70 protein-coding genes (1 of these 70 only partly in view) are annotated in these 52,889 nt (G+C 71.3%); 16 read left to right on the top strand and 54 right to left on the bottom strand.

What is annotated here, in order from left to right:
* The first annotated feature begins 425 nt into the window (after positions 1–425).
* The 4 genes from EBO15_RS01660 (at position 426) to EBO15_RS01645 (ending at position 3,238) form a co-directional block, all read left to right on the top strand.
* Complete coding sequence (locus EBO15_RS01660; protein ID WP_122192485.1) at positions 426–797, top strand: NADH-quinone oxidoreductase subunit A; 372 nt, start codon at positions 426–428, stop codon at positions 795–797.
* Positions 798–868: 71 nt separating this feature from the next.
* Complete coding sequence (locus EBO15_RS47480; RefSeq protein ID WP_325051857.1) at positions 869–1,735, top strand: NADH-quinone oxidoreductase subunit B family protein; 867 nt, start codon at positions 869–871, stop codon at positions 1,733–1,735.
* Positions 1,732–2,289 carry an NADH-quinone oxidoreductase subunit C gene (locus EBO15_RS01650; protein ID WP_122192484.1) on the top strand — a complete coding sequence of 186 codons (558 nt, stop codon included), beginning with the start codon at positions 1,732–1,734 and terminating at the stop codon, positions 2,287–2,289. Before EBO15_RS47480 ends, EBO15_RS01650 begins: the two co-directional genes overlap by 4 nt.
* Entirely contained in the window at positions 2,282–3,238 is a 957-nt protein-coding gene (locus tag EBO15_RS01645; RefSeq protein WP_122192483.1) for a complex I subunit 1/NuoH family protein, read from the top strand. Before EBO15_RS01650 ends, EBO15_RS01645 begins: the two co-directional genes overlap by 8 nt.
* 28 nt (positions 3,239–3,266) lie before the next feature.
* Here EBO15_RS01645 and EBO15_RS01640 read toward each other — a convergent pair whose 3' ends face one another.
* Positions 3,267–4,001 carry a ComEA family DNA-binding protein gene (locus tag EBO15_RS01640; protein WP_122192482.1) on the bottom strand — a complete coding sequence of 245 codons (735 nt, stop codon included), beginning with the start codon at positions 3,999–4,001 and terminating at the stop codon, positions 3,267–3,269.
* 91 nt (positions 4,002–4,092) lie between these two features.
* On the opposite strand from EBO15_RS01640, the gene EBO15_RS01635 reads away from it, so the two are divergent.
* The 7 genes from EBO15_RS01635 to htpX all read left to right on the top strand — a co-directional run bounded on the left by EBO15_RS01635 (position 4,093) and on the right by htpX (position 11,695).
* Positions 4,093–4,614, top strand: a complete 522-nt coding sequence (locus EBO15_RS01635; RefSeq protein WP_122192481.1) for a NuoI/complex I 23 kDa subunit family protein — start codon at positions 4,093–4,095, stop codon at positions 4,612–4,614.
* A 165-nt stretch (positions 4,615–4,779) separates the two neighbouring features.
* Positions 4,780–5,331 (top strand): NADH-quinone oxidoreductase subunit J family protein, encoded by a 552-nt coding sequence (locus tag EBO15_RS01630; protein ID WP_122192480.1) that lies wholly within the window; start codon positions 4,780–4,782, stop codon positions 5,329–5,331.
* Positions 5,331–5,705, top strand: a complete 375-nt coding sequence (nuoK, locus tag EBO15_RS01625; protein WP_122192479.1) for an NADH-quinone oxidoreductase subunit NuoK — start codon at positions 5,331–5,333, stop codon at positions 5,703–5,705. The genes EBO15_RS01630 and nuoK overlap by 1 nt, the downstream gene beginning before the upstream one ends.
* Positions 5,702–7,714, top strand: coding sequence for an NADH-quinone oxidoreductase subunit 5 family protein (locus tag EBO15_RS01620; protein ID WP_122192478.1), 2,013 nt, complete (start codon positions 5,702–5,704; stop codon positions 7,712–7,714). The genes nuoK and EBO15_RS01620 overlap by 4 nt, the downstream gene beginning before the upstream one ends.
* Positions 7,711–9,213 carry a complex I subunit 4 family protein gene (locus EBO15_RS01615; RefSeq protein WP_122192477.1) on the top strand — a complete coding sequence of 501 codons (1,503 nt, stop codon included), beginning with the start codon at positions 7,711–7,713 and terminating at the stop codon, positions 9,211–9,213. Before EBO15_RS01620 ends, EBO15_RS01615 begins: the two co-directional genes overlap by 4 nt.
* Positions 9,210–10,682 (top strand): NADH-quinone oxidoreductase subunit N, encoded by a 1,473-nt coding sequence (locus EBO15_RS01610; protein WP_122192476.1) that lies wholly within the window; start codon positions 9,210–9,212, stop codon positions 10,680–10,682. The genes EBO15_RS01615 and EBO15_RS01610 overlap by 4 nt, the downstream gene beginning before the upstream one ends.
* Positions 10,683–10,837: 155 nt before the next feature.
* Positions 10,838–11,695: a zinc metalloprotease HtpX gene (gene htpX, locus EBO15_RS01605; protein WP_122192475.1), complete on the top strand. Its 858-nt coding sequence runs from the start codon at positions 10,838–10,840 to the stop codon at positions 11,693–11,695.
* A gap of 231 nt (positions 11,696–11,926) precedes the next feature.
* Here the strand turns inward: htpX and nadE are convergent, their stop codons facing one another.
* The 4 genes from nadE to EBO15_RS01585 all read right to left on the bottom strand — a co-directional run bounded on the left by nadE (position 11,927) and on the right by EBO15_RS01585 (position 15,160).
* Complete coding sequence (nadE, locus tag EBO15_RS01600; protein ID WP_122192474.1) at positions 11,927–12,748, bottom strand: ammonia-dependent NAD(+) synthetase; 822 nt, start codon at positions 12,746–12,748, stop codon at positions 11,927–11,929.
* A gap of 93 nt (positions 12,749–12,841) precedes the next feature.
* Positions 12,842–13,330, bottom strand: a complete 489-nt coding sequence (locus EBO15_RS01595; protein ID WP_122192473.1) for a YajQ family cyclic di-GMP-binding protein — start codon at positions 13,328–13,330, stop codon at positions 12,842–12,844.
* 140 nt (positions 13,331–13,470) lie between these two features.
* Positions 13,471–14,226 carry a DUF6879 family protein gene (locus EBO15_RS01590; protein ID WP_233615852.1) on the bottom strand — a complete coding sequence of 252 codons (756 nt, stop codon included), beginning with the start codon at positions 14,224–14,226 and terminating at the stop codon, positions 13,471–13,473.
* Positions 14,227–14,284: 58 nt separating this feature from the next.
* On the bottom strand, positions 14,285–15,160 hold the full coding sequence (locus EBO15_RS01585; RefSeq protein ID WP_122192472.1) for a helix-turn-helix domain-containing protein: 876 nt from the start codon (positions 15,158–15,160) through the stop codon (positions 14,285–14,287).
* A 523-nt stretch (positions 15,161–15,683) separates the two neighbouring features.
* On the opposite strand from EBO15_RS01585, the gene EBO15_RS01580 reads away from it, so the two are divergent.
* The 4 genes from EBO15_RS01580 to EBO15_RS01565 all read left to right on the top strand — a co-directional run bounded on the left by EBO15_RS01580 (position 15,684) and on the right by EBO15_RS01565 (position 18,235).
* Entirely contained in the window at positions 15,684–16,142 is a 459-nt protein-coding gene (locus tag EBO15_RS01580) for a hypothetical protein (RefSeq protein WP_147481344.1), read from the top strand.
* On the top strand, positions 16,139–16,363 hold the full coding sequence (locus EBO15_RS01575; RefSeq protein ID WP_122192470.1) for a hypothetical protein: 225 nt from the start codon (positions 16,139–16,141) through the stop codon (positions 16,361–16,363). The genes EBO15_RS01580 and EBO15_RS01575 overlap by 4 nt, the downstream gene beginning before the upstream one ends.
* 69 nt (positions 16,364–16,432) lie before the next feature.
* Positions 16,433–17,341 (top strand): hypothetical protein, encoded by a 909-nt coding sequence (locus EBO15_RS01570; protein ID WP_122192469.1) that lies wholly within the window; start codon positions 16,433–16,435, stop codon positions 17,339–17,341.
* A 24-nt stretch (positions 17,342–17,365) separates the two neighbouring features.
* On the top strand, positions 17,366–18,235 hold the full coding sequence (locus EBO15_RS01565) for an aminoglycoside phosphotransferase (RefSeq protein ID WP_122192468.1): 870 nt from the start codon (positions 17,366–17,368) through the stop codon (positions 18,233–18,235).
* 107 nt (positions 18,236–18,342) lie between these two features.
* Here the strand turns inward: EBO15_RS01565 and EBO15_RS01560 are convergent, their stop codons facing one another.
* The 26 genes from EBO15_RS01560 to EBO15_RS43500 form a co-directional block, all read right to left on the bottom strand.
* Entirely contained in the window at positions 18,343–18,576 is a 234-nt protein-coding gene (locus tag EBO15_RS01560) for a hypothetical protein (protein ID WP_122192467.1), read from the bottom strand.
* 70 nt (positions 18,577–18,646) lie between these two features.
* A complete protein-coding gene (locus tag EBO15_RS01555; RefSeq protein WP_122192466.1) occupies positions 18,647–19,537 on the bottom strand; it encodes a cysteine peptidase family C39 domain-containing protein in 891 nt (296 codons plus the stop codon).
* Positions 19,538–19,547: 10 nt separating this feature from the next.
* Complete coding sequence (locus tag EBO15_RS01550) at positions 19,548–20,387, bottom strand: glycoside hydrolase domain-containing protein (RefSeq protein ID WP_122192465.1); 840 nt, start codon at positions 20,385–20,387, stop codon at positions 19,548–19,550.
* A complete protein-coding gene (locus tag EBO15_RS01545; protein ID WP_122192464.1) occupies positions 20,387–20,725 on the bottom strand; it encodes a hypothetical protein in 339 nt (112 codons plus the stop codon). The genes EBO15_RS01550 and EBO15_RS01545 overlap by 1 nt, the downstream gene beginning before the upstream one ends.
* 1 nt (position 20,726) lies before the next feature.
* Positions 20,727–21,209: a hypothetical protein gene (locus EBO15_RS01540; protein ID WP_122192463.1), complete on the bottom strand. Its 483-nt coding sequence runs from the start codon at positions 21,207–21,209 to the stop codon at positions 20,727–20,729.
* Between the two features lie 68 nt (positions 21,210–21,277).
* Positions 21,278–22,504, bottom strand: a complete 1,227-nt coding sequence (locus tag EBO15_RS01535; protein ID WP_147481343.1) for a hypothetical protein — start codon at positions 22,502–22,504, stop codon at positions 21,278–21,280.
* Positions 22,504–25,449, bottom strand: a complete 2,946-nt coding sequence (locus EBO15_RS01530; RefSeq protein ID WP_122192461.1) for a hypothetical protein — start codon at positions 25,447–25,449, stop codon at positions 22,504–22,506. The genes EBO15_RS01535 and EBO15_RS01530 overlap by 1 nt, the downstream gene beginning before the upstream one ends.
* The gene (locus EBO15_RS01525) at positions 25,449–28,529 is read right to left on the bottom strand and encodes a phage tail tape measure protein (protein ID WP_122192460.1); all 3,081 of its coding nucleotides are present in this window, start codon (positions 28,527–28,529) and stop codon (positions 25,449–25,451) included. The genes EBO15_RS01530 and EBO15_RS01525 overlap by 1 nt, the downstream gene beginning before the upstream one ends.
* Entirely contained in the window at positions 28,529–28,972 is a 444-nt protein-coding gene (locus EBO15_RS01520; protein ID WP_147481342.1) for a phage virion morphogenesis protein, read from the bottom strand. Before EBO15_RS01520 ends, EBO15_RS01525 begins: the two co-directional genes overlap by 1 nt.
* Complete coding sequence (locus EBO15_RS44000) at positions 28,947–29,102, bottom strand: hypothetical protein (protein ID WP_158628099.1); 156 nt, start codon at positions 29,100–29,102, stop codon at positions 28,947–28,949. Before EBO15_RS44000 ends, EBO15_RS01520 begins: the two co-directional genes overlap by 26 nt.
* Before the next feature lie 56 nt (positions 29,103–29,158).
* Positions 29,159–29,497, bottom strand: coding sequence for a hypothetical protein (locus EBO15_RS01515; protein WP_122192458.1), 339 nt, complete (start codon positions 29,495–29,497; stop codon positions 29,159–29,161).
* Between the two features lie 14 nt (positions 29,498–29,511).
* Positions 29,512–30,495 (bottom strand): phage tail tube protein, encoded by a 984-nt coding sequence (locus EBO15_RS01510; protein WP_122192457.1) that lies wholly within the window; start codon positions 30,493–30,495, stop codon positions 29,512–29,514.
* Positions 30,495–30,749, bottom strand: a complete 255-nt coding sequence (locus tag EBO15_RS01505; RefSeq protein WP_122192456.1) for a hypothetical protein — start codon at positions 30,747–30,749, stop codon at positions 30,495–30,497. Before EBO15_RS01505 ends, EBO15_RS01510 begins: the two co-directional genes overlap by 1 nt.
* A 9-nt stretch (positions 30,750–30,758) precedes the next feature.
* The gene (locus EBO15_RS01500; RefSeq protein WP_122192455.1) at positions 30,759–31,286 is read right to left on the bottom strand and encodes a hypothetical protein; all 528 of its coding nucleotides are present in this window, start codon (positions 31,284–31,286) and stop codon (positions 30,759–30,761) included.
* Positions 31,283–32,173 (bottom strand): hypothetical protein, encoded by an 891-nt coding sequence (locus EBO15_RS01495; protein WP_122192454.1) that lies wholly within the window; start codon positions 32,171–32,173, stop codon positions 31,283–31,285. The genes EBO15_RS01500 and EBO15_RS01495 overlap by 4 nt, the downstream gene beginning before the upstream one ends.
* 4 nt (positions 32,174–32,177) lie before the next feature.
* Positions 32,178–32,390: a hypothetical protein gene (locus EBO15_RS01490; RefSeq protein ID WP_122192453.1), complete on the bottom strand. Its 213-nt coding sequence runs from the start codon at positions 32,388–32,390 to the stop codon at positions 32,178–32,180.
* The gene (locus tag EBO15_RS01485; protein ID WP_122192452.1) at positions 32,390–32,641 is read right to left on the bottom strand and encodes a hypothetical protein; all 252 of its coding nucleotides are present in this window, start codon (positions 32,639–32,641) and stop codon (positions 32,390–32,392) included. The genes EBO15_RS01490 and EBO15_RS01485 overlap by 1 nt, the downstream gene beginning before the upstream one ends.
* The gene (locus tag EBO15_RS01480) at positions 32,638–32,850 is read right to left on the bottom strand and encodes an Acb2/Tad1 domain-containing protein (protein ID WP_122192451.1); all 213 of its coding nucleotides are present in this window, start codon (positions 32,848–32,850) and stop codon (positions 32,638–32,640) included. The genes EBO15_RS01485 and EBO15_RS01480 overlap by 4 nt, the downstream gene beginning before the upstream one ends.
* A 74-nt stretch (positions 32,851–32,924) precedes the next feature.
* The gene (locus EBO15_RS01475; RefSeq protein WP_147481341.1) at positions 32,925–34,625 is read right to left on the bottom strand and encodes a hypothetical protein; all 1,701 of its coding nucleotides are present in this window, start codon (positions 34,623–34,625) and stop codon (positions 32,925–32,927) included.
* An 18-nt stretch (positions 34,626–34,643) separates the two neighbouring features.
* Positions 34,644–35,786, bottom strand: a complete 1,143-nt coding sequence (locus tag EBO15_RS01470; RefSeq protein WP_122192449.1) for an HK97 family phage prohead protease — start codon at positions 35,784–35,786, stop codon at positions 34,644–34,646.
* Positions 35,783–35,953 (bottom strand): hypothetical protein, encoded by a 171-nt coding sequence (locus EBO15_RS45065; RefSeq protein ID WP_199744271.1) that lies wholly within the window; start codon positions 35,951–35,953, stop codon positions 35,783–35,785. The genes EBO15_RS01470 and EBO15_RS45065 overlap by 4 nt, the downstream gene beginning before the upstream one ends.
* Before the next feature lie 9 nt (positions 35,954–35,962).
* The gene (locus EBO15_RS01465; protein ID WP_122192448.1) at positions 35,963–36,316 is read right to left on the bottom strand and encodes a phage minor head protein; all 354 of its coding nucleotides are present in this window, start codon (positions 36,314–36,316) and stop codon (positions 35,963–35,965) included.
* A 365-nt stretch (positions 36,317–36,681) separates the two neighbouring features.
* A complete protein-coding gene (locus EBO15_RS01460; RefSeq protein ID WP_122192447.1) occupies positions 36,682–38,565 on the bottom strand; it encodes a phage portal protein in 1,884 nt (627 codons plus the stop codon).
* Positions 38,562–40,013, bottom strand: a complete 1,452-nt coding sequence (locus EBO15_RS01455; RefSeq protein WP_122192446.1) for a hypothetical protein — start codon at positions 40,011–40,013, stop codon at positions 38,562–38,564. Before EBO15_RS01455 ends, EBO15_RS01460 begins: the two co-directional genes overlap by 4 nt.
* 12 nt (positions 40,014–40,025) lie before the next feature.
* Positions 40,026–40,610: an HNH endonuclease signature motif containing protein gene (locus EBO15_RS01450; RefSeq protein WP_122192445.1), complete on the bottom strand. Its 585-nt coding sequence runs from the start codon at positions 40,608–40,610 to the stop codon at positions 40,026–40,028.
* Between the two features lie 22 nt (positions 40,611–40,632).
* A complete protein-coding gene (locus EBO15_RS43500; protein ID WP_147481340.1) occupies positions 40,633–41,196 on the bottom strand; it encodes a hypothetical protein in 564 nt (187 codons plus the stop codon).
* An 80-nt stretch (positions 41,197–41,276) separates the two neighbouring features.
* Between EBO15_RS43500 and EBO15_RS01440 the strand changes: the two genes are divergently transcribed.
* Positions 41,277–41,711, top strand: a complete 435-nt coding sequence (locus tag EBO15_RS01440; protein ID WP_158628098.1) for a DUF4429 domain-containing protein — start codon at positions 41,277–41,279, stop codon at positions 41,709–41,711.
* A 77-nt stretch (positions 41,712–41,788) separates the two neighbouring features.
* Here EBO15_RS01440 and EBO15_RS01435 read toward each other — a convergent pair whose 3' ends face one another.
* From EBO15_RS01435 to EBO15_RS01335, 23 genes are all read right to left on the bottom strand, one after another.
* Complete coding sequence (locus tag EBO15_RS01435; protein WP_147481339.1) at positions 41,789–42,217, bottom strand: DUF6221 family protein; 429 nt, start codon at positions 42,215–42,217, stop codon at positions 41,789–41,791.
* Complete coding sequence (locus EBO15_RS01430; RefSeq protein ID WP_122192441.1) at positions 42,214–42,957, bottom strand: hypothetical protein; 744 nt, start codon at positions 42,955–42,957, stop codon at positions 42,214–42,216. The genes EBO15_RS01435 and EBO15_RS01430 overlap by 4 nt, the downstream gene beginning before the upstream one ends.
* Complete coding sequence (locus EBO15_RS01425) at positions 42,954–43,358, bottom strand: hypothetical protein (protein WP_122192440.1); 405 nt, start codon at positions 43,356–43,358, stop codon at positions 42,954–42,956. The genes EBO15_RS01430 and EBO15_RS01425 overlap by 4 nt, the downstream gene beginning before the upstream one ends.
* Entirely contained in the window at positions 43,358–43,798 is a 441-nt protein-coding gene (locus tag EBO15_RS01420) for a hypothetical protein (RefSeq protein WP_122192439.1), read from the bottom strand. The genes EBO15_RS01425 and EBO15_RS01420 overlap by 1 nt, the downstream gene beginning before the upstream one ends.
* Entirely contained in the window at positions 43,795–44,010 is a 216-nt protein-coding gene (locus EBO15_RS01415) for a hypothetical protein (protein WP_122192438.1), read from the bottom strand. The genes EBO15_RS01420 and EBO15_RS01415 overlap by 4 nt, the downstream gene beginning before the upstream one ends.
* Positions 44,007–44,276, bottom strand: coding sequence for a hypothetical protein (locus EBO15_RS01410; protein ID WP_122192437.1), 270 nt, complete (start codon positions 44,274–44,276; stop codon positions 44,007–44,009). The genes EBO15_RS01415 and EBO15_RS01410 overlap by 4 nt, the downstream gene beginning before the upstream one ends.
* Positions 44,273–45,274, bottom strand: coding sequence for a hypothetical protein (locus tag EBO15_RS01405; protein WP_122192436.1), 1,002 nt, complete (start codon positions 45,272–45,274; stop codon positions 44,273–44,275). Before EBO15_RS01405 ends, EBO15_RS01410 begins: the two co-directional genes overlap by 4 nt.
* Positions 45,271–45,426 (bottom strand): hypothetical protein, encoded by a 156-nt coding sequence (locus EBO15_RS43995; protein WP_158628097.1) that lies wholly within the window; start codon positions 45,424–45,426, stop codon positions 45,271–45,273. Before EBO15_RS43995 ends, EBO15_RS01405 begins: the two co-directional genes overlap by 4 nt.
* A gap of 12 nt (positions 45,427–45,438) precedes the next feature.
* On the bottom strand, positions 45,439–45,633 hold the full coding sequence (locus EBO15_RS01400) for a hypothetical protein (RefSeq protein ID WP_122192435.1): 195 nt from the start codon (positions 45,631–45,633) through the stop codon (positions 45,439–45,441).
* Between the two features lie 2 nt (positions 45,634–45,635).
* Entirely contained in the window at positions 45,636–46,469 is an 834-nt protein-coding gene (locus EBO15_RS01395; protein ID WP_122192434.1) for a DUF2303 family protein, read from the bottom strand.
* Positions 46,466–46,840 carry a hypothetical protein gene (locus EBO15_RS01390; RefSeq protein WP_122192433.1) on the bottom strand — a complete coding sequence of 125 codons (375 nt, stop codon included), beginning with the start codon at positions 46,838–46,840 and terminating at the stop codon, positions 46,466–46,468. The genes EBO15_RS01395 and EBO15_RS01390 overlap by 4 nt, the downstream gene beginning before the upstream one ends.
* A complete protein-coding gene (locus EBO15_RS01385; protein WP_122192432.1) occupies positions 46,837–47,025 on the bottom strand; it encodes a hypothetical protein in 189 nt (62 codons plus the stop codon). Before EBO15_RS01385 ends, EBO15_RS01390 begins: the two co-directional genes overlap by 4 nt.
* Complete coding sequence (locus EBO15_RS01380; RefSeq protein WP_199744270.1) at positions 47,022–47,453, bottom strand: RusA family crossover junction endodeoxyribonuclease; 432 nt, start codon at positions 47,451–47,453, stop codon at positions 47,022–47,024. Before EBO15_RS01380 ends, EBO15_RS01385 begins: the two co-directional genes overlap by 4 nt.
* On the bottom strand, positions 47,450–47,623 hold the full coding sequence (locus EBO15_RS43990; RefSeq protein WP_158628096.1) for a hypothetical protein: 174 nt from the start codon (positions 47,621–47,623) through the stop codon (positions 47,450–47,452). The genes EBO15_RS01380 and EBO15_RS43990 overlap by 4 nt, the downstream gene beginning before the upstream one ends.
* Positions 47,613–47,846: a hypothetical protein gene (locus tag EBO15_RS01375; protein ID WP_122192431.1), complete on the bottom strand. Its 234-nt coding sequence runs from the start codon at positions 47,844–47,846 to the stop codon at positions 47,613–47,615. Before EBO15_RS01375 ends, EBO15_RS43990 begins: the two co-directional genes overlap by 11 nt.
* Positions 47,847–47,934: 88 nt before the next feature.
* Complete coding sequence (locus tag EBO15_RS01370; RefSeq protein ID WP_122192430.1) at positions 47,935–48,285, bottom strand: hypothetical protein; 351 nt, start codon at positions 48,283–48,285, stop codon at positions 47,935–47,937.
* Positions 48,282–49,346 (bottom strand): hypothetical protein, encoded by a 1,065-nt coding sequence (locus EBO15_RS01365; protein ID WP_122192429.1) that lies wholly within the window; start codon positions 49,344–49,346, stop codon positions 48,282–48,284. Before EBO15_RS01365 ends, EBO15_RS01370 begins: the two co-directional genes overlap by 4 nt.
* Positions 49,343–50,059: a hypothetical protein gene (locus tag EBO15_RS01360; RefSeq protein WP_122192428.1), complete on the bottom strand. Its 717-nt coding sequence runs from the start codon at positions 50,057–50,059 to the stop codon at positions 49,343–49,345. Before EBO15_RS01360 ends, EBO15_RS01365 begins: the two co-directional genes overlap by 4 nt.
* Positions 50,059–50,232, bottom strand: a complete 174-nt coding sequence (locus tag EBO15_RS01355; RefSeq protein ID WP_233615866.1) for a BldC family transcriptional regulator — start codon at positions 50,230–50,232, stop codon at positions 50,059–50,061. Before EBO15_RS01355 ends, EBO15_RS01360 begins: the two co-directional genes overlap by 1 nt.
* 86 nt (positions 50,233–50,318) lie before the next feature.
* The gene (locus EBO15_RS01350) at positions 50,319–51,164 is read right to left on the bottom strand and encodes an exonuclease domain-containing protein (RefSeq protein ID WP_122192426.1); all 846 of its coding nucleotides are present in this window, start codon (positions 51,162–51,164) and stop codon (positions 50,319–50,321) included.
* On the bottom strand, positions 51,161–51,376 hold the full coding sequence (locus tag EBO15_RS01345; protein WP_147481338.1) for a hypothetical protein: 216 nt from the start codon (positions 51,374–51,376) through the stop codon (positions 51,161–51,163). The genes EBO15_RS01350 and EBO15_RS01345 overlap by 4 nt, the downstream gene beginning before the upstream one ends.
* On the bottom strand, positions 51,376–52,164 hold the full coding sequence (locus EBO15_RS01340) for a hypothetical protein (RefSeq protein ID WP_122192424.1): 789 nt from the start codon (positions 52,162–52,164) through the stop codon (positions 51,376–51,378). The genes EBO15_RS01345 and EBO15_RS01340 overlap by 1 nt, the downstream gene beginning before the upstream one ends.
* On the bottom strand, positions 52,157–52,889 hold the 3' portion of the coding sequence (locus tag EBO15_RS01335; protein WP_199744269.1) for a PD-(D/E)XK nuclease-like domain-containing protein. The gene runs 155 nt beyond the window's last position; only the last 733 of its 888 coding nucleotides appear in the window; the start codon falls outside the window, past its right edge — the gene reads right to left on this strand; the stop codon is at positions 52,157–52,159. The genes EBO15_RS01340 and EBO15_RS01335 overlap by 8 nt, the downstream gene beginning before the upstream one ends.

The following is a 52,889-nucleotide window of genomic DNA, read 5'->3' as shown; positions in this document are numbered from 1 at the left end:
TGTTCGCCCCTTGCCCCAGCCCGGGGACGTTCCCCTGCCCCGGTCCCGGGAAGCGCGCCCCGAACTGCCCCGGTGAGGGAGGCGGGGACGGCGGCGGCGTGGCGGGTCCGGGCGCGTCCCACCATTCGGGACCGCCGGACGGCGGCTCCCAGCCGGACGGCGGTGTGCCCATGGTGATCACGTCCCTCCGGTCGCCGGGACCTGCCGCCGGAACGCTCTTCCGGACGCGCCGACCAGAACGCGCCGGACGCGCCGGAACGCGCCGGACGCGCCGGAACGCGCCGGACGCGCCGGAACGCGGTGGTCCCTCCACCAACGTGAGGCGAAGAGTCCGATTTGTGAACCCGTCAGATGCGTGGGCCGCGCTACGCCTCGCGCCGGAGCCGGTCGGGGATACTTGACGGGACCCGGCCCCGGAGGAGCCCGTGCAGGACTATTTCCACACGTACGGCGTCGTCGCCGCGCTGCTCGTGGTCGGCGGCGGCATCGTCGCCGGCGGACTGGCCGTCAACCGGCTGCTGCGTCCGAGCCGTCCGACCGGGGAGAAGCTCACCACCTACGAGTGCGGCGTCGACCCGGTCGGTGAGGGATGGGCGCAGTCGTACGTCCGCTACTACGTCTTCGCCTACCTGTACGTCGTGTTCGCCGTGGACGCGGTGTTCCTCTTCCCCTGGGCGACGGTGTTCTCCTCGCCCGGCTACGGCATGACGACACTGGGCGAGATGTTCGTCTTCCTGGGCTTCCTCGCCGTCGGGCTCGCCTACGCGGGCAAGAAGGGCGTCCTCTCGTGGGTGTGAGCGACGGACCGGGCGCGCCGGGCGGCGAGCGGGGTCCGGGCGGGGGCGGCGGTGTGGGCCACAATGGCGGCATGAGCGCCGTGGATCTTCCGCCGCCCAGCGTCGGACCGCTGTCCCGGCTCGCACCCAAACCGGTGCGTTTCGTACTGAACTGGGGGCGCCGCTACTCGCTGTGGGTCTTCAACTTCGGGCTCGCCTGCTGCGCCATCGAGTTCATCGCGACGTCGATGAGCCGCCACGACTTCATCCGGCTCGGCGTGATCCCGTTCGCGCCCGGCCCGCGCCAGGCCGACCTGATGGTCGTGTCCGGGACGGTCAGCGACAAGATGGCCCCGGCCGTCCGCCGCCTGTACGAGCAGATGCCCGAGCCCAAGTACGTCATCTCCTTCGGTGCGTGCTCCAACTGCGGCGGCCCCTACTGGGACTCGTACTGCGTCACCAAGGGCGTCGACCAGATCATCCCGGTGGACGTGTACGTGCCCGGCTGCCCGCCGCGTCCGGAGGCGCTGCTGCACGGCATCATCCGGCTCCAGGAGAAGATCGCGGCCGAGTCGCTCGGCGAGCGCTACCAGGGCGGGCCGGGCGAACCGGTCACGCCTCCGCCTCCGCCGCGTCCACTTTCGGCCACGGTTCTGCGCCGTCCGATCCAACCCCCGCCCCCGCCCCCGCCGCCCGAGCCCGACCCGGTGCCGGAACCGGAGCCGGCCCCCGAGCCGCCCGTGCCCGACGACGCGATGGTGACGATTCCCGTCCAGCCGGACGCCCCGACCATCCCCCTCGAGACCGTCCAGCAGCCGGAGCCCGAGCCCGAGATCGGCAACGGCAACGGACGAAGGCGCAGGTCACGGCTCGAGGACCACGACCCGTCGATCATTCCCGGCCTCATGGATGATGACGACGACGACGGCGGCGAACAGACCGGCGAGGGCTCGCGATGACCCCCGCCGAACTGGCCGAGGCGTGGACGACCCGCTTCGGGGACGCCGCCACCACGTCCGAGAGCCATGGCGAGGTCACCGCCGACGTCCCCGTCGAGTCCTGGCTGGACGCCCTGACGTTCGCCCGCGACGACCTCGGCTGCGCGTTCTTCGACTGGCTCACCGCCGTGGACGAGCTGGAGGACGGCTTCGCCATCGTCGTCCACCTGTACTCGCTCGAAGGCCGGCACCATCTGCTCGTGCGCACGCGCGTCCCGCGCGAGAACCCGGCGCTTCCGACGGCGACCGGTGTGTTCCGCGGTGCGAACTGGCATGAGCGCGAGACGTTCGAGATGTTCGGGATCGCCTTCGACGGCCACCCGAACCCCGTCCCGCTGCTGCTCCCGGACGGCTTCGAAGGACATCCGCTGCGCAAGGACTTCGTCCTCGCCGCGCGCGTCGCCAAGCCGTGGCCGGGCGCGAAGGAACCGGGCGAGGCGGGGCACGGCGCGCCGTCCCGCCGCCGCGTCCGCCCGCCGGGCGTCCCGGACGACTGGGGGCCGTCGCATGCTTGAGGTCGTCGGCAGGCTGGCGCTGGTCGCCGCCGCGTTCGCGGTGCTTCCGCTGCTGGTCGGGCAGGCCGAGCACAAGGTCATGGCGCACATGCAGGGACGGCTCGGCCCGATGTACGCCGGGGCGTTCCACGGCTGGGCGCAGCTGGTCGCCGACGGGGTCAAGTTCGCGCAGAAGGAGGACGTCGTCCCGGCCGCCGCGGACCGGCGGATCTTCAAGCTCGCTCCGGCCGTCGCGCTCGTCCCGTACCTGCTGGTGCTGCTGGTGATCCCGGTCGGCCCGCACGGCCAGGTCGCGCTGGACCTCGGCCCCGGCGTGTTCTTCGCGCTCGCCGTGATGGGCGTCGGCGTGATCGGCGCGATCATGGCGGGCTGGGCGAGCGCGAACAAGTACTCGCTGCTCGGCGGGATGCGGGTCACGGCGCAGCTCATGTCCTACGAGCTGCCCATGGTGTTCAGCGCGGCGTCGGTCGCGATGGCCGCCGGGACGCTGTCGCTGTCCGGGATCGTCGAGCAGTGGCGCTGGTACTGGCTGCCGTGGCAGCTGGTCGGCGGAGCGGTGTTCTTCGTCGCGGGCCTCGCCGAGCTGCGCCGCCCGCCGTTCGACATGCCGGTCGCGGACTCCGAGATCATCTTCGGCCCGTACACCGAGTACGGCGGGCTGCGGTTCGCGCTGTTCCTGCTCGCCGAGTACGCGGGCATCGTCGTGCTGTGCGGGCTGACGACCGTCCTGTTCCTCGGCGGCTGGAAGGGCCCGTTCCTGGACGGCCCGCTCGGCTGGCTCTGGACGCTCGTCAAGGTGTTCGCGCTGGCCTTCGCCGTCATCTGGTTCCGGGTCAGCTACCCGCGCCTGCGCGAGGACCAGCTGCAGAGGCTCGCGTGGGCCTGGCTCGTCCCGCTGTCCCTCGCGCAGCTGGCCCTGACCGGCGTCCTCAAGGTCGCCCTCGGCTGACCGGCCGGGTCCCGCATCGGTCCGGCCGTCATTCGAGGAAGAGCGCGTACTCCTTGAGCTTCGGCAGGGCGACCGGCGGGAGGTCGACGTCGACGGCCAGCTCCTCGACCGAGACGAACCCGCCGTGCTCGGCGCGGTGCGCGACGATCCGCCCGGCCAGCTCGGCCGACAGCCCGGGCAGCCCGGCGAGGACGGCGGCCGGGGCGTGGTTCACGTCGACCAGGCCGCCGTCGTCGTAGGTGCGTTCCAGGTCGGGACGCCCGATCCGGAGCTCGTGCGCGAGCGCGGGATCGTCGACGCAGAGGCGGCGGGCGTCCTCGCGCAGGACGCGCCGGTGCCGCGCTACCTGGACGGCGTGCTCGTTCATCCGGTCGCGCGGCACCCCGGCCGGGAACACCGAGCGCCGCACGGCGAACGCGTTGGCCGTCCCAGCGATCCACACCATCGTCATCACGAAGCTGCCGACGAGGAACAGGAAGACGTCGCCGAGGCTCCACAGGTACATCGAGAGCGCGATGCCGGACGTGTAGGCCGCCGCGCCGGTCGCGAGACCGGCCGAGCGGGTCTTCACCGACGCGTACAGGAACGAGAGCGGCGTGCCCCATCCGAGCGTGACGAACGGGACGAAAGCCCAGCTGAGACCGCGCGGGACGAGCGGCTTCGGCGGCGGGCCGGACGGCACGGGACGCCCGCCGGACGGCACGGGACGATGGCCGAACGGCGGCCGGCCGTCCGGCGATCGGGGATCAGAGCCCGGTGACATGCGGCGCCTCCTCCTTCCCACCCACACCCGAAGAGACGAACGCGGAGCCGGGCGCGTTCCCCCGCGCGGCCGACTACGCAATCATGGGCGCGTGGGACGGTTGCCAGGAGGCGGGCTGGCCAAGGGGCTCGCCGTCACGTTGCGGACGATGACCAGGCGTTCGATCACGCGCCAGTACCCGGAGGCCGAACCGGACCTCCCACCGCGCAGCCGGGGGGTGATCGCGCTCTTCGAGGAGAACTGCACGGTCTGCATGCTCTGCGCGCGCGAGTGCCCGGACTGGTGCATCTACATCGACTCGCACAAGGAGACGCTGCCCGCCGAGGGCGGCGGACGCCCGCGCGCCCGCAACGTCCTCGACCGGTTCGCGATCGACTTCGCGCTGTGCATGTACTGCGGCATCTGCATCGAGGTGTGCCCGTTCGACGCGCTGTTCTGGTCGCCGGAGTTCGAGTACGCCGAGTACGACATCGCGGAGCTCACCCACGAGCGGGACCGCCTGCGCGAGTGGATGTGGACCGTCCCGCCGCCGCAGGCCCCCGACGAGCACGCCGAGCCGTCGAAGGAAGTCCTGGCGGCGCGGAAGGCCGCCGAGCGCGGAGACCGCCGGTGACCGCCCGCCGTCGAGCGCCGGGGCCGCTGGTGCCCGCCCGCCGCCGAGCGCGGCGGTCGCCGGTATCCGCTGAGCACGGAGGTCGCCGGTGATCGCCCGCGACACGTCACCGCCTTTCCCTGAGGTGACACTCCTGTGGGTCCGACCGATCCGCGGGGTGGTCCGATGACGGGCCGGGACGTGGTGTTCGCGCTGCTCGGCGTGGTCGCCGTGGGCGCGGGCCTGCTGGTCGTGACGACGCGGCAGCTCGTCCACGCGGCGCTGTGGCTGGTCGTGTCGTTCGGCGCGCTGGCGGGTTGCTACCTGGTGCTGACCGCCGAGTTCGTCGCCTGGGTGCAGGTGCTCATCTACGTCGGCGCGGTCGTCGTGCTGCTGCTGTTCGGGATCATGCTCACGCGGGCGCCGGTCGGGCCGTCCGAGGGCCTGGACTCCGGCAACCGCCGGGCCGCCCTCGCCGTCGCCGCCGGGACGGCCGCGCTGCTGGTCACCGTCCTGGTCATGGGGTTCCGCGGGACGCGCCTGAACGACGCCCCGCACTGCCCGCCGGACGCGACGTCCTGCCCGGCCCGCGCGAACGGCAGCGCCGAGCACCTCGGCGAGGCGGTGTTCCGGACCTGGGTCCTGCCGTTCGAGGTGCTGTCCGTCCTGCTGCTCGCCGCGCTCGTCGGCGCGATCGTCCTGTCCAGGACCGGCCTCGCGACGCGGAGGGACCGCTGATGCATCTCGCCTTCCCGCTCGTCACGGCCGCGCTGCTGTTCTCCGCCGGGGTCTACGGGGTGCTCGCGCGGCGGAACGCGATCCTCGTCCTCATGGCGGTCGAGCTGATGCTGAACGCGGTGAACCTCAACCTCGTCGCGTTCGACGTGCACCTGCGCGACCGGCTGCACGGGGGCCAGGTGCTCACGCTGTTCACCATCGTGATCGCCGCCGCCGAGGTCGGGCTCGGCCTCGCCATCGTCCTGCTGGTGTTCCGGAACCGCCGGGTGATCGACGTCGACCGGCTGCGCTCGCTCGCCGAGTCCGAACCGTCCGGATCGTCCGATCCGTCCGGGCCGCCGCCGGCGGAGCCGGAGCGGGAGGCGGTCCAGTGATCACGCTGGCGGCGCTGGCCGTCCTGCTCCCGTTCGCGGGCGCGTTCGCCGGGATGCTCGGCGGACGCCGCCTGCCCCAGCCGTGGGTCGCGTGCGTCCCGGTCGCGGTCTCGACCGTCCTCACCGCGATCGTCGCGTTCGCAGTGTGGCGGTCGCCCGGCGAGCGCGCCGGAACGCTCACCCTGATCCAGACCGGCGCGCTGCCGATCCGCGTCGGACTCCAGGTGGACGGCCTGTCCGGGCTCGTCGGGGTCATGGTCTGCTGCGTCGCGCTCGCCGTCCAGGTGTACTCGGTCGCGTACATGGCCGACGACCGGCGTTACGCGTCCTACGCGGCGTTCGTGTCGCTGTTCACGTCCGCGATGCTGCTGGTCGTCTTCGCCGGCGACCTTCTGCTGCTGTACGTCGGCTGGGAGGTGATGGGCATCTGCTCCTACTTCCTGATCGGCCACCACTGGGAGGACCGCGCGAACTCCCGCGCCGCCGTCAAGGCGTTCCTGGTCACGCGGCTCGGCGACGTCGGCTTCCTGTTCGGGATCTTCGTGCTGGGCGTCGCCGCGAAGTCCTTCACGATCTCGGACGTCCTCGCGCGGGCGGCCGGCATGCCGGACACGACGCTCACCGCGGCGGCGCTCCTGCTCCTGTGCGGAGTCGTCGGCAAGTCGGCGCAGTTCCCGCTGCACACCTGGCTCCCGGACGCGATGGCGGGCCCGACCCCGATCAGCGCCCTCATCCACGCGGCGACGATGGTCGCGGCCGGGATCTACTTCGTCGCACGCGTCTACCCGGTGTTCTGGCTGGTCCCGGCCGCGCTGACCGTGCTCGGCCTCATCGCGGTCGTGTCGATGGTCGGCTCGGCGCTCGCGGCCCTCGCGCAGGACGACCTGAAACGCGTCCTCGCGTACTCGACGATCAGCCAGCTCGCCGTGATGGCCGCCGGGCTCGCGGTCGGGGCGCGCTCGGCGGCCGTCTTCCACCTGGTGACGCACGCGGCGTTCAAGGCGCTGCTTTTCCTGGCCGCGGGCTGTGTCATCCACGCGACCGCCACGAACATGCTCGCCCGCTACGGCGGCCTGCGCCGCACGATGCCGATCACGTTCTGGACGATGTCCATCGGCTTCGCGGCCCTCGTCGGCGTCCCGCCGTTCAGCGGCTGGTTCAGCAAGGACGCCGTCATCGCCGCAGCCCAGCACGGCGCCCTCCACCACGGCGACTACGTCGGCAAAGTTCAGGCCGGGTGGTTTCCTCAGACCGCTGCCCCGGTTGCGCCCCCGCCCACCACGGACTCCGGCGCGCCCGTCTGGACGTTCCACGCCGATCCAGGGGTCCATCTGCCAGGTGGCGTCGCCTGGACCATCTACCTGGGGCTGCTGCTCACGGTCGCGCTCACGGCGGCGTACTCCGCGCGCGCTTGGCTGATGACGTTCTTCGGCGAGGCGCGAGGAGATGCACGCGTGCACGAGGCGCCGGGCGACCCGCAGGCGCAGGAGATGCCGGGTGAGCCGCAGGCGCAGGAGGTGCCGGGCGGCGCGCGGGCGCACGAGGCGCCGAAGCTGATGACGTGGCCCCTGATGGTGCTGGCCGTGCCCGCCGCGATCCTGGGGTTCTTCGGGCTCGGCGCGCCCGAGCTTCGCCCGGAGCTGGTGCCGTCGCTGCTGGGGATCGTCCTGGTGGCGGCCGGGTTCGGCGTGGTGTGGCTGGTCTGGAACCGTGATCCGGCACAGGATCCGGTGCGGATGCTCGGCCCGGTGCGTCCGGTGTTCGCGAAGGCGTTCTACCTCGACGAGCTGTACGGGTTCGTGATCGTCCGGCCCGTCGTGGCGCTGGCTCGCGGCGTGGCCGTCGCCGACCGGACGGGCATCGACGCGGCCGTCGTCGGGACGGCGCGGGCCGCGCGCAGGCTCGGCGGGACGCTGCGGATCCCGCAGAACGGCAACGCCCAGACCTATCTGACCGTGCTGCTCGGCGGCGTGGTCGTCATCACGGCCCTGGTGGTGATCTTCAAATGATCTTCCTGCTGATGATGGCGATCCCGGCGTGCGCGGCGCTCGCGCTGCTCGTCCCAGGTGCGCGCCTCCTCCCGGACGACGCGTCCCTCGGCCGGTTCGGGATCCTGGTGTCGGGCGCGACGCTGCTGGTCGGGCTGTCGGCGGCGACGGCGTTCGACTACTCCCACGCGTCCCGGGCGCAGCTCGCGGTGAACCGCTCCTGGGAGCCGTCCCTCGGGCTGCGCTTCCACCTCGGCGTCGACGGGATCTCGCTGCCGCTGGTCGTGCTGACCGCGCTGCTGACGTTCCTCTGCTTCCTCTACACGCACCGGCACCCCCCGGCGGGCGGACGGCTCAGGCTGTTCACGGCGCTGCTGCTCGTCCTGGAGATCGGGATGCTCGGCACGTTCGTGGCGCTCGACCTGATCCTGTTCTTCGTGTTCTTCGAGGTCGTCCTGATCCCGATGTTCGCGGTCATCCTGCTGTGGGGCGGACCCGGACGGCGGGCCGCGGCGACCAAGTTCATCCTCTACACGCTGCTCGGATCCGGGCTGCTGCTCGCCGGGATGCTGCTCATCGCGGTGAACGCCGGGACGCTCGACATGACCGAGCTCGCGCGGCGGCACGGCGCGGGCGTCTCGCACGGCGTCCAGGTCGCCGGGTTCCTGCTGATGATGCTGGGTTTCGGGGTGAAGGCCCCGATGTGGCCGCTGCACACCTGGCTCCCGGACGCGCACACCGAGGCCCCGACGGCCGGATCCGTCCTGCTCGCCGGGGTGCTCCTGAAGATGGGCACGTACGGGCTGGTGCGGATCGCCCTCCCGTCCGCCCCGGACGGCGCCCGCTCGTGCGCGCTCGCGCTCGGCCTCCTCGCCGTCATCGGGATCGTCTACGGCGCGCTCGCCTGCCTCGCGCAGACCGATCTCAAACGGATGATCGCCTACTCGTCCGTGGGGCACATGGGGTTCGTCCTGCTGGGCATCGCGACGCTCACCCCGGTCGGCGTGAACGCGGCGCTGTTCGGCAACATCGCGCACGGCCTGATCACCGGCCTGCTGTTCTTCCTCGCCGGATCCATCAAGGAGCGGTACGGCACCGGCGACCTCGAGCGGATCGGCGGCGGCATGCTCGGCACGGCGCCCCGGCTCGCCTCGTTCCTGACCTTCGCGTCCGTCGCGTCCCTCGGGCTGCCCGGCCTCGCCGGGTTCTGGGGCGAGATGCTGGCGCTGCTCGGCGCGTACCGTCCGGACGCGGGCCTGTCCCGCCCGGCGTTCGTGACGTTCATGGCGATCGGCGGCCTCGGCGCGGTGCTGACCGCCGCGTACTTCCTGCGGCTGCTGTCGAGGATCACCCACGGCCGTCCGCGCGACGCGACCGCCGTGATCGCGGCGCCGAGCGCGTACGAGTACGCCGCCTGGGTCCCGCTGGTCGCGCTGACCCTGCTGGTCGGCCTCTGGCCGAAGACCCTGCTCGCCGTGACGTCCGGACCCGTCCGCGCCCTGTTCGGAGGTCTTGGATGATCCAGGGGATCGACTACCTCGCGACCCTGCCGCCGATCCTGTGCGCGGTGGCGGCCGTCGTGGTGCTCCTCGCCGACGCCTTCGACCTGCCGCGCCGCTGGCTCGGCGCCCTGACCTGCGGATTCCTTGTCGCGGCGCTCGTCGCGGTCATCGCCTTGGCGGCGGGGGAGCGGCGCCGGACGTTCTGCGTGCCGTCCGGCCTGCGCGGCGGCGGCCCCCGCTCCTGCTCCTACGTGACGGACGACTTCACCCTGCTGTTCCAAGGGCTGGTGCTCGTCGCGGCCGTCATCGTCGTCCTGCTGTCGCTGCGCACGATCGACACCGAGGACCTGCCCGCGGGCGAGTACCACTTCCTCCTCCTGTCGGCGCTCGTCGGCGCGCTCGCGCTCGTCGCCGCGCGCGACCTGGTGACGCTCGTCGTCGCGCTGGAGACCCTCTCCCTCCCGGTGTTCGCCCTGGTCGGACTGCGCAGGCAGGACGGCGTCGCCACCGAGGCCGCGCTCAAGCTGTTCCTCGTCTCGGTCGTCTCCACCGCCGTCATGCTGTTCGGGATCTCGCTGCTCTACGGCGTGACCGGCGCGATGCACCTCGACCGCCTCTCGGCCGGGCTGCACGGACTGCCCGCCGACCTCAAGCCGGTCGCGTCCGCGGGCGCCATCCTGGTGCTCGCCGGGTTCGCGTTCAAGGTCGCGGCCGTCCCGTTCCACTTCTGGGCCCCGGACGTCTACCAGGGCGCCCCGCTGCCGGTCGCGGCGTTCCTGTCGGTCGTGTCGAAGGCCGCCGGATTCGCCGGTCTCGCGATCGTCGTCGGGCTCGGCATGCCGTCCTTGGGGCACGTGTGGGGGCCGGTCCTCGCCGTCCTCGCCGCCGCGACGATGACGCTCGGGAACCTGATGGCGCTGCGCCAGGGCACCGCGATCCGGCTGCTGGCCTGGTCGTCGGTCGCGCAGTCCGGCTACATGCTCGCGCCGCTCGCGGTCGGGGAGCGCCGTCTCCCGGAGGCCGTCGCCGCGACCGTCGCCTACGTCGCGCTGTACGCGGTGATGAACCTCGGCGCGTTCGCCGTGGTCGCCGCCGTCCAGCGTTCCGGGGAGACGCCCGTCACCCTGGACCGGTTCCGCGGCCTCGCCCGCCGCGACCCCCTCTCCGGGACGGCCCTGGCGTTCTTCCTCATCTGCCTGGCCGGCCTGCCGCCGGGCGTGATGGGCCTGTTCGCGAAGGTCGTCGTGTTCCGCGCGACGGTCGCGGGCGACGTGACCTGGCTCGCGGTCGTCATGGCCGTGAACACCGTCATCGGGCTGTACTACTACCTCGCCTGGGCCGTCCGCGTGTTCGGGCCCTCCGAGGGGGAGGCGACGCGTCCGGGACTCGCGGTGCGCGCCGCGATCGCCGCCACCGCCGCGGGCGCGCTGGTGCTGTCGGTCGCCCCGCAACTGGTCCTCTCGGCCGTGGCCGCGGCGACCGCCTGACCGGCCACCGACCCGCCACCGACCCGCCACCGACCCGCCACGGAGGCGCGTCCGGAGGTCCGTCCGCGCGGGTCATACCGGGTTGAAGGGAACGTTTTTCCAGGTCACGCCGTTGTCGTTGATGAACGAACCGTCACCGGAAGGCAGGGGAACACGTGCGTTTGAACGGCATCAAGACGGCGGCCCTCATCGCTGCGCTGTCGGCGTTGATGCTGGCGGCGGGCTGGGCGCTCGGAGGCGGCGTCGGCCTGACCATCGCCTTGGTGATCGCGCTCGGCACCAACGGGATCGCCTTCTTCTTCAGCGACCGGATCGCGCTGCGCTCCATGCGCGCCCATCCGATCAGCGAGGTCGAGGCGCCCGTCCTGTACCGGACCGTCCGGGAGCTGTCGACCTCGGCGCGCCAGCCGATGCCCCGGCTGTACGTGTCGGAGACCATGCAGCCCAACGCGTTCGCGACCGGACGCAACCCGCGCAACGCGGCGGTCTGCGTGACGCGCGGCATCCTGCGCGTCCTGGACGAGCGGGAGCTGCGGGCCGTCCTCGGCCACGAGCTGTCCCACGTCTACAACCGGGACATCCTCATCTCCTCGGTCGCCGCCGCGATCGCGACGGTCATCACCTACCTGTCCCACCTCGCGATCTTCCTGCCGATCGGCCGCTCGGACGACGACGACGGCCCCGGCATCATCGGCGCGTTCCTCATGATGATCCTCGGCCCGATCGGCGCCGCCGTCGTCCAGATGGCGATCAGCCGCACCCGCGAGTACCAGGCGGACGCGTCGGGCGCGCAGCTCACCGGCGACCCGCTCGCGCTCGCCTCCGCCCTGCGCAAGATCGAGGCGGGCACGCAGGCCCTGCCGCTCCCGCAGGACGCGGAGCTCGCCACGACCAGCTCCCTCATGATCGCCAACCCGTTCCGGGGCGGCGGCATCGGCAAGCTGTTCTCCACCCACCCGCCGACCGCCGACCGCATCGCCCGCCTCGAACGCATGGCCGGCCTCGGCGACTGATCCCCTCAAGGGACAAGATCCGCGGCCCGTCGTAAGGCCCACCTTCCTCACAGGCTGAACGGATCTCTCGAAAAAAGACCGAACCTCTCGGCCGTCCGCTTCGTCGAAGGACACGAGAGCGCGCCTACCGCGCCCTTCAGCGGGGGAAGGGCCGCGGGGCGCGCTCTGCCTCGGCTCACGCGGCCGGGACGCCATCCCCCCGGCGCCCCGGCCGCGTGACCGTGTTCCGCGCTAGGGCGCGAGGGGCAGCCGGCGCTTGTGATCGGTGAGCCGGTACCGCCGGACGATCGTCTCGAAGACGCGCTCGTCCACCGGCTTCCCCTCCAGGAAGTCGTCGATGTCGTCGTAGGTGACGCCGAGCGCGTCCTCGTCGGCCTTGCCCGGGTCGAGCGACTCCAGATCGGCTGTCGGGGTCTTCCACACCAGCTCGGGCGGCGCTCCCAGCGCGTCCGCCACCGCGCGCACCCGCCGCTTGGTCAGACCGGTCAGCGGGACGAGGTCGGCCGCGCCGTCACCGAACTTGGTGAAGAAACCGGACACCGCCTCCGCGGCATGATCGGTGCCGACGACCAGGCCGTTGTGCGCGCCCGCCACCGCGTACTGGGCGATCATGCGCTGCCGGGCCTTGATGTTGCCGTGCACGAAGTCCTGGTGATGGACGTCACGGAAGCCCACCCCGGCGGTCAGCGCCGCCTCGATCGCCGCGTCGCTCGCGGGCCCGACGTCCACGGTCAGCACGTGGTCGGCCCGGATGAAGGACAGCGCCAGCTGCGCGTCCGTCTCGTCCGCCTGGACGCCGTAGGGCAGCCGCATCGCATAGAAGGACGCCTCGTGCCCGGCGTCCCGCGCCCGCTCGACCGCGAGCTGGCACAGCCGCCCGGCGGTGGTGGAGTCGACGCCGCCGCTGATGCCGAGCACCAGCGAGGACAGGCCGCTCGAGGTCAGCCGCTCGGCGAGGAACGCCACCCGGCGCTCGATCTCACGCCCGGCGTCGAAGTCCCCGGCGACCCCGAGCTCCCGGGCGATCTCCTGCTGCAGGGCGGTTTCATCCACGTTCTCTCCCCAATGTTCCACTTCGCCGGAGTCTAAAGCCGACGAGGGCACGACCCGGGCGGCGAACGCCCGGGTCGTGCCCCCTCGGTGAGATCAGCGGTAGTTCACGAACTGAAGGGCGACGTCGAGGTCCTGGTCCTTCAGCAGCGTGATGATCGCCTGCAGGTCGTCCTTCTTCTTGGAGCTGACGCGCAGCTCCTCACCCTGGATCTGGGCCTTGACGCCCTTCGGCCCCTCATCCCGGATGATCTTGCCGATCTTCTTGGCGTTCTCCTGCGAGATGCCCTCCTTGAGCGCCACGCTCACCTTGTGCAGCTTGCCGGACGCCTTCGGCTCCGACGGGTCGATCGACTTCAGTGAGATCCCGCGCTTGACCAGCTTGTCCCGCAGGACCTCCAGGACCGCGTTGGCGCGCTCCTCGCTGTTGGCCTGGATCTCGATCGTCTCCCCGGACCACTTGATCCCGGCGTCCACGTTCCGGAAGTCGAACCGGTTGGCGACCTCCTTGGCCGCCTGGTTCAGCGCGTTGTCGACCTCCTGCCGGTCGAGCTTGCTCACGATGTCAAATGATGAGTCACTCATGGGACAAGAACTCTCTTCTGCCGCTTCGTCGCCACTTCGCCTCAGATCAGCGTAGCGAGCCTGTGCCGAACAACGGCCGAGGTGACGACGGGCGGCTCGAAACGCATGTGCCTGCCGTGATCCGACGGGGCTGCGGCGCGTCAGCTCTGCTGCGGCGTGTACCGCTGGTGCGGGATCGCCCGCTCCCACACCAGCTCGAACGCCGCGACGACCTGGGCGACCCGGCGAGGATCGGAGACGAACTCGTACTCCTCCAACATCGTGCCGTCCCCGGCGTCGAAGTGGAAACGCACAAGCCGCTGGTCGAACATCCAGAAGTCTGCACCGGGCAGCATCAGGTCCCACGCCTGACGGCGAGGCAGCCAGCGGACGAGTTCCCCAGCCTCGACATTGACGTCGGTGACCATGTGCAGCCAGCGGACGTAGTCCGACGCAGGCTCGCTCACCACCCGGGCGCGCCGCATCGTCACCCCGCGGCCGACGGCATCCTGCACCAGCTTGGTCCAGGAGGTCCGATCGGTCCGGCCCGATCCGCCGGCCTTCCAGTCGTCGAACCCAGGAGAGGGCTGATAAACGTCCCGCATCTCCAGGTGCACGGCCGAGCGGCGGGTGTTGGCCAGCAGCTCGGCGAACGCCGGGATGCCGTGCCCGCGGCGGCCGACGTCGTATGCTCCGGCGGCGGCCTCGGCGATCATGTCGGCCATGCGGGCGGGCTGCCAGATCACGGCTTCGTCGGGAGCGAGTGCGACGTGCTCGCCGAGGGACTTGAGGACGTCGGGGTCCGTGACCAGGCGGCCCTGCTGGTAGAAGTCGCCGGTGTTGGGATCGCGGAAGACGGCCGGGCAGCGTTCGTCGTCGGAACCCGGGTCGGAGCCGACGAAATCGATCTCTGGCATGAACAGCCTCCGGGGTAGCAGGGTTCTCGGCCGAGACTCACGGAGTCGCCCGTGGCCGTCAAGCGCTTCGCAGAACCTCTAGGGAAGCCCGGATGAGCGCCCGAGCGTGGTCCCCGTGAACCGCGAGGCCGAACAGGCGCGCCCACGCCTCGGCGTACATCTGGGTCTCATACGGCTGGGTCAGGGTGAGGGTGCCCGACACCAGCTCTACCGCCACCGTCACCGCGTCCGGCAGTTCCGACATGGTGAACGACTCTTCTGGGTTCACCCCGTGCCGGTCGATGTTCCGGGGGATCACTCCGAGGGAGACCGTTGGCCGCTGCATCGCGTCCAGGAGGTGTTCCAGTTGCTCGATGTGCACGTCGACGGGCGCGGGCCGGTACCAGAGGACGTCCTCCTCGAGGAGGAAGAGCCATCGCGCGTCTGGTCGCTCGAGGCAGCGCTGTCGGTCCATGCGTGACCGGACGGCGTCTGCAACGTCGTCCAGGTCCAGATGCTGCTCCAACCGGGCGGTGGTGAGGTAGTGCGTGGTCAGGGCCTGCGTTTGCAGTAGGCCGGGGATGTACTTGGTTTGGTAGACCAGGTGCCGGCGGACTCTCCAGTACTTGTCACGGATCTTCTCCTGGCGCGCCTTGAGTCCGGCTCGATTGAGCTGCTGGTGGGTTTGCCACATTCCGGCGGCGGCGCGCTGCTCGGCCAGTAGCTCGGCTTCACGGTGAGGGGACGCGCCGGTGAGGCGGCACCACAGCCGTACATCGGCGGGTGAAGCGGGACGGGAACCGCGTTCAATCTGGCTGACTTTTGTGGAGTCGCGCCAACCAGCCTGGCGAGCGAAATCGACGCCGGACAGCCCAGCCGCCTGGCGGAGTTCACGGAGTTGGTCGGCGAGCTGTTGACGGGCTCGTTGCGCCGACGAGCTGGATGAGGACGGCATCAGGGCGATCCAAGACCACGGGGCAGGTTCATGCAGGGCGATTGACGAGGTTTGACCCTTCGTCAGTATCGCTCATCTGGACTGGTCAAACGGGTCGGGGTCAAAGACCGTCAAATCTCTTCCGGGCGGCGTGGGGGCGGCGTCAAGGTCGTATGACACAAGCCCTCTCGCGAGGGCTTGACGTGGACGCAGCGAACTCGCGCGGGGTCGCTGCGTCCACCCAGGTCGGCCGCGTGACCGTCTGGCCGCAAGGAGACGCACAGACGGCCACGCGGTCCACGGCGTGGTGTTGCGCGTCGGGGCGAGAAAGGCCCGTCGCACCGCACCGCATGCCCACACAAAAGCGGCCCCGGCCCGCTGCGCAAACAGCGGGTGACCCGGGGCCTTGATCGGAAACGAGGTCCGATCCATGGAAGATCCTAGGGGAAAGCCGGACGTATCTCGGCTGACTGATCAGGAACGCACAGAATTGGAGCTCCTGGGCGAGGATTTCCCTTCCTGGTGGGTCCGATTCTCCGCTGGCTTGCCTGCCCTGAAGTGGGGCGCGCAGCGGAAGGCAAGCGCGGAATGGGACGCCGGCGCGGGCGGGGTCCGGACCCTGAACGCCGACTCCGCTGAGCATCTGCGGTGGATGCTCGGGCAGGTGGCCGTCTGGGACACCGAGGTCGCCACTGCATGCGGATCGGTGCCCTACGAGGTACGCGGCCCGCTCGCCCGGCGCGACCGTCTTGTCGCCCTGGACGCCAACCTCCGCGGACTGGGATTGACGACGGGGCTGTCCAACACGAGCGTTCTCGTCCTCGCCCCGGATCGGGCTGGGGCCGAGGTGCGGATCGTGTGCCGCGAGCGGCCGTCCGACGGCGACGCGTTGTGGTTCTGGGACGACGCGTCGGGTGCGCCGCTCGCTGAGGCGCACCGCGTCACCGACGCCGTGGTCGCGATCCGCGGGCTGCTGGCCGCGCCCGCGAGGGTGGCGTCGTGAGCGACTTCGTGATGTACCGGACCGAGGTCGGGATGTACGTCGTGCGTGTCGGTGACGATCCGGTGGCGTGGGTGTGCCCGGCGGAGGACCCGAACTGGTGGTACGGCCGTCACGTGGACGGTGGACAGGTTCGGAACCTGTGCGTGCCGCACGACGGAACAGCCGAAGGCGAGTTCGAGGCGGCCAAGCGCGTCGCCGCGAAGATCCTCCGGCGGACGTAGACCCCGTGCCCCTGGGCTGACGATTGCGCCCGGGGGGCGCGGATCCACTCCTGTTAGAAGGAGACGAAGATGGATCAGATCCGGAATTGGGGCCATCCGGCCCTGGACCACGAGCTGCTGCCCCCATGCTCGATGGTGCTGACGTCCGGCGGGCTGCTGGTCGCGAAGATCGCCAGCGTGGCCGGGCATCTGTATGGCCTGGTCGCCTATGTCGCAGACGACGGCCGGCCGCGCTACTGGGGGACCTGGAGCCGGTTCCTGGACTCCGACTGGCAGCGCACCCTCGGCCTCCCCTACGGCATGTACGCGCCGCTGATCGCCGCCCGGCAGCCGGACGCACTGGTGCCCGAACTCGGCCGCATCGCCCGCATCGACCCGGCCACCATCGTTGGGACGGTGTCGGCACAGGACCCGGTCCTGCTTGCCGAACACGCCAAGGTCTTGGACACGCTGGCGAACTGGTGCGGTGTCCACCGCGACCAGATCGGCCTCCAGGGCTCGGCCATGTACAAGCCTGCTGCCAGCGCCGGTGACCTGGACGTGGTCATCTACGGGCGGGCTGACTGCCGCCGAGTGCACGCCCGCGCGGCCGGGGCCGTCCCGCCACGCCCCGCCGACCACCCCCACCACCTGCATTTCCATGTGCCCGGTCATCGGGTCACGCTCGACCCCCGCTACATCAGCGGCGAGCACACCATCACGCGAGCGCTGGTGACCGGCGACTTCACCGACGAAGGCAATGAACCGATCGATCGCCTCTGGGTCACGGAAGCTGGTGACGGGATCTTCTTCCCGTCCCGCTATACGCTCAGTGACGGTTCAGTCCTGCTGTCGTACCGTGCTGGGCATAGCGCGTGGCTGCGCCTCGGTGACGAGGTGACCGGCCCGGCCCTTCCCGTCTACCAGCACCAGGGCGTTCGCTACCGGGTGGTGCTGCGCTGTGAGCAGCTCCATCCCCGCCGCGCCGAGCACGAGTAACTGACGCACCTCGACGGAGTAGCGATGACCGACCCCGCCGCACCACCGGCCGCTGCCGCGCATCCCAGCGGGGCGTCCTGGATGGACACCCAGTTCGACCGGACGCTGCACCGGCTCAGCCTGTGGTCGGCGGGGCCCCGCGTGCGCGGGATCGGCGACCGGACCATGGGCGGCCTGGTCGTTGACCGTACGACGCGGGACCGGAGCTGGTTGCGGGTGCTGGCCGTCCCGACCGGGCAGGCCAGCGGCGTTCTGTGGGACGGACCAATCAGCGCCCCAGACCTGCCCGGCCTGCGAAGGCCCGCACTGGAGTTCTTCGACACCGTCGCAGCCGGAACTGACGTCGACGGAGTCCGCCATACCGTCCGCGCCGAGGTGTGGGAGCTGATCGACGAGCCGGTGTGCGCGCCGCACGAGACGCTGACCCCTGCTCGCGCCCGCACCCTGGGGCTTACCCCGGGGTGGTGGGCGACCCTGGACGCGTCGCTGAGTCGTCTTGCTGCGCACCCGACCGACCGCGTCCCGAGAACGCAGGAACAGATCACCGTCGCCCTGCGCCGCGCCTACGGGCCTGACGTCCCTACGCTCGTGGAGCGGTGGACGACCCAACACGGTGACCTGCGCTGGACCAACCTGACCTGCGGCACGCCCTACCTGCTGGACTGGGAGTTCTGGGGCAGGGCCCCGCTGGGGACTGACGCGGCCACCCTGTACTGCACCAGCTTGCTCGTTCCCGGCCTGGCCGCCGCGATCCACGAGCGGTACCAGCATCTGCTCGACACGCCAGAGGGCCGCATCGCCCAGTTGTGCGTTTGCGTCCAACTTCGGCGTCATCGTGACGTTGGCCCGCTCGACCGGCCCTTGGCCGAGGTGGCGGCGCGGCTCCTCGGCTGAGGAGCCGCGGCCTGACCAGACGCATGAAGAAGGCGCCCCGCCTCCCGAAGGAGACGGGGCGCCGTCGTGTCGGTCCGGCTTCCCCACCGGCCGACACGCTGGTCAGGCTACCTGCTGTAGGACGGGGAGCCCTGGGCCAGGCCGAGCGACAGCAGGATCCGGCCGGCCTGCGGCCACACCTGCTCGATAAGGCGGGCGCCGGTGTAGTAGGCGAGGGTGATGGCCGGGGTGAGGACGGCCGTGACGGCGTCGGCCGGGAGCGAGAGGCCGATCTTGGCGGCCCAGCCCACCAGGGTGCCCACCACGAGCGGCACCAGGGTGCGGAGAATCGAGTCGCGCACGGCGACCTCCTTACATGAAAGAACCCCGTGACCGTGCGGTCCGGGGCGACAGGGGGAGAGGCGGGGCGAGCTAGAGGCCGTGCCGGTCGAGCCAGCCGGTGATGCCCGAGCACGCCTCGCGCAGCAGCGCGGCGAACTCGGCCCAGCAATCCGGCGTCGGGGACGGCACGGGCTCCGGGGCTGGCGGCGCGGGCGGCGTCGGCGCGGGGAACGGGTTCGGGCCGCCGGTCAGCGCGGCCAGGTCCTCGCCGAGCTGGTACAGGTCCACGCCGGACGGCGCGTGCCCGCTTGCGTCGAGCCACTCGGGCAGCACCGCGACCCACGCCTCCTCGGCCACCGCCCGGAAGCACGCCCGGGACATGGCCTGGACGGCGCCCCAGGTGACGACGTACAGGTTGTCGGCGTCGTACCCGACGACCGGGACCGCGTGGCCGCCGAGCTGCGCGCCGGACGCCCGGGTCCACGGCCGTCCGGCGTCGAAGTCGTTCATCATGTCCTGCGTCACGATGATGCCGAGCCCGACAGCGCCGAACACCGCGACCGCCGTCTCCCACTCGCTGTCGGCGGTGTGGTCGACCTGCGCGAACGCCATCACCTTGTGGCCGCCGACGCCGGTCTTCCGCCAGTCGGTGTACACGTCCTGGAGGACCGCGCCCTGGTCGGTCGCCGGGTCGGCCGGGTTGTAGCCCGAGACGCGCTCGTAGGCGGTCAGGACGTCGCTGTCGCCGATCTCGACCGTGTTGCCCTGGCCGTAGGTCGAGGCGCCCTCGATGAGGTGTCCGACCATCGCCTCGGTGCAGTCGCCGAGCTGGTCGTTGAGGTACATGGGCCAGTCCGTGACCCGGGTGTGCCAGTCCGCGGACGCGGGCGGCGTCGGGAGTGCCGGGAGATAGTGGCCCAGGTGCAGCCGCGGGTGGGTGGCCTCATCGTGGGGGGTGAGGCGGCCGAGCTTGTGGGACATGCGTGTCCTCTCAGGTGATCGGGGCGGTCCACGTGGCCGCCCACGTGACGGGGCCGACGATCCCGTCGACCGGGAGCGCCTTGTCCTTCTGGAAGGCGCGGCAAGCGGCCTGGCTCGCGGGCCCGTAGTAGCCGTCCACGGTGAGCTGCCACCCGCGGTGGACCATCTGCTTCTGCCAGGTCTGGACGTCCGACCCGTGCATCAGCGGGGACGCGTCCTGGAGGAGCCGCCCGGGGAACGGCGGCGCGGGCGGCGTCGGCGGGGTTCCGCCGACCTTCCACTGCCCGAAGTCCGCAACCACGCCGCGGTCGTAGTCCAGGCCGACGCCGCCGACGACATGGTCGTTCGAGTACTGCTGGAGCTGGGCCCTCTTGTCCCACTGGCCGCCCGACCAGGCGTAGGTCTGCCAGCCCCAGCGGACGTGGCCACCGTCGAAGGCGCGCTTGACGACGTAGTAGCCGCCGTACACCCCGACCCGGTCCCGGCCGATGACGCTGGCCGCGCCGTCCAGGTAGGCGTTGATCGCGGCCTGCTGGCCCGGCGTCGCATCGAAGTCGACCGCGAAGTAGATCGGCCGGTCCTTCGGCATCCCGCAGGCGCGGGCCTGCTGGTCGGCCGCCGTCGCGTCCGCGACGCCGGCCGCGTGGCCGTCCAGGGCGCGGGACGCGGTGCTCTCCCAGACCACGACCAGCGCGATCCCGGCCGCCGAGAGCTGCGCGGCCTCGTTGTGGGTCAGGTTCTTGCCGGTGGCGTCGTGGCTCACGTACCGCGCGGCGAACTTGGCGCCAGCGGCCTTGAGCGCGTTGGGCCCGGGGCGTCCCCAGGCGTAGTCCACTCCGAAGACGGACATCATTTCCCCTTCCCGATTAGGTCGACCAGCGTGACGATGAGCGCGGCGACGCCTGTGAGCGCGGCGATCGATGGCAATGGCCACCGGCCGCGCTCCAGAACCCGCGCCCGGGACTCCAGGTCGGCATGCCCTTCCCGGGTCTCGGCCCGCAGCTCGGCGATCGCCTCGCGGGTCTCGGCCCGCAGGTCGCCGAACTCGGTACGGAGGCTCGTGTGCTGGTCGGACAGCCGGTCGACTTTTCCTCCGACGTCGGTCACCTTCCGGTCGACGTCGCCGAGCTTGTCGTAGATCTCTCTGGCTCCGATCTGGATGCCGAGCGGGTCATTGGTTGAGGGCACGTCAGATCCCCATCCAGGTGAGTTCGATGCGTGACTGCGTCCCGGCCGTCGTGGACCAGGACAGGTTCGAGGCGGGTTCGGAGCTGTACCAGAGGTCGAGCTCGATGTAGTCGCCGAGGTTGCAGTAGACCTCCCACACCCCGGACGCGACCATCGGCGAGCCGGAGACCGGCACCGCGAACGCTCCGCCCTCGAACCCCACGCCCAAGCCCGTGGGCGACGATCCGGACACCACGACCGCAGGCACCATCAGCGTCCCGGCCGCGCCGGTCCCCGACAGCGAGACCGTCCCGCAGACCAGGTACCAGCCGGGCGCCTGCACCGTGTACCGCGTCGGCGACGCGGCCGACCAGCCTGAGTACGAGTCCTCATCGACCGTGTCCCACGGCACCTTCGTGTGGGCGTTCTTCGTCGCCGTCCCGGTCGCCGCCCGGCGAGCCCGGAAGGACGGCCCGCCCAGCAGGAACGCGAACGCCTGTGCCATCGTGTTGAGCTGAGGGAGCGCTGGGAGGCCCGGGTAGAAATTTGGGATCGCGGGCGGCTGGGGCCCGCTCACTGCGACATCCAGACCGCGATGAGACGGCCAGCGTTCCCGACGTTGGTGTACTGGCTGAGGGCCGCACCCTGTGTCTGCTGCACCTGCACCTCGATCGTGTCTCCGGCCGCCATGCGGATCAGGCCGACCGCGTTGAGGGCGCTGCCGAGGGTGCCGGTGGTCTGCGGAACCATCGACCAGCCCGCGTACGCCGTCGTGCCGTTCTGGAGGAGCCGGATCGCCCTGTAGCCCACAGGACTCGCGGCCTCGATCAGGTTCACGAAGCCGCCCACGTAGTAGAGGCCCGCCTTCGGCGCGATGTACTTCGTCGGTGTCCCGGGCGCCCATCCGGAATGCGTGTCGACGTACTCGGTCGTGAACGACAAGCTCGTCCAGGTCGCCCCAGACGGGATCGTCTGCGTCGACCCGTCGACCGTGACCCGCGCGATCGGCGGGTAGTTCATGAACCGGACCGCGTCACGCAACTCCCGATTGAGTGGCACCTTGCCGGCGCCGGTGGCGTCCGCCGTCCAGATGTCGCTCGCCGTCCAGGTGTGCGGGATGCCCGGTGCCGCGACCACCTGCGAGGACGATGCCGCCGGGCTGGCGCACACCCATCGGACCGTCAACGCGGGCGCCTTACCGCTGACCAAGGTGGTCGCCGCTGCGCCGGACGACTGGTAGGCCATCAGCTCGACCCAGTCGCCGAGGTAGGAGTTGGTGGCGGTGCCCCAGCCGGTCATCTGCACCAGGTCCACGACCATCGCGGTCTCAGCGTGGGCCGACCCGGGAACTCGGCCGCCTGCCTGGACGGTGCCGCCGGATACGCGGACGCCCGCGATGACGATCCCGGTCGTCGCAGTGAAGTTCATTGGGACATAGCCGCTGACCAGGTACCAGTCACCGGCGCTCGGCTGGCCCGTCGAGGTAATCGGGCCGTAGTAGCGGCCGGTGTTGCTGGTGTCGTTCGCGCCGCCGTAGTTGTCGACCAGCGCGGCGAGGCCGGTGATCGCCGTGTAGGCGGTGTTCGGGATGCTCTGTGCGGTCGTCGCCGTGCCCTGGAAGAGAGGCCGTTGCCGGTGCCAGACCACCGCCTCACCAGCGTCCGCGCTCAGCCACACCGACCGCAGCGGAGACGCCATCTGCCCCGTCGCCGGGACCGCGTCCTGCCACGTCATCGGCTGCGGGGGCAGCATGTCGACGCGCCCGTCCGGCATGTGGATCGTGCGATAGGGAGCAGCCATCACGCCCCCAGAACGATGTTGCCGACAACTCCGTAGGCCGGATCCCCAGCGACTCCGACGATCGGTGGCGCTGCGCCGAGCGTGAGCGTCACCTCCCCTTGCACCTGGCCGCCAGCGCCGTAGACGAGGTGCGGCTGGACGCGCAGGACGCGGCAGCGGAGCGTCAGGGCAGGCGCACCGATCTGACGTCGGACGAGGGTCACCAGGTCCCCGACCTCGATCCCCAGCACGGTCGGCCACGCGGCCGGGTATGCGGACGCCGAGATCGTGACCTGCTCGACCCGCATCTGCGGGTAGGCGTACCTGTTCATCAGCCAATACGCCTCATGCCACGCGTCCTGGTCGCTGGCGAACCGGGTTTGCTTGGACATTGACCTGGTCCCGTAGCGGGTGGCGCTGGTGTCGTCGACAGCGCTGATCGAGTTGGTGGTGGTCGGGATCTGGGTCCACGTTTTCGAGTTCTCGACGGCGACCGAGTTGTAGATGAAGGTCGGATTGAAGCTGGGCTGCATCCCCGGCTTGTAGGGGATCTCGCCGCCCGCCGTGCTCTCTCCGAGCGTCACCCGGGGGGACTGCTGGTAGGCCATGTTTCTGCCGCGGTATTGGAACTGCCCGGCCGCGTCGGCGAACGTCAGCGAGTCGGCGTACCCCGCGTACTCGCTTGCGGCGTCGGCGACCGTCCCAGATGGGTCCGCCTCAGCGGTCAACCGGATCGGCACGGACGTCCCGAGGATCCGCGCCCCACGCCACCCCGTGGAGTTCAGCTTCCTCTGGATCCGGTTCCCGGCATCCTCGATTGCGGGCGCCCCAGTGACCACCGAGCCCAGCGCGTAGATCTCTCCGGGCGTCAGGATGCGGGGGAAGATCGCGATGTGCGCGTGGTAGCCGGGATAGGTCCGGCCGGACGAGAACTGGTCAGCCTCGCCGCCGATGTCGATGGTGGTGAAGTTCGGCACCAGGTTGCACACGCCACCACCGGCGAATTGCCCGGCGGCGTAGAGCGTCCACGCCGTCTGGGTGATCGTGATCGCCCACATGGTCCAGCCGCCGAATAGCTGGTTGGCGCCGCTGATGGTGGTCGTACCGGACATGTGGGTTGATTTGTCCCACACCACCACGCCGCCGTTCAGGTTCCCCCGCTGCACGAAAAGTCGCAGCACCGACCCCTGTGCGATACCCGCGCTCGGATCGGCCGTTCGGAGCATCAGCACCGTCGGATCCGACGTCGCGTTGATGATCGCGTCCAAGTCTGCGCCCGTCGTGAGCGTGTATCCGATGATCGTGACGCCGCCCGCAAGCGACGGGAACGCCCCGTCCGTGCCGACCAGCGCGTACCCCTTCGACGGCATCTCGGCCGACGTCTGCCCCGATTGCCGCCAGCAAGACCCCGAGTCACCGACGAAGGTGACGATGTAGGGGACGCTGGTCGTGGACGTGTCGATGCCCTGCGACGATGCACCGAAATCCGCCTGCGTGGCGACGCCAGCGCCGTACTTGGACACGGACTGGGTGAGGACGCTCGTGGTGAGGCCGGAGATGTTCTGTGCGGCGCCCGCGCCGCTGGCGTCGCTGAGAGGCCAGTAGTGCGTCGGGTTCCGGCGGAGGATCTCCCCGCGCGCGACGGTCGGTGGCGCGGCCGTGAGCGTCTCCAGGGTGTCCCCGGCCTGCCCCTGGACCGTCGCCCACGCCGCGTCGGTGTAGGTGATCGGCATGTCCCGCAGCCACCCGGATGCCACCGGGTAGGGCTTGCCCTGCCAGGTCGCCAGGACGCGGACGGGGAGATAGAGGTCGACGCGGATCCCGGCGTAGACGTCGCCGGTCGCGGTTGCGACCCGCGCGCCGCCGCTCGAGCCGTCCGCGCGGACGAAGGTGACCGTGGTCGTCCCGCCTGTGGTGCTGAGCTGCGTCACTTGGAAGACGTTCAGTTCCTTCCAGGCCCCGCCGGACGTCTGGAGTCGGAAGAAGTCCCCCACCGTCAGCGGGCTGGTCGTCGCCGGGAGGATGATCGTGGTGGTCGTCCCGGCCGCCGTCGCGGATGCCGCCGCCGTCACGAGCCGCGGCGTGTAGGCGCCGTCCTGATTACGGATCTCCAGGTCGATCGTGCCCTGCTGCGCCGCGCCCAGCTCCGCCTGAATCCCCCGATCGGCCTGCATGCTCAGCAGCCGCGACGACTGATCCGTCCACCGGACCCGGGAAAGCGGAGTACTGAGGTCGTAGCCGATGCCGACCTGGAGCTGCACGCCCGGCCAGTTCGCGTTCGGCTGCGGTGCCGTGTTGCCCGCGACGCGCAGCGCGACGCCGATGATCGCCCAGTTCACCGCCGACGCCGCCGTCCAGCTCACGGTCTGCGCCGTGGTCGACGTCAGCCACGTCCCCTCAGAGCTTGCCGCAGGGCTGCCTGTCAGGTTCGGACCGGCGAACGCCGTCCCGGCCCCCGGGGTCGGGTTCGCGGTGCCGTTGTCGGTGACCGCGCCGACGACCATGAGGCACTGCGCGCCGCCCGCCGGCGCCGGAACGGTGATGCTCGCGGTCGTCGATGCGCTGGCGGCCGCCGTGGTGATGGAGTCAACCGTGGGGGCGCCGGACAGGCCGTTGACCTCGATGAGCGACAGCAGGACGTGCCCAACGTCGTCTGCGGTGATCTGGGACGCAGCGGCGTACACCGCGAGCCACGGCCACCCCTGGTAGGCGACCGCCGGGCACGCCCACACCTCGATCTGGAGCTGCGCGGGGGCATTGGTGGCGGTCGCCCACGCGGTATCGGTGGCCAGGAGCGTCCAGAGGTTCCGGGAGATGTCGCCGATGCTGAGAGTGGGCGCCGAGCCGTCGACCACGCGGCACGCGACGACCGCGATCAGCCAGTTCCCCGTGGTGGGGTTGGTGATGATTTCGACGTCTTGCGAGGAGTTCGAGCCGGTCCAGGTGGTCGGGACGGTGACGGCCATCAGCGGCCTGCCGGGAGTGTGACGGCGAGCCGGTTCCGCATGAGCCCGGACTGGATCATCGCGAGGAGGTCCCGGTCCGATCTGACCGATCCCTCGACGTTGACGTTCACGACGTGCTGCACCACAACTCCCTGTGACGGGGCCGACCCGAGGCCCGCGCCGATCCCGCCCGCCGACCAGGACGCGGCGGTCGACTGCTGAAGCGCCCGCAGGGACGCGACGGCCGCCTGCGACGCCCAGTACTCCGGGCGCGCGGCGGCCAGCGCGTTGAGGCGCGGCATGTGCGGCAGGTTCTGCACCGGGTGCAGCAGCCGGTTCGCCCGGCCGCGGAGGGACGCCGCGAGCTGCTTCTGCTGCGCGGCCTGCTGGGCGTACCGCTGAGCCTCGGCGAGCGCGTGTTCGGCAGCGCGGTCGTAGCGGGCGTGCTGCTTGTGCGAGCGCGCCTCGGCGACGTACTTGCGGTACTTCGCCATCCACTGCTTCTCCTCCCGCTCGTACCGCGACTCCCGCTTGTCCGCCGAGGTCGCCTTGGTCTGGAGCTTCTTGGCCTCGCGGCGCTGCGCGGTCGTCGGCTGGAGCGGGATGGGGGCGCCGCTGGGGAGCATCCCGGCGGCGGCGAGCGCCGTCGCGGCGGCGGAGACGCCGGGCGCGCCGGCGAGCATCCCGGCCGCGATCCGCGCGGCGAGTTGCTGACCGGAGAGCAGAGGGTCACCCGAGCCCGAGAGCGGGCCGTGCTTGGCCGGGCTGTGCGGGAAGAACCCGCTGATGTTGCCCGCGATGCCCTTGATCGCATCCCAGACGCCGCCCGCCATGGACTTGATGCCGTTGATCAGGCCCTGGATCAGGTTCTTGCCCGCGTCCCAGAGGAGGTTCCCGAAGTCGGACGTGACGTTCTTGATCAGGCTGATCACGTCGTGGAGCGCGTCCCCGGCGAGCTTCTTCAGGTCTTTCCACGCCTTGCCCCACTTGCCCGTGATCAGGTCGAGGACGACGGCGATGATGTTCATGATCAGGTGCACCCAGAACTTGATCACTCCGGCGATCTCGTCCCAGACGAGTTTCACCAGGTCTTTGATGAACCCCCAGGCGAACGTCCACACGGCTTTGAGCAGCGCCAAGCCGATCTTCAGCTCGGCCATGATGAGCGTCCAGTAGACGTGGATCACCATCTGGACGAACTTCCACACCACCTCGGCGACCTTCTTCACCTGGTCGCCGTGCTGTTTCCACCATTCGGTGAAGACCTTCATGTCGGCCTGGAGCGACTTCAGCGGCCCGTTAACGAACCACTTCATCACCGCCTCGCAGCCGTGCCAGAGCACGTCCCACGCCTGCTTGATCGCGTGCCCGACCGCCTTCACCCCGTCGCGGAACCACGCGAAGTGCTGCCACGCGTAGATGATCGCTGCCACCAAGGCACCGATCGCGACGATCACCAGCGAGATCGGATTTGCGTCCATGACCGCGTTCAGGACGGCCTGCACGATCGTCCAGATCTTGATCGCGGCGACCACAGCGAGAATCGCCGGGACGACGGCCTTGAGGATGTCCAGAGCCGTCCGGCTGCCCAGCAGCCCCCCGAACAGCTTGTTGATCCCGCCGAGCGCGGACGTCACCGCAGGCAGCAAGGTGCTGCCGAACTCGACCGCGAGGTTCTTCACCTGCGCGACCGCCGTGTGCCACTGCTGTGTCGTCGTCTGCTGGGTCTTCGCCCAGGCGGTGCCGTAGTGCCCGGCGGCCTTCCCGATCTCGTCGTACTTGTCCCGGACGCCGTTGAGATTCTGCATCAGCGCGACGATCGCCTTGTCCGACCGGCCACCACCGAAGATCTTCGACATGACCTGATTGGCCTGCTCGGCCGACAGGCCCGACCGGTGGAAGGCGTCCTGCATGTCGTGCAAGGCGACGAAGATGCCGTCCGGCTTCTTCAGGTCGGCAGCGACCCGGTTCGTGGTGAGGCCGGCATGCTCCATCGTCTGCTGGAGGCTCTTATTCCTGAGGTTCAGGCTGCCGGTGGTCAGGCCGAGGTCGCGCAGGTACACGTTCGCCGCCTTCGACCCGCTGGTCACCATGGACAGGCCCATGGTGAGGCGCGTCGAGGCGACCTCTGCGGAGTTGCCGCGGTCGGTGAGGTAGGCCAGGGCCGCGCCCATCGACTGGATGGTGATCCCCATGGCCGCGCCGGTCGGCGTCCAGTTTTTGATGCTCTGGTTGAAGTCCTGGAACCTCATGTCGCCCTGACCGACGATCGAGTTCAGCAGCGCGGACGTCCCCGAGACGTTCCTCGCGTCCACGTTGTACGCCTTCATGACCGAGCTGAGTGCGTACGTCGTGTCCTCGAGGTCGGCCCCGTGGATCTTCGCCAGCTTGGCGGCGTTCGCCACGGTCTGGAGCGACTGCGCGAGGTTCAGGCCCGCGCTGACCGGGTGATACATCGCCTCGGCGATCTGCGTCCCCGCGATGCCGGTCTGGTCGCCGATCTTCAGCAGGGCACGGGAGACATCCTCGAACTTGGCGCCCGTCAGGCCCGCCGCGGTGTAGAGCCGCTGCACCTCCGACTGGAACTTGGCCGCCTGGACGACGCCGTACCCGGCCGCCGCGCCGACCCCCAAGAGGGCCTTGTTGAACCGGTTGTGCGCGACGACCGCCGTCCCGGCCGCCCCGCCGGATGCACGCGTCGCGACCGTCGCCTTCTCCGTCGCGCCCGCCATAACGGTCGCGGCCTCGCCCGCCGTCCGGTCAGCCTTCGCCAACGCGATGCTGGCGTCCACGCTGGCCATGGCGGCCTCGGTCGACACCCGTTCGGCCTCGGCGAGCGCCTGCTGCATCTCCGCGTCGATGCCCGCAGCGTCCCCAGCGCCTTTCTGCGCCCCGGCGAGCCGCTCCTGCGCTGCCGCGGCCTCGGTCGCCGCCGCCGCGGCGGTCGCCAGGCCGTCCTGCATCGCGCGGATCGCGGCCTCGGCCGCTGCGGTCGCCTCGGCCAGCGACTCGTCCGACGCGATCGCCCGCTCGATGCCCGCGACGAACGCGGTGGTGTCCGCCAGGAAGCGCGCGACAACCGGGGGCAGCTCACCCGCCATCAGCCCACCATCCCGAACACCACGCGCGCGAACGCGACCTGCCCGACGCGCCCCAGCTCACCGGACCGGCGCAGCTCCTCCACCGCCGGAGCGACGTACGGCCGCGCGGGAAGCAGCACGTGGTGCCCGCGCCCGGTCGCGCCGCCGAGTTCCTGGATGCGGGAGTAGACGGCCGTGGGCGCGACCGACCCGATCCAGCGCCCTGCGCCGCCGGTCGGCACCTGCGTGATGACCGAACGGCGGAGCGTGCCCGTGACGACCGCGGGCGGCTGCCCGGGCGGGGACGGCGTCGGCGTCCGGCGCGGGTGCTGGTACCGCGAGAGCTTCAACTTGATCGCTCGTTCGCCAGCCAGCGCCATGGCCTGCGCGGCCGCCTGGCCGCCGGGCCCGGCCGCCCGCTCCGCCATCCGCTGCAATTCAGCCGCCAGCTCGCTTCTGGGCATCGGCGCGCACCTCCTGCATGAGGTCGTGGATCGGGATCAGCCACGGCTCGACGTCCATGGGCAGCTCATCGACGACGGACGGCGGCCAGCCGAAGCGTTCGGCGTAGACCACGTACTGGAGCGCCGTCACGGACCGTTCAGTCGGCTCGTGCCCGGGAGCCGGGTCCGCGCCGCGAAGGAGGTTCTTCAGGCGGAGGAGTTCGCGCCAGGCGTCGCGGGCTGGCTGAAATTTACGGCCGCCTGGTGCTCCTCGGCCGCCTCCGCGAGCTGGTCGTAGGCGGAGATCGGCAGCTCCTCGACCGTGTCCCGGTTGATCGGCTGGTCGTACGACCAGGCCGTGATGACCTCGGCGAGGAGAGCCGTCTTCATCTCGTCGCCGATGGCCGCCGACATCGCCATGTGCGATTTGCCCTCGGGGTCAACGTCGACGCCGAGGACGGACCGGACGCGGCGCCGGACGCGCGCGGGCATCCGGTCGACGGGCATGATCTCGGCCCACTGGCCGTCGGGCAGGTCGATACGCATGGGGACCTCTCGGGTTAATAGGTGGTGATGCCGTTCTTGAGCGTCGCCTTGATGGGGGCGAGTCCGCCGGACGTGCCCGCGTCGGTCGCGTTCATGAGCGCCGTGAACTCGACGTCCCAGCCGATCGCGGCGGGGTCGCGCTTGAGCTTGCTCGTCTTGTAGTACGCCTTGGTCATCTGGAGCGTGACCGTGCGCTGGTTGGCGCCGGTGAGGCCGTTGTCGACCGTCAGGACGAGCGCCTGCTGCGTGTTGGCCAGGAGCGCGTTCAGCGGGGACTCGTCGGCCGCGACGAACGAGATCTTCCCGTCGACGGACAGGTCGCCGCGCGCAATGACGTAGGGGTTCTGCGAGCCCTGCGCGGTGTAGTGGGTGGTCAGCGTCCGTTTGATCGTGACCTCCCATTCCTTCGGGGTGATCACCGACGAGCCACCGATCGTCACCGTCGACCGCCAGGACGGGACGACGACCTCGCTGGTCGGGGTGTTCGTCGGCGCGACCGCGGCGGCCTGGCTGATCCAGCTCTCGTACTTGCCGGAGTGGGTGAACAGCGCCTCGACGTTGCCGGTCAACGTCAGCTCCGAGAAGCACGCGCCCGGGTAGCACCTCGCGCCGACCGTGGGCGTCATGCCGTTCGCATCGGTGATGGTGTGAGTGGGCGGCTGCGCGTTTCCGCTGTTCAGAAGGCTGAACGTGTGGATGAACGGGCCGGTGCCGCTGACGCCGTAGTCGCCGAGGATGTTGTACAGGAGGTCCCCGATCGAGTCGGCGAACACCGGGCCCTCGACGTCGCCCGAGCCCTTGGTCGGGCCGACCGTCGCGCCGTAGTCCGAGCCCATTGACCCGCGCATGCCGTCGTCGACCAAGATGACGGGCTGGTCGACTGGGTCGAGCTTCTTCCACGGCACGAACCGGGCCGCCGCGACGGGCGTGCCCGGCGTGACCTCCTTGGCCAGCCCGAAGAAACTCCGTGCGCCGGGGTAGATCGTCGGGGCAGCCATCAGGCGCTCCCCTCCTTCTTGCTGCTCGCGCTCGTGGTGGTGGTCTGAACGGGCGTGGCCGGCGTCCACCGGTCATCCGGCGGCATCGGCAGGCGCAGCGGCTCCCGGCCCCCGCTCGGGGCCGCCACGCTGTCGATGACCTGGTCGACGTCGTAGGTGAGGCCGGGCTCAGCGACGAGCGTCCGGCCGGTGCCGCGGTCGAGGTACTGCGGGTAGGTCTGGACGACGTCGCCGCCGTAGGTGTAGCTGGGCACATCGACTCCTCAGGCGTTGACGTAGGTGTTGGCGTCGAACCGGATCGACGCGTAGATCTCGGTTCTCTCCCCGCTGATGAGGGGCTGCCCGAGCGACTTGACGATGCCCGCCGAGGTCTCACCCGCGTCCACGACTGCACCGCCGAGCGTCCGATCCGCGTGGATCCAGTTCACGATCGCGTCGATCAGCGCGTCCAGGTCGGCCTGCGCATCCTCCGAATGCGGCACCTTCGCGAGGTGGTACAGCAGCAGGTCGACCGTGTAGACGTCCTGCTTGATCCCGTTGGCTGGGCCGCCCAGCGCGATCCGCCGCTCGATCTGCTGCGGCAGGTCCACGATCATCACCGTGCCCATCCCACGGCCCACCGTGAGTCCGCGGGTGAAGTCCGAGTCCGGGTGACGCTTCGGCACGTAGTTCCGGACGGTGGCCAGGCCGTAGGCGGCGAGCGGGGTGGGAGTCCAGACCCGGTCCGTCGAGTCGTAGGTGTTGCCGCCGAAGTAGGCCGCGATCCCCGACCGGACCTGTGCGCGACTCACCGGACCCGCCGGTACGGCATCAGGAGGCGTTCGGCCTCGTTCACCAGGCCGCCCGCCTGGCCGCCGGACGACGCCGTCCGCGCCGCGGGCCCGAAGGGGGCCTCGGCGAACGGGGCCTGGCTGGAGACGTCCTCGCGCATGAGGAGCGCGACGGTGTAGCAGATGACGGCCTGGTGGACGTCCGCAGGCAGGCCGGACACCCCGGCGCCGGCGGCGTGCGTCTGGCCGAGAGGCGTAGCGAGCGGGACCGTGCTCGAACCCGGCGTGTAGCCGGGTGCAACGATGACGGCCTCCTCGAGGCCCGGGTCCCAGATCCGCAGGACATCACCAGGGAAGATCCCGGACGGCGTCGAGACCGTGACCGCGGTCGCGCCCGAGCTGGCCGCCGCGGTGAGCGTCGCCGAGGCGTATCCGGCGGTATAGGTGATCGAGGCGAGCATGTCCCGGCCGGGCGCGGCCGTCCCGAACTCCAACCAGCCCGCCCAGTTGGTCCGGGCGGGGTTGGTGATGTGGATGGATCGGCCGTCCTCGACCCACACCCCGGACAGGTCCGACAGGGGCGACAGCGACGCCGGGCCCGCGCCGAGCGAAACAGCCGTGACCTGCCGGACCGGGACGGACGACGCGTGGATCACGATGTCGCCGCGCCGGTTCGGCCTCACGTTCCGCTGCTGGGTGTGGGGCGCGGCGCCGAGGCTCTGGTTGCACTGGTTGTCCGCCCACGCCGACGCGCGCAGGAGCACGTTGTACAGCTCCGCGTCCTGCTTGGTGGCCGTCCCGCCGGGGATCAGGTCGTCGGAGTCGAGCCACGTCGGTGCGGCCCTGAACGCGGCGACCGCCACATACGGGGCAGTGAGCAGGACGTCCGGCGGCGTGGGCGTCGACATTCGGCTACTCGTCCCCGTCGCCCCGGCCGTCACCCTCGGACGACTCGCTGCCACTCTCGCCGGTCTTGGCGGGCGGCTTCTCCCCGGCCGGGGCGCTGTCGATGTAGAACGTGCCGTGCTCGCAGCCCACGGAGGTCGTCCCTTCCGGGACGCCACCGGGGAAGTGCTCGGGGCACGCCTCGGTGATGTCGATGTGGTCCTTCTTGCGGCGCGCCATCACGCCTCTCTTTCGCAGTCGCCGCCGCAGCGCGAGCAGCGGCGGAAGAACGATCCGAACTGGCAGACCTCGCAGCGGTAGCCGGTCGTGACCGACGTCGAGCCGGACAGCGAAGGGAGAAACCCGCCCTCGGCCACCAGCGCGCGGCCGTCCCGCTGCGACATCTCGAACACGCCGTTGCGCGCGGTGTAGCGGCGGCCGGTGAGCCCGTCGACCTGGCGACAGCCAGCATCCGGCGCGGCGACCTTCATGGGTTCCTCGCGATGGCCGCGTTCGCCCAGAACATCGCCTGCTCGATCTGGGTCATGGCCAACGCCTTCTCTCGGCCGTCCGGCAGGAGCTCGTCCAGCCGCGCGGCCAGCTCGCTGCACGCCACGCGGACGCCCTGGTGGTCGCCGACCTTCTTGGGCGTGGTCGGCGGGTGGTAGGCGAAGCGATGCGCGAGTTCCTTGCCGTCCACGTCGTTCCTCTCGGCATGGGTGAGGCCCCCGGGCAAGGGGATAGGGGTCTGCCGGGGGCCTCGGTCTCGGGTGGCTACAGGCAGCCGATGAGCATCCCGGACCAGGCCGGGGCGTAGTGCACGAATGTCCCGTTCAGGTAGGTGGACTGGTCGTAGGTGAACTGCACGACCGGCCACTCGATGCTCATGTAGTCCTGCACGTTGATCACCTCGGAGGTGTTGGACACCTCGGAGTCCGGGACCGGCAGCGTCCGGGAACGGATCAGCGCGCAGCCGACCGGCATGTACGGGTGGACGTTCAGGTCCACGTAGCGGCCCGTGGTCTGGTTCTGGATGCCGGACACGACGGACCCGACCGTGACGCCGCCGGTCGCGTCGCCCTCGGTGAGTGCGATCCGGTACCCGGCCGCGCCGCCCGAGCTGCTCTTGACGAAGTCGCCGAGCGCGCGGCGGATGTTCCCGTCGCACCAGATCTCGTCCGGGTCCGCGAGCCGCTTGTCCTGGCCGGAGCCGCCGCCGGGGTTCACGCCCGCGCCGTAGAGCGAGACGAAAGCGTCCTGGAACGGGGTGTCCCCGAGGCTGGACGACGGGGTCGCCGAGTTGTAGATCTTCGCGTTGACGCGCTTCACGTACCCGGACTGCGCCGGGTCGGCCTGGACGGTCAGGAACCCGTCGTAGCCGTTGGTGTTCGCCGTCGAGTCCGCGCCGGGGACGGCCGCGCCGCCACCGACCGGGGTCGTGGTGACGGTGACCGTGTTGCCCGCGAAGCTCGCGACGAAGGTCTCAGCTCCGGACGACGTGCCGATGTAGATGTTGTAGCCGAGCGCGCCGGTCGGCTCCGAGGTGACCGTGATCGTGAACTGGTTCGTGGAGCCGGTGAGGGCGCCGGTGCTGACCTCGGTGGACGCGACGGACTCGCCGCCGCCCGCGCGCGCTGTGACCTTGATGTAGTAGGTGCCCGCAGCGACCGCACCGCCCGTGCCCTGCGACGCAACGGAGATCGTCGGGGCGCTGACGGCGCCCGCGTAGCCGTTGCCGGCCGCGCCGCGCCCGAACAGGAGCGCGCGCTCCTCGGCACCCATGGTGGCCCACAGGAGCGCGGTCTGGGAGAGGCTGCGGATGTCCTGGTAGCCCTGGCCAGCGAACTGGGCGCGCCAAGTCACGGAGTCGGACAGGCCCTGCTCGACGTAGGTGACGGACTTGGAGTCCGAGGCATAGGTGATCTTGTTGCCTCGGCGCAGGCCGCTCACGCCGCCGAACGTGTTGGTGATCGTCTCGGAGTTCATGAACGCCATCGCGTCCGAGACGCCGCCGGTGCTGGAGTTCGTCCAGCCGAGGATCCGGCGGAACTGCCGGGCGGTGCCGACGCCCTTGCCGCGCGGGATGCTGTTCCGCAGCGGCGTCATCCGGGGGACCAGCAGCTTCGCCGGGGCCTCCAGGTCGTACGGCACCAGGCCGGACGAGTTGGGGAAGGTCAGCGACCAGTCCTTGCCGAGGTCGGCCGTGACGCCCTTCAGCGCGTCCAACTCGCCCTGCACGGACGCGAGAGCGTCGGGCGCGAGGCCCTTGGTGATCGCCTCCACCCGCGCGGCGATCTGCTCGCCCTGGCCGGTCTGGACGATGCCCTGGCCGGGGACGAACGTTCCGCCGCTGGACGCGGCCTTCTGGTGGCTGCCCGAGAGGGCGCCCTTGTAGTTCTCGAACCGCTCAGCGACCTCGGGCGCGCTGGTGGCGTCCGAGAACATCTCGCTGGGCTGCGGAGCTGCATATCCCATGATCGGGGTTCTCCTTGCTCAGTGGTTGATGGACGCCGCGCGCCGCACGTCGGCGGCCTTCGCGCGGTAGCCCGCGGCGGCGACCGGGTCATGGACCTGCGAGGCCATGTGCTCGAAGTACGCGGCCTGGTCGGTCCCGCTCGGGGCCTGCGGGGTGTGGCGGACGGTCGTGACGACCGGCCCGCCAGGGAGAGGGGTCGCCTTCACCTTCGCCAGCTCGGCCGCGAGCGCGTCGATGCGCTCCTGGGCAGCCTTGCCAGCCTCTGCGACGGCGGCCTTAACGAGACTCTGGATCTCGTCCTTCGAGACCGGCACGTCGTCCGCCTCGGTGGTCTTGGTGACGTCCTCGATGCGCGGCTCGTCGTCGGCCGCCTTCGTGGTGTCCGGCTCGGCATCGAGGCCGACGTACGTCACGTCCGCGGGCTCGTCGTCGTCGGCGCCCTGCTCGTGCGCCACGAAGCACTTCAGGCACTCAACCGCGCGCAGCAACAGCTCGATGTCGCACGTCTCGTCCAGCTCACCGGCAGCGAGTTCGTCGGCCTCACTCTTGATGAGGCGCGCGATGAGCGCGATGGCCTCCTGGCCGCCCGCGATGTCGGGCTGCTCGTCGATCGAGCCGTCCGCGGCGACCGCCTTGACCAGCGCGACGGCCTGCTCGCGCCAGGAGCCGTCCGGCGCGGCCTCGACCGGCGCGAGCGCGTCGTCCGCGCCGGCGGCCTTCGCCAGTGCGAGAACGGCGGTCGGGTTGCACGGCCGGTCCACGTAGGACACCTCGACGATCTCGCCGCCGACGATCCGACCGCCGGGTGCCGTCGAGTCCTTCACGACGCGGGCGTTCTTGATCCCGACGCTGTACCCCTTGAGCGCGCCCGCCTCGATCTTCCGCGCGGTGCTGTCGTCGACGACCTTCGACTTCACGAAGTAGTCGTCGCCCTGCTGCTCCAGCTCCAGGCCGACCCCGGCCGCGACCGGCTGGTGCATCTCCCGCAGGTTGCCCCACTCCATCCAGGCGGGCATCGCGGACTTGAGCCATCCGGCGTCGCAGACCTGTTCGTCGAGGTCGACGTCGGGACCGGTCGCCTTGCCGTAGACGATGAGGTCGCCGTGCTCGTCCCTCTCGGCCTTGGTGATGTCCGCCGCGAACGCGTGCGTGATCGTCATGCCTTCTCCCGCCTCGTGTTGGCGACGTGCTCGGTCAGTTCGTGGTGGCGCCGGTCGACGTGACGGCGGATCAGGACGTGGTGGGCGATGAAGGCGGGCGTTGCCCAGATGACGGACGCGGCAAGGTTCGGCCAGATCGCCGTCCACCAGGCGAGCAACTGGGCCACGGCCGCCTCCTACTCGAAGCTGACGTCGAGGACAGGCATGAGCGCGCACCGACAGTTCGGATGTTGGGGTGGCGAGTCGACGCCGCCGGTGAACACCTGCCGGGTCGAGATCGGGCCCTGGTCGGCGTTGGCCTCGCACTGCATGCAGACGTTGCCGGGCGAGGTGAGCCACTCGACCCGCCGGACATCCGCACGGCCGTAGGTGTCCAGCGACGCCTGCGACTGTGCGCGGGCGACCTCGGTCCGCGCGATCATCTCCGCGCGGGACTCGTCGTCCAGGACGTCCCGTAGCTCCCGCGCCAGCTCGTCCACCGACGTCCCGTCGCGGAGGGCGGCGGCGAGCGACACGGCGAGGTCCCCCATCCGCGTCGATGCGATGCTGCGGATCGTCGCGATGCCGTAGTGGTCGAGGAGGTCCTGGAGCGCCTGCGCGCCGCCGATCAGCCGCCGCGCCGCGGCGGGGTTGCCCGGGTGCCAGTGCTCCCAGTCGACCGTGTAGCCGAGGGCGGCGCGCGCGGAGGCCTGCCCGACGAGCCACGCCTCGAGCCACGCGTCGCCGAGTACCTCGCGGAGCGCGTGCTCGAGCCGCCGGGACAGGCCGAGGGACGCGAGCCACGCGAGCGCGTCCGCTTCGCCGCCGGGGTCGGCGGTCTTGCTGACCGTCCGGGCCGCTGCCCATGCCTCAGCGACCCGGACGGTGTCGATGGCCCCTGCCAGCGCCGTGGCGATCAGCGGGGCGTAGTGCGCGACGAGTTGCTCGTCGTGCTCCCAGCCCGTCCAGGCGGCCGGGCTTTTGGGTCAGCATCAGCCGCCTTCGGCAGGAGTGCACGCGGGTCGTCGGCGAGGTCCGGCGCGAGCGCGAGGAGGACGTCGCGGCCGGCCTGGAACTCGAACGGCCGGGCGTTGCCGGTCCGCTTGCGGGCCCAACGGCGGAACTTCGCGATCTCGTCCTTCGCCTGCTGCTCGTCCTGGCCGGCGTTCTCCGGCGGCTCCTGGCCGTCCGGCTGCCCGTGCGGCGCCGCGCCGAACGGCGCGGGCGGCGGGGGCGGCGGCTGCCGCGCGACCTCGGCCGCCTCGATCGACCCTTCGAGCGGGATGACCTCGCGGGACAGCACCATCATCGGGACGTCGGCCTCGGGGATGTCGTACCTCGGCAGCCCCAAGCGGTCGCGGTCCTCGTTGATCGTCATGCGGCCGGTCTTCACCCGCGCCTCGGCGAGCTGGTCGGCCGCCTGCTCGTCCTCTTCGTCCAGGCCGAGGAACTTGAACTCCAGCTCCGGCGGGGCGCCGAGGTGGGTGCGCTGGATCTCGGTGAGGAGCCGTCCCCACCAGCGGGCGTCCGGGAGCGTCCCAGCCCGGTACGCGACGGCCTCCTGCCCCTCCGACCATCCGGACGACCCGAGGCCCTGCGACTCGCTGAACCCCAGCTCCGAGATGGGCACGCCGAAGTGGCTGGCCACCAGCTTGATCAGGTGCAGGTCGTACTCGGGCCGGTACCGCTCGGCGACGTTCCCGAGCTGCGCAGGCTCCATCCCCGGCGGCAACAGCCGCGCCCGCTTCCGCTCGCTGGTCTGGCCGGACAGATGGTCGTTGAACTCCCGCTCGTACTCCAGCAACTGCCGCGGCGTCCACTGCTCGCCCGTCGCCAGGACTTTCAGCACCAGCTCCGGCGCAACACCGTCGTCGTACTCGGCGCGCATCCACGCGAGACGCTTCAGGTACAGGTCGACGTCGGTCAGGGCCCGCTCAACCGGGCTGTAGCCGTACGGCGTCCAGACGCGGATCGTGCGGCGCGCGTAGATCAGATGGTCGGCCATCAGGCCCGGCGCGGTCTCGCCGTCCTGGGCGGCCTCGGCCGTGAATTCGCCGCGGGGGAAGTCCCACAGGATCTGCTGGAACGCGGGCGCGGGCGGCTCCGGGCGCGCCCCGTGGTCGTCGAGCAAGGGCTTGATGGTGGAGCCGTCGATGACTCGGAGTCCGATGAGGTCGCCGCCGTAGGTGGTGCGCGGGTAGATCGCGACGGCGTCGAGGACGAGCTGCTCCTCCATGAGCTGCCACATCCAGCTCGTGAAGTTCAGGCCCTGCTGCGGGTCCGGCTTCCGCCAGAACTCGCTGAGCCGGTCGATCTCGGGGGCGAGCTGGTCGCGGAGCTTGCTCGTGGCCTCGGCCGTGGACGCGCCCGCTGTCTTCAGGTCGTTGATGGCGTCCTGGGAGATCGCAACGTCCCACTCGAGGCCGGTGAGGGCGCGCTGCCGGGCCTCGATGCACTGCCGGACGATGCCGGTGTCGGCGGCCTGCCGCAGCACGCGCCAGGGGATCAGCTTGTGCGGGGCGGTCTGGAGGTTCCATCCGACCGGGGCCTGCCAGGTCCGCGGCTCGGCGCGGCCCGTGTCCTCGCGGACGGGGTTGATCGGCGACGGGTCGAAGGGCCGGCCGGGGTTGAACGGGGTCGTCCACCACTCCTCGGGCTTCGGGAGCGGGACGGCCTGCCCGGCGCGCTGGTTGCTGAGCGCCGACAGGACGTCGGCCAGCGGGACCATGGTCGCGCCAGCGGGTGGCGCGGCCTTGGTCGTGTCGGCGTCGCGTCGCCAGGGCAGACGGGGCATGGTCATCGTCCCCTCTGTGCGCGCAGATGCTCGAAGAAGTCGGTCGTGGCGTCCCGGCCGCCGTAGAAGGCGAGCAGGAGCGCGTCGGCGTTGTCCGGGGAGCGCCCGAGGCGTTCGCGGATGGCGTCCTTCGCCTCGATCTTGATCTTGCCCTTGGGGTCCAGCTCCCAGCGCGGTTCGAGGAGCTGCGAGATCGTCCGGTCGGCGTTGTCCATGGTCGACAGGTCCCACTCGCGCCGCTCGCTCGCTAGGCGCCCGACTTCCCACCAGATCTCGGCGCGGAGGTTCAGGTAGACGGCCGGTTGCGACGCGGCCTCACCGACGTTCACAGCGACGATCTGCGCCGAGTGAAGACCCTGGCTCGCGAGGTTCCGCAGCTCGCCGACGACACCGAACCCGACGCCGTTGCTGTCGACCTTGACGCGGGTCGCGCCGGACTCCCGGATCGCGGCCAGCACCATCGGCGCGATCTCCTCCGGCCGGTCCGTGTGCGCCCGCCACTCCCGGCCGGCCACCGGGCCACGGCGTTCACGGATGACGGTCTCGTCCCCGCCTCCGCCGACGTCGACGCCCAGCTCGACGGGCAGCAGCTCGTCCGGCGTCCGGGGGACGTCGAGGGCGATCCGGCAGGACGCGATGTCGCTGGTGCGGATCACCTGGGACGGCGAGTCCGGGGAGAACTCGCCGAGGACCTTGGAGATGTAGATGGGGTTTTCGACGCCCCACTCGCGCGCCTTCTCTTCGACCCACTCGCGGGAGATCAGCGACTTGGCGACCTCGGGCGGGACCTGTTCGCCGGTCATGTTGGGGCTGTCGAAGGCGGAGACGCCGATGGTGTGCCAGGTGTCGCTCTCGCAGACCCGGCGGAAGTGGCTGGCCGGGTTGTCGGGGTTCCCGATCGCCAGGAGCGCGCAGCCGGTGTTGGTGACGAGCGCGTCGGCGGCGATCCACAGCTGCTCGGGGATCCCGCACGCCTCATCCAGGACGACCAGGACGTGCTCGGCGTGGATGCCCTGGAACGCTGACTCATCGTGATCGCTGGGCTTCCGCCCGAACGCGACGAGTTCCTCGCCCAACCACCACTCGGTCTGGTTGACCCGGCCAGAGAGACCTGCGGCCTTGTGGACGCGGCGGATGTACCGCCACAGGATCGCGCGGACCTGCGGGAAGGTCGGGGCCGTGGTGACGACGAACGCGCTGCCCACGGGATGCGTGTCGAGCCACCAGCACGCGACCAGCGCGGCGACGTGGCTCTTGCCGATGCCGTGGCAGGAGCGGACGGCGACCTTCCGGCGGTCACGGAGCGCTTCGAGGATCTCGGCCTGCTTGGACCACACCGTCTGGCCGAGCCGCTCGCGGACCCATGCGACGGGGTCGTCTCGGAACCGGGTGGCCTGCGCGCGGCGCTCGAAGAGCTGGGCCGCCGCCTCGAACGGCGACAGGACGGCGGCCACCGGGACGTCGTCCTACTTCAGCCCGAGCTTGGCGACGGCGGTCGTCCAGTCCGCGGCGATCGCCTGCTGCGCCGGGGCGAGCTGAACCTGACCGGCGCACAGCGCCTTGTAGAGCTTGAACTCGACCTGGTCCTTCGGGTTCGGGTTCCCGGGCTCGGGCCACAGGTTGTGGGGGTCGGTCGGGTTCCCGCCGAGGCTGAGGGGGATGAAGTGGTCCTCCTCGTACGCCGACGGGGAGGTGTTCGCGTAGCCGTACTCGATGATCTGCTGCCGCTTCAGCGCGTTCGTGTACGCGACCGGCGGCCGGATCGTCTTGGTGTACCCGGCGACGCACACCGTCTGGTGGATGTTCGCCTGGGTGACGTTCGGGTTGAGCGCGCCGGGCGTGCACGCCGGGTCCGGGCGCGTGCTGGCCGGGTCGAGGCTGGACGCGTGGCACGACCCGGACGGCCGGTGCGTCGGGGACGTCGTCGGGCTCACGGTGGGCGAGTGCGTCGGCCGGTGGCGGCTGGCGTCGGCGGACGACGTGCTGGAGCATCCGGCGGCCGCCGTGATGACGGCCGCGGCGAGGGCCACGGCGGGCACGATGCGCTGCATGGAGAGCCTTCCAGTTGAGGGGTTAGGCGGATACGGCGCGGAGTTCGCGAGGGACGACGTCGGCAACGCGCGCCCACTGCTCGCTGCTGAGGTTGAGCCCGTCGAGGATCCGGTTGATCGCACCCGCGAGAAGCTCGCCCTGCTGCTCGGCCAGACGCACCTGCCGCTCCGCGACACCAGCATCGAGGGCGGCCTTCGCGACGCGCGCGAGGTGGACGCGTTCGGACTGATACAGCTCCATCCACACCGACGGCTTGTCGCCGTCCTTGGTGTACTGGGCCAGCTCGGACGGGTCAGACGACTGGATCAGCGCGCCGAGCCACGCGATGTGGCCGGCGGTCCGCTGGACCTCCTCGAGGAGCGCCTCATCTGGGGCGATGTCCCGGGGCAGCCCGAACGTCTCGACCTGGCGCCGCGCGAACTCCTTCTTCGCGGCCTTCCGGCCGTTCGGCGTCGACCCGGCGTGGTACTTGCACTTCCCGATCCCTGCGTGGTCGGTGCCGTACCCGGCGGGGTGCCCGCACGTCCCGCCCTTGCGGGTCTTCGCGCCGCACAGGTTGTCGCCGCGTCCGCCGGATGTGGCCATACCGATACCTCCCGCCAACCAGGCGAACTCGTTGGACGTCCTTGACGATCGTGACAACACCACTGGACACGGAGGACACCATGCAGCCCTACCAGCCCGAATCGGACCCGTACGGCCGCTACGACCTACCGGCCCAGCACGCTCCCCAACCGCAGCCCGCCGCGGGCCCGCTGCACGCGCGAGGCACCGGAGCGCACTGGATCAGCCTGTCCCAGGACGGCATGGTCGAGATCGCGGGCGGGGAGCGCATCGGGGCGCGCGGCGCGACGGTCCGAGTGCACGTCTCGCAGATCACCGGCGTCGAGCTGAGGCCGGCGACCGCGCTGACGAACGGCGCGCTGCGGATCCTGATGGGTGGGGTGCCGGCGGTTCGGGAGCGGTCGGGGCATCGGAACACCGATGCGCGGAAGGACGCGTACGCGGTGCCGTTCCGGAAGCGGAGTCAGGACGAGATGCGGGCGATGCGGGACGCGATCGAGGCGGCCCAGGGGCAGTTCCGGCCACGGGCCTGGTAACGCGAAAGCCCGGCGCTGTGGCCGGGCTTTGGGCGTACGTCTCCGCGCACGAGTATGGGTTATCCACAACCCGCAGGTCAAGCGGGGCGCCACGTCTCGTCGTACTCGGGGTGGTGGGCGTACACGCTGGCGAGGGCGGCCAGGACGGGGCAGTTGTCGATGTTGCGGCACATCTCCTCGTAAGCGTTCATGCCGCATCCCTGGCAGTGGCCGTCCCCGTCGTCGCGGTGCTCAGCCATGAGCCGGCGCTTGGCCTCGACCTCGGCCAGTGCGCGCGCCGGGTCCCAGCGCGCGACGTGCGCGGCGATCACCATTGGTGAGTCGATCAGGATGCGGTGCCCGCGTGCCACGACGGATCCGCCGTCCCGCGCGTCCGCGGTGTCCGGCTCGTACGTCCACACCAGGTCCGCGGGCTGGATCGGCTGACCGCCGGGGCCGCGGGCCGCGAACAGCTCATCTTCGTCCAGCCTGGAGCGGAGGAAGTCCACGATGTCGGTCATGCTCATGCTGCCGATCCTTCCGTGCGGGCGTCCGCCGCGTTGAGTTGTCGCGCCAACCAGTCCCATTCGTGCAGCGGCCACGCAGGCCGGCCCCGCCACCACGTCCCGACGTCCCGGCTGGGCGGTTCGCAGTAGCCGCCCTCGCACACGATTGCCGTGAGGTCGCCGGGGAGCGTCCGGACGCGCCAGGTGTACTCGCCGCCGGTGGGCGTGATCTCGGTCGTCCCGCCGCACCACGGGCAGAGGGCTTTGAGGCGCTGCCCGTCGGACATGAGCGCGAGCGCGGCCTCGACGTCGCTCCGGAGCGCGCGGGCTTCGTCTGCGGCCCAGTGAGCGATCTCAGAGCCGTTCGTCCAGCCGATCACGGCCTGGGGCAGGTATCGGGCCGCGCGGAGCATGTACGGCCGTGGGTCGCCGTCACGGGGCGCGGCGGGGAGCACGGGGAGCCAGGAGGCGCGCGAGATGTGGTCGGCCAGGACGACGGCGCGGTCGAGGACGGAGGCGAGCAGGTCCAGGACGTCCGGCCGCGCGGCGTCCTGGTGCTCGCCGGGCGCGTACGCGACGCGTTCGGCGCGCTCGGCGCGGGCGGCGGCGTCCAGCTCCGCGCGCTGCTCGGCGGTGATGCTGGGCTCGCGCCACGGCCGGTATGCGTCCGGGTCCCGCAGGAGCGCCAGGCCGACGACGAGCCGCGCGGTCTCCTCGAGGTCGCGGATGGCGCGGATGTCGGCGGGCGAGGTGTGGATCAACGGGCCTCCTGAACGGTCGGGTAGTCGCTGTTGGGGAGGGCGCCGTCGAGGGCGCGGAGCGTCGGGCAGGGCGATGCGACCGGGGCGAGGGCGTCGCGAGTGCAGGTCGGGCAGTGCTCGTCCTGGTCGGTGATGAACGCCATGACGGGGTGCGACGCGGCGGGCGTGTGGAGGCGGCGGACGCGCTCGACAGCGGCCTCGGCGGCGCGCAGGCGCTCGGCCTGTGACGGCGCGCGCGGCGGGACGTTCTCGCCCAGGGCGCGGCGGTGCTGCCGGTGCTCCTCCCGCGCGGCGGCCTCGGAGGGCTGCCAAGCGCCGGCCCAGTCGCAGGTGCGGCATTGGGTCCGGCACTGGCCGGACGAGTGCCAGAGCTGCGCGCGGTGCTGTTTCGGCGTGGTCATCAGCCCTCCGGCATGGTCCGGTCGAGGACGGTGAGGGTGTCGCGGGCCTGCTCGATGGCCTGGACGCGGCAGGACGCGGAGATGGTCAGGTCGCACAGGCGGCGGACCCCGGCGATCGCAGCCTCGGCCTCCTCGGCGCGCTTGCGCCACCGGTCGGCCGTGGCCTCGGCGGCGTCGGCCCGGTCTGCCAGCCCGCGGACCGCGCTCGCGGTCTGGCGGAGACGATCCTCGGCCGCTTCAGCGCGGGCGAGCAGCTCCGCCGAGCCCTGGTCGGGAGCACTGGGCGCGGCGCCCGGGCGGGCCTCCAGGTAGACACGGACGGCGCGGGAGTTCCCGCAGTTGGCGTACGGCTTGGACTCCTCGATCACGTCCAGGACGCTGCGGAGCGCCTCGATGGCGGCCTCGATCTCGTCGGGCAGACCCATGATGCGGATCTTCACCGGTCACCTCCGAAAACCTGCTCGGCGGCGTCCCACGGGGAGAGGCCGGCGGACGTCAGCGCGGCGAGTTCGCGCATGGCCTGGTCGTCAGTGAGGTGTGCGGATGGCGTCTGGGTTCGGTATTGCTCGACCGGGGCGGCGGTGTTGCGGGCGCACGGGTCGGGCCGCGGGGTGAGGAGCCGGGCGGCGGCCTGGCGGATGCGGGTGATCACTGGTCGTCTCCGGGGTGGGCGTGGCGGGCGAGGGCGCGGGAGGGGCGGGCGAGGGTGGGCAGTTCGCGGCGGAGCTTGGGCAGGGACTTGGAGCGGTCGGCGAGGTGGCGGGCGACTTCGGGGCGGCAGGTCGGGCAGGGGGCGGCGTAGGTGCTGCCGTCGGGGCGGGTGCGGTCGATCCATCCGGCGGTGCATCCCTGGTGGGTGCATCGGCAGTTCGTCCAGGGGCAGCAGAAGCTGGGGTTGTCGTCGTCGTGGTAGGTCACGGCCGGGCCTCCTCTGCGGGCTCGGTGGTGGGTGGCTTGCGGTGGAGGGCGTCGCGGGCGGCGGTGATGCCGCGGGCGGTGATGTCGTCCTGGTCGGGGGCGCGGACGCGGTCGAGCTGGGGGTCGGGGCGCGTGCTGGCCGAGCCGTCGCTGGACGTGGGCAGGAAGTCGCGAGGCCGTTCCTGGATGGTCTTGATCAGGTACGGGAGCGGGCGGCGGACGTCGCGGCCGGTGAGGATCTGGTCGCGGACACGGGCGGCCCAGGCGTCGGTGACGAGTTCGCCGGTCTCGGCGTGGAGGGTGTCGACGATGGTCGCGAGGAAGGCGCGATCGTCGTCCGTCGGCTTCTGGTCGTCGTCGCTTTCGCGCGCGTCTCTACTACCTGTAGACGACGGACTAGTAGTACCTACGTCCCTTCGGGACGGGACGGGACGGGACGGGGTTGCCGAACTGCGGGCGAAGTTCGGTGATTGTTCGGGTGCGTGTTCGGCCGAACGTTCGCCTGTGGCCTGCGGGTTCTCCGTCAGCGCGGAGGGTTGACCGGGTTCGGACTGCGTTTTACTGACAGCAAGATCTTTTTCGATTTCCGTCGCAGTTCTGACGGCGTCCGGGGTTTTCCCCAGGTTTTCCACAGGGGGCGTTCCCTCGTTGGTTCGGTCGGTGTTCGCCCGAACATCGTCCGAACCGGTCCGGCGCCGGCGCATCCGCTCCCGGGCCGCCTCGCGTTCCTGCTCGACCTGCTGCCGGGTCGGCTGGCGCTCGTTCCACCCGTGGAACACGTAGCCGCCCTCGGCGTGCTCCCACAGGCCGACCGCCACGAGCTTCTCGGCCTGACCGCGGGTACCCAGCGAGGCGACCATGTGCTTCGGGACGAACCCGTCGGTGAGCTGCTGGGCGGACCAGGACCCGGCGCGGACCCACAGGCCCATGGCGGCGTTTCCGGCGGCGACGACCTTGCGATGGAAGGCGAGGGTGTCGTCGACCTTGAACCAGGTCATGCGCGTGGGGCTCCCTGCTGGTGCTGATCGGGCGGGGTGAGGTAGGCCCGGCGGAGGGTGTCGATGAGCTCGGTGAGTAGATCGGGCAGCGTGACCTGGCGCGTGCGGCCGACGCGCTCGTGCTCCAGGACGTCGGGGTCGGGCTCGTCCATGGGCACCTCCGGTCAGAAGAGGGCGCCGGGCGGCGGCGCGGTGTCGGGCGGGGTGGTCAGGTGCGTCTCGGTGACGGGCCCGGCCTTGGCGGCCCATGTGCGGGCCCTGCCGAGGTCGATGTGGCAGGCCGTCGCGGCCCGGGGCTGGGCCCCGCCCGCGCGCAGGAGCACGTGGGCGGGGCCGTAGCACCAGGCGCACAGAGCCACGGTCAGAGGGCCGCCGGACGGCCGCGCATGACCTTGATTCCGGTCGTCTCCTCGACCTTGGTCATGACGGTCTTCACGGCGTCGCGGACGACGTCCTCGGGCCGGTCGAGGAGGTAGGCCAGGGTCAGCCGTCCGTCCTTGATCCGGTGCCGGAGACGGGCCTCGAGCCGGTAGGGCGCGCAGTCGTCGAAGGGCGCCAGGCCGACGGCGAAGGCGCGCGGGACGGTCAGCTGTCCCTTGGTCCCGCCGGAGGTATCGGTGGTCTCCTCGTAGCGCAGGTTGATGTCTCCGGATACGGCGTTGACGCCGGACGAGAAGTTGACCCGGGTCCGGGCCTGGAAGGTGCGGGCGATCTCGAGCATCTCGGCGGCCGGGACCGGCTCGGATGCGAGGTCCGACAGGTTGTCCTCGAGGAACTCGGCGAAGTCGACCTGGCCGAGGTAGCGCCGGTCCATCGTGGTCCAGCGCTTCCACGCCTCGGTGGGCGTGAGCGCCAGGACGAGCATGTGCTGTTCCCAGCGCGGGACGTCGGCGAGGTGCGCGTCCAGGACGGCGGTAACGGTGCCGCGGTCGAGGTCGGCGTAGACCTCCGAGGACGCGTCGGCGTGCTTGGCGTAGTACAGCGCGAAGGACGCGACGTCGGCGGCGGTGACGGTGCCGCGCTTGTACTTGGGCTCGTCGAGGTACCGGTCGGCGGTGAGGTCGACGACCTCGACGCGGCCGTTCAGCCGGTAGCCGTAGATCTCGCCGCCCTCCATCCGGATCGGCTCGGCGGCCAGGATCGCGGTCTCGACGAGGGCGTCGTTCTCGGTGCGGGTCTGCTCCAGGGCGTTCATGCCTGCTTCAGGTCCTTCTCGGTGTGGGGGCGGGTGATTTCGCGGAGCGGGATCGCGATCTGGCGGGGGTCGTCGCGGAGGAGGTTGCCGTGCTGGTCGGGGAAGAACACGCCGCCGATCGGCTCGGACGAGGGCAGCTTCAGGTCCGTCTTGGCGTGGACCATGAGCGCGGACTCGTTGCCCTTCATGGGCTGGATCTCGACGGTCAGGACCATGCGGCCCTTCTTGCCGGTCTCCTTGACGGTGGTGGCGAGCTGCTGGAGCTGGACGGCGGCCTCGTCGATGACGACGGCGCGGCCGAGGTCTCGCAGCACGTCGGCGAACGGGCGGACCTGGATCTCGCCGGTCTCGGGGTCGATGGGGATGGTCACGCGATTCCTTCCATGAAGGCGCTGATCTGGTTGAGGTGCTTGAGGTGTTCGTCGGCGGCCCGCTGGGCGGGCTGCCGGGACTTGGTGCGCGCGAGCGTGTGGGGCTTGCGGCAGACGGGGGTGGTTCCGCGGCAGCGGGCGGTCCACCAGAGGCCGTCCTGCTCGAGGTAGACGGGCCAGATCACGGGGTCACCGCCTGGACGGTGATGAGGGCGCCGGGGACGGTCAGGAGCGTGTCGGGGGAGGTGTGGACCTTGCGGGCGTCGATGTGGACGACCTGGGAGTCGTCGCGCATCACTCCGGCGTCGGTGAGGGCGTCGAGGGTGGAGCGGAGGAGCTTGTCGAGGTCGCCGCTGCTGCGGGTGATGGGCCAGGTCCGGCGGCGCTTCGGGGCGGACTTGGGCGGGTCGAAGTAGAAGTCGACGTGGATCGTGACGGGCCCGTCGAGGCGTTCCCAGCCCGTGATGTCGATGACGTCGCGGGCGGAGAACTTCACGGCCTCGCGCCACGGCTGGACCTTCTTGGACGACTCGACCATGACGCCGCGGCCGACGTGCCGTTTGGAGCCCTTCGGGGCGGGGCGGCCGAACACGATGATGTCGATGGAGGTCACGGCCGCCTCCTGCGCCGGGCGTCGTCGAGGCTGACGACAGGCGCCGCGCCAGCGCGGGGCCGGGGCCGTCCGGCGGCGCGGGCGAGGGCGAGCGTGAGGCTGATGGGGCAGGCCATGAGGAGGACAGCCCAGATCCCCCAGGGGACGGCGGCGATCAGGTCAGCGAGCACCGAGCACCTCCGGGCAGTTGCACCAGCCGTCCGGCTTGGCGGGGACGTCGCCCAGGTCGAGGCACTCAAGCCAGGACTCCGGGCGGCGGTAGCGGCGGCGGATCAGGTGGGCGGCGTGCCAGCGTTCGTCTGCGCTGTCGGGGAGCGGGGCGGTGATGGAGCGCTCGCGTTCTTCGTCCTTGTGGGGCAGGCCCCACGGGGTGGGCGTCTTCCTGCGGGCCATCACTTGGCGCCGCCGTCCAGGGCGTGGCGGGCGGAGGCGCCGCGCCCCGCCGTGGTGGCGGGGGCGGTGTCCGGGGTGGGCTCGTCGGTCACGACTGCGGCCCCTCGGTGGCCTGCTCGCTCCGGACGAGCGTCCACGGGCTGAACTGGCGGAGCGCCTCACCGGGGGCGTACACCCCGATCGCGCTGTAGAGGCGCGGGAAGGCGTCGCCCTCCTCCTCGTCGGCGAGCCACAGCGCGCCGTCCCGGTCGCGCCACAGGTCCCCGCGGAGCGGCGGCCATCCGGCCGGGGCAACACGCGTGATCGCGGCCTGCGGCGGCAACGCGTACTTGTCGCCGTGCTCGTCGCGGATCACGATCGCGTCGATCTGCGTCGGCCTTGCGATCCGGACGCCCTTGAGAGTGACGTCGACGATCTCGCCGTCCTGGAAGTCGGTCATGCCTGCCGCTCCTTCGGCTCCGGGAAGTTGTGGCCGTCCGTCTGGGTGGTGAGGGCGTTGAGGCCGTCGAGGGCGCGCGGCGCGAGCTGGACGGCGCGCGGGTCGATCGCGACCGGCGGCGCGTCGGCGACGGCGTGACGGCGCGGCAACGGCTCGGGCTCCGGCGTATTCGGCTGCTCGTCCTCGGCGGGCGGCGCCTCGGGCGCTGCGGCGTCGTCGGGGCGGGGGAGCGGCGCGACGGGCACGATCGTGTCCACCTGGGCCATCGGGATCCTGACCAGTTCGCTGCTGGCCTCGACCCACACCTCGAACGTGCTGCCGGTGGTGTAGTGCCGCAGGACGCCGATTGTGCGGTGCTGGCCCCAGTTCACCGCGACCGACTGCCCGACGTACTGCGCGGCGACGACCTGCGCGGTGTCGGCACGGACGTCGACGGCGTTCGGCGGGAGCGGCTCCAGCGGGTCAGACCCGGGCAGTTCCGAGCCGGGCGGCTCGGCGAGCGCGCTGGCCGACGCGGTCGGGTAGCAGCGCGCGAGTTCGGTACCGCTGTGGACCCAGCCGCCGAACGGGGCCTCCTCGACCGCCCGGTCGCAGTGCGCGCAGAGCGGGACGGCCTCGGCGGGCGGCGTGGCGAGGTTCGCCGCGATCTCCAGCGGCGGCAGCTCACCCGTGACGAGCGTCGCGTGGCCCTCACGCCGGTGGATCTCGTCCGCGGTGACGCGGGACTGGTGCATCGCCAGCTCGTACACGCGGCGGACGGTCCCGAGGTACAGGCGCAGGTCGGCCGTGCTGGCGTCGTCCGGCGGCGCGATCCGGAGGAGCCCGATCGCGAGGCCGAGGTCATCGCCGCTGGTGATGTCGCCGGGCGCGAGCGGCGCGAACTCCCCGGTGAGCAACGCGATCACGTTGCGGAGCTGCCGGGCCTCAGCCTCGGCGGTATCGGCCTGACGGTCCTTCGCGGCGGCGTTGGCCTTGAAGGACGCGGCGACGTCACGGGCGTTGATGGCCGTACCGTCGAGTTCGGCGGCACGGTCGGTCAGCTCTCGAATCAGGCTGCTCATCGCGTGGTCTCGCTCTCCGCCAGCTCACTCTCGGCCAGAGCGGTCGCGACGGCGCCCCAGATCTCGACGGTGACGCCGAGCACGGTGCCAGTGGCCTCGACGTGGGCGCTGCTGGGCAGGTGGTCGTAGGCGCTCCAGGTGATCGGCGCGCCGAGGGCGTTCGCCCACTGCCGCAGGTCCGGGATCGTGGTCGCGTCGTTGCTGTCGAGCTGGGCCTTCAGGCCGCCCTCGCGGATCTTCCAGGCCCAGATGGTGGGCAGGTGCCGGTAGATGCCACTGGTCAGCTCCAGGACGGCGCGCGCCGCGAGCCGCTGCGCGTCGCGGGCGTCCTCCTCGACCTGCACGGGCGCGATCGGGTCGAGGACGAGCCGCCCCTCGCTTCCGTCCGCGGTGCAGTAGTCGACCTCCATCAGCGCGGTCGTCTGGAGGCGCGGGAGCCCGACGACGGTGTAGTTGACGGCCCGGTCGGGGTGGTCGGGGTGCTGGACGATGTGCTGCCCGGTGAGCAGATGCCGGGCGTGAACCGGGATACTGGTCATGGCTGGCGACTCCTTACAGTCGGTGGCCGTTCCGCCGCCCCGGTCCCAATCCGGGGCGGCGGTCGTGTTCTTGGTGGTGATCCGGGTGCGGATCAGGGAGAGCGCGGCCCGCGGCTGCACCCGCACCGCGTACGCGGCGAGCGCGGCGCGGACGACGTCCTGCCGGCGGGTCATCAGGCGTCGTCCTCCGCCTGCGTCGTGCCGTTGAGCAGGGCGCGGACCTCGGACTCGCGGTAGCGGCGGTGCCCGCCGACCGTGCGGACCGAGCTGAGCTTCCCGGCCGTCGCCCACCGGGTGACGGTCTTGGGGTCGACGCGGAACGCGGCGGCGACCTCGGCGGGGGTCATGAGCGGCTCGACCTCGATGGTCGGCCGGGCAGCCGCCGCGACGGCGCGGGCGGGCAGCTTGGTCTTCTTCGGCATGGGGTTGTCCTTCACAGGAGGGGGGTGGGCGTGTCGGTGTGGGGGATGAGGGGCCAGTGGCCGGTGCACGACGCGGCCTTGGTGTGGAACTCGATCTGCTCGTCCGCGTCACGCGACCGCTCGGCCTCGCCACGGAAGTAGGCGGCGAGGTCCCGGTCCTGCTCGACGGCCAGCCGCTTCTGAGTCGCGTGCAGCGTGGGCAGGTCGACCTGGAGGACGTCGAACGCCTCGAGGCGGCGGCCCTTCGCAGCTGGCCGGTCGGCGCGCGGCATCGCGGCGTACTGGCCGATGCGCCAGGCGACGCGGGCGGCGATGAGGGCGTCGGCGCGCGCGCCGTGCGCGGCGTCGTCGTCCCACGGGATGTCGAACGCGGCGGCGCACGTCTTGAGGACCTGTGCGCCCTGCTCCTTCGAGACGCGCCGCCTGTACTTGTCGACGTGCTTGGACAGGATCTGGGTGTCGATGACCGGGCCGAGCGCCCCGCCCGTCAAATCGTCGACGGTCGGCAGGCCGTACCGGCGGCACTCGCGGTCGAGGACGGTCAGGTCGTAGCGGACGTTGTGCCCCACGACCGGGATCCCCCGCAGAAGCGCCTCGGCGACATCGTTGGCGATCGCGCCGATGGCCTCGGCCGCCGGGTGGCCGTGCTCGGTCAGGTACTCGGTGGTCAGCCCGTGGATCTTGGCGGTCTCGTCCGGCATCGGGATGCCGGGGTTGACGAGCAGGTCGCAGAGGTCGAGCGGGTCCTGGCCGCCGCCGACCAGGCCCACGTACACCTGCGCGATCCGCGCGGTCTCGGGGGCGGGGCCGGTGGTCTCCAGGTCGAACGGGCACATGCGGCCGAGGTGCCAGCTCACTCGGCACCACCCTTGCGGTACCGGGCGAGCAGTCCCGGCGGAGGCGGCTGCACCCCGCCCGAGCTCGCCTCGACGGACTCCGCGGTCGCCAGGGCGTCGGGGGCGTCCAGGGCGGCGAGGAACTGTGCGAGCCCGCGCGCCTCTTGCTCGTCCCGCATGGGCCCGTACTGGGCGGCGATCCGGACGCCGTCGCTGAGGGAGACGATCCACATCACGCCGACGCCCCGCTTCCCGGCTTGCGGACCGGCGGCCACCCGTCGACCTCGACCGGCTCGCCCGCCTGCTCGGCGGCGTACTCGGCCGCCGCGTCCGCGTCGGCGTCGGCGTCCGTCGGCGGCTCCTCGAGGACGTCGTACCCGTCGTCCGGCTCGGGCTCGGGCTCGGCGAGGATCTCGGCGGCCGTGACCGGCGCGGCCGTGACCACCGGCGACGGCCGTCCGGCCCCGTCCAGTTCCTCGGCGACGTACGGCGCGGCGTACAGGACGTCCGCCGCGATCAGGCGGCAGATCTCGCCCGTCGCGCGGGCGATCAGCATCGTGGCCGGCTGCTTCTGCCACTCGCCCTTGCCCGTGAGCTTCAGCCGCTGCGCGCGCTCGATCGTCCAGGTGACGGTCTGCCACTCGTTCTCACCGCGACGCTTGCCGCGCATCACGCAATGGGTGTCGGACGACTCGACGAGCTGCACCTGGTGCCCGCGGGCCTGGACCAGGCCGCGCATGGCGTGCGCCCGCAGGGCAGGGGTGCCCTGGATGACATCCATCGCCCGGAGCGACGCCATCGGCTGGAGCCCGAGCTCCTGGCCGGTGAGGATCGCGGCGGTGATGTCGTGCGGCCGGTCGCGCAGGGTCGCGGGCACGAACGAGGTCTTGGCGAGGGAGGTGGCGATGTTGTGCGCCTGCTGGGCGTCGTAGGCCCACTGCGCGAGCGCGCTCATCGCGGGGGAGGTCTGCGCGGGGACAGTCGCCGGGGCGGAGTCGGACCGGACGGACAGCTCACTCATGGGACGCGTCCTCCAGGGCGTCGGCCGCCCACGGCGGCAGGGAGATGTGGACGATGTCGTCGGAGTAGCCGGGCCACCGGCCGTCTTCCTCGCACCGCTGATAGGTGTCGATCGCGGCGCGGGTCAGGGCCTGGCCGAGCGCGAGGGCGTCGGCGTCCAGCTCGCAGACCGTCACCACGTACGGCGCGGTCTTCTCCTGGACGATGAACAGGAACGCGCTGTCGTCGCCGCCGAGACCGAGAGCCTGGATCGCGGCCAGGTACCAAGCGGCCTGGACGTGGTAGCCGTGCTGGAGCACGGAGCGGCCGAAGGCGCGCGGCTCCGCGCTGACGGCGGTCTTGTAGTCCGGGACGATCACGCGGCGGCCGGGGCGACTGTCGCGCTGCCAGTCCAGCCGAGCGCGGCACCGCGTCCCGGTCGTCTCGTCGGCCCAGAACAGCGAGCGTTCCGGACGGCCGCGCTCCAGGAGCTTGGCGGCGACCGGGTGCTCCCGCAGCACCTTGGCCATCGCGCGGACCGTCTCCAGCTCGCGCGGCAGCAGGGGGACAGCGCCCGCGACGCGGGCAGCGTCGCGCTGGGTCTGCGCGGCCTTGGTGCGGTAGGAGTCGGCGTCGACCTCGACCAGCTCGGGCCCGTCGCCGAGGACCAGCGTGTGGGCGGCCTGCCCGAAGTCGAGCGCGGCTGTCGTCGTCCGGTCCTCGGGGTGGTCCTTGTAGTGCCGGAAC

Origin of the sequence: Actinomadura harenae (genome assembly GCF_003696215.1) — a bacterium.
GTDB lineage: Bacteria > Actinomycetota > Actinomycetes > Streptosporangiales > Streptosporangiaceae > Spirillospora > Spirillospora harenae.
The sequence above is the reverse complement of the archived record's forward strand: the minus strand, read 5'-3'. Positions and strand labels throughout refer to the sequence as shown.

Bases quoted from the DNA above. Each gene is read 5' to 3' on its own strand.
- EBO15_RS47480 (WP_325051857.1), top strand. From the start codon at position 869: ATGAGCGCCGTGGATCTTCCGCCGCCCAGCGTCGGACCGCTGTCCCGG.
- EBO15_RS01650 (WP_122192484.1), top strand. From the start codon at position 1,732: ATGACCCCCGCCGAACTGGCCGAGGCGTGGACGACCCGCTTCGGGGAC.
- EBO15_RS01645 (WP_122192483.1), top strand. From the start codon at position 2,282: ATGCTTGAGGTCGTCGGCAGGCTGGCGCTGGTCGCCGCCGCGTTCGCG.
- EBO15_RS01640 (WP_122192482.1), bottom strand. From the start codon at position 4,001: ATGTCACCGGGCTCTGATCCCCGATCGCCGGACGGCCGGCCGCCGTTC.
- EBO15_RS01630 (WP_122192480.1), top strand. From the start codon at position 4,780: ATGACGGGCCGGGACGTGGTGTTCGCGCTGCTCGGCGTGGTCGCCGTG.
- nuoK (WP_122192479.1), top strand. From the start codon at position 5,331: ATGCATCTCGCCTTCCCGCTCGTCACGGCCGCGCTGCTGTTCTCCGCC.
- EBO15_RS01615 (WP_122192477.1), top strand. From the start codon at position 7,711: ATGATCTTCCTGCTGATGATGGCGATCCCGGCGTGCGCGGCGCTCGCG.
- EBO15_RS01610 (WP_122192476.1), top strand. From the start codon at position 9,210: ATGATCCAGGGGATCGACTACCTCGCGACCCTGCCGCCGATCCTGTGC.
- EBO15_RS01595 (WP_122192473.1), bottom strand. From the start codon at position 13,330: ATGAGTGACTCATCATTTGACATCGTGAGCAAGCTCGACCGGCAGGAG.
- EBO15_RS01590 (WP_233615852.1), bottom strand. From the start codon at position 14,226: ATGCCAGAGATCGATTTCGTCGGCTCCGACCCGGGTTCCGACGACGAA.
- EBO15_RS01585 (WP_122192472.1), bottom strand. From the start codon at position 15,160: ATGCCGTCCTCATCCAGCTCGTCGGCGCAACGAGCCCGTCAACAGCTC.
- EBO15_RS01570 (WP_122192469.1), top strand. From the start codon at position 16,433: ATGGATCAGATCCGGAATTGGGGCCATCCGGCCCTGGACCACGAGCTG.
- EBO15_RS01565 (WP_122192468.1), top strand. From the start codon at position 17,366: ATGACCGACCCCGCCGCACCACCGGCCGCTGCCGCGCATCCCAGCGGG.
- EBO15_RS01555 (WP_122192466.1), bottom strand. From the start codon at position 19,537: ATGTCCCACAAGCTCGGCCGCCTCACCCCCCACGATGAGGCCACCCAC.
- EBO15_RS01550 (WP_122192465.1), bottom strand. From the start codon at position 20,387: ATGTCCGTCTTCGGAGTGGACTACGCCTGGGGACGCCCCGGGCCCAAC.
- EBO15_RS01540 (WP_122192463.1), bottom strand. From the start codon at position 21,209: ATGGCACAGGCGTTCGCGTTCCTGCTGGGCGGGCCGTCCTTCCGGGCT.
- EBO15_RS01535 (WP_147481343.1), bottom strand. From the start codon at position 22,504: ATGGCTGCTCCCTATCGCACGATCCACATGCCGGACGGGCGCGTCGAC.
- EBO15_RS01530 (WP_122192461.1), bottom strand. From the start codon at position 25,449: ATGGCCGTCACCGTCCCGACCACCTGGACCGGCTCGAACTCCTCGCAA.
- EBO15_RS01525 (WP_122192460.1), bottom strand. From the start codon at position 28,529: ATGGCGGGTGAGCTGCCCCCGGTTGTCGCGCGCTTCCTGGCGGACACC.
- EBO15_RS01520 (WP_147481342.1), bottom strand. From the start codon at position 28,972: ATGCCCAGAAGCGAGCTGGCGGCTGAATTGCAGCGGATGGCGGAGCGG.
- EBO15_RS01515 (WP_122192458.1), bottom strand. From the start codon at position 29,497: ATGCGTATCGACCTGCCCGACGGCCAGTGGGCCGAGATCATGCCCGTC.
- EBO15_RS01510 (WP_122192457.1), bottom strand. From the start codon at position 30,495: ATGGCTGCCCCGACGATCTACCCCGGCGCACGGAGTTTCTTCGGGCTG.
- EBO15_RS01495 (WP_122192454.1), bottom strand. From the start codon at position 32,173: ATGTCGACGCCCACGCCGCCGGACGTCCTGCTCACTGCCCCGTATGTG.
- EBO15_RS01490 (WP_122192453.1), bottom strand. From the start codon at position 32,390: ATGGCGCGCCGCAAGAAGGACCACATCGACATCACCGAGGCGTGCCCC.
- EBO15_RS01485 (WP_122192452.1), bottom strand. From the start codon at position 32,641: ATGAAGGTCGCCGCGCCGGATGCTGGCTGTCGCCAGGTCGACGGGCTC.
- EBO15_RS01475 (WP_147481341.1), bottom strand. From the start codon at position 34,625: ATGGGATATGCAGCTCCGCAGCCCAGCGAGATGTTCTCGGACGCCACC.
- EBO15_RS01470 (WP_122192449.1), bottom strand. From the start codon at position 35,786: ATGACGATCACGCACGCGTTCGCGGCGGACATCACCAAGGCCGAGAGG.
- EBO15_RS01465 (WP_122192448.1), bottom strand. From the start codon at position 36,316: ATGGGGGACCTCGCCGTGTCGCTCGCCGCCGCCCTCCGCGACGGGACG.
- EBO15_RS01460 (WP_122192447.1), bottom strand. From the start codon at position 38,565: ATGACCATGCCCCGTCTGCCCTGGCGACGCGACGCCGACACGACCAAG.
- EBO15_RS01450 (WP_122192445.1), bottom strand. From the start codon at position 40,610: ATGCAGCGCATCGTGCCCGCCGTGGCCCTCGCCGCGGCCGTCATCACG.
- EBO15_RS43500 (WP_147481340.1), bottom strand. From the start codon at position 41,196: ATGGCCACATCCGGCGGACGCGGCGACAACCTGTGCGGCGCGAAGACC.
- EBO15_RS01440 (WP_158628098.1), top strand. From the start codon at position 41,277: ATGCAGCCCTACCAGCCCGAATCGGACCCGTACGGCCGCTACGACCTA.
- EBO15_RS01435 (WP_147481339.1), bottom strand. From the start codon at position 42,217: ATGAGCATGACCGACATCGTGGACTTCCTCCGCTCCAGGCTGGACGAA.
- EBO15_RS01425 (WP_122192440.1), bottom strand. From the start codon at position 43,358: ATGACCACGCCGAAACAGCACCGCGCGCAGCTCTGGCACTCGTCCGGC.
- EBO15_RS01405 (WP_122192436.1), bottom strand. From the start codon at position 45,274: ATGACCTGGTTCAAGGTCGACGACACCCTCGCCTTCCATCGCAAGGTC.
- EBO15_RS43995 (WP_158628097.1), bottom strand. From the start codon at position 45,426: ATGGACGAGCCCGACCCCGACGTCCTGGAGCACGAGCGCGTCGGCCGC.
- EBO15_RS01395 (WP_122192434.1), bottom strand. From the start codon at position 46,469: ATGAACGCCCTGGAGCAGACCCGCACCGAGAACGACGCCCTCGTCGAG.
- EBO15_RS01375 (WP_122192431.1), bottom strand. From the start codon at position 47,846: ATGGCCCGCAGGAAGACGCCCACCCCGTGGGGCCTGCCCCACAAGGAC.
- EBO15_RS01370 (WP_122192430.1), bottom strand. From the start codon at position 48,285: ATGACCGACTTCCAGGACGGCGAGATCGTCGACGTCACTCTCAAGGGC.
- EBO15_RS01365 (WP_122192429.1), bottom strand. From the start codon at position 49,346: ATGAGCAGCCTGATTCGAGAGCTGACCGACCGTGCCGCCGAACTCGAC.
- EBO15_RS01360 (WP_122192428.1), bottom strand. From the start codon at position 50,059: ATGACCCGCCGGCAGGACGTCGTCCGCGCCGCGCTCGCCGCGTACGCG.
- EBO15_RS01355 (WP_233615866.1), bottom strand. From the start codon at position 50,232: ATGACCCCCGCCGAGGTCGCCGCCGCGTTCCGCGTCGACCCCAAGACC.
- EBO15_RS01345 (WP_147481338.1), bottom strand. From the start codon at position 51,376: ATGTGGATCGTCTCCCTCAGCGACGGCGTCCGGATCGCCGCCCAGTAC.
- EBO15_RS01340 (WP_122192424.1), bottom strand. From the start codon at position 52,164: ATGAGTGAGCTGTCCGTCCGGTCCGACTCCGCCCCGGCGACTGTCCCC.